A 57281-nucleotide genomic window follows, 5' to 3' on the forward strand; every position below is an offset into this window, starting at 1 on the left:
CCGGTCGCGCTGCTCCACTTCGACGCGCACCTCGACACCTGGGACACCTACTTCGGCGCCGAGTACACCCACGGCACCCCGTTCCGCCGGGCCGTCGAGGAAGGCATCCTCGACACCGAGGCGCTCTCGCACGTCGGTACCCGCGGCCCGCTGTACGGCAAGCAGGACCTGACCGACGACGAGAAGATGGGCTTCGGCATCGTCACCTCCGCCGACGTCTACCGGCGCGGCGCCGACGAGGTCGCCGACCAGCTCCGCCAGCGCATCGGCGACCGCCCGCTGTACATCTCCATCGACATCGACTGCCTCGACCCGGCCCACGCGCCCGGCACCGGCACCCCCGAGGCCGGCGGCATGACCTCGCGCGAGCTCCTGGAGATCCTGCGGGGCCTGTCCTCCTGCAACCTGGTCTCCGCCGACGTCGTCGAGGTCGCCCCGGCCTACGACCACGCCGAGATCACCAGCGTGGCCGCCTCGCACACCGCCTACGAGCTGACCACGATCATGTCCCGCCAGATCGCGGCGAGCCGCGCCTGAAGCGCGGAACGGACCGGGAACGATCAACAGCATCGGCCCGGCGGCCGGGGGACCGGCGCCGGGCCGAAGGCCGAGCTCCAAGGACTCCAAGGAGAGGACGCGATGACCCACGACCACGACCTCGTGCTGCGCCCCACGCCGCGCCAGGTGGAAGCCGCCCTCAACCCGCCCGCCGGGCGCAACGGCGGTGACCTGGTGGTCGAGACCCTCGCCGGGCTCGGCGCCACCACCGTGTTCGGACTGCCGGGCCAGCACGCGCTCGGCATGTTCGACGCGCTGCGCCGCTCGGACCTGCGGTACGTCGGCCTCCGGGTCGAGAACAACGCGGGCTTCGCCGCCGACGCGTACGGCCGGGTCACCGGCGAGGCGGCCCCGCTGCTCCTCTCGACCGGCCCCGGCGCGCTGACCTCGCTCGCCGCCCTCCAGGAGGCGGCGGCCGCCTCGTCACCGGTCCTCGCGATCTCAAGTCAGGTCCCTACGGCGGGACTTGGCGGCGGACGGCACGGCTATCTCCACGAACTGCGCGACCAGAAGGCCTCGTTCCGCGACGTGGTCAAGTCCGTCCACACCGTGCGCAGCCAGTCGCAGATCCCCTCCGCGATCGCGGCCGCCTGGGAGTCGGCGCTGACCGCGCCGCACGGCCCCGTGTGGGTGGAGATCCCGCAGGACGTGCTGCTCGCCGAGACGGCGCTGCCCGTCGTCACGCCCATGGACGCGTTCCCCGAGGACGTCGTCCCGCGCCCCGAACTGACCGCCATGGCAGCCGAGTTGCTGGCGAACGCGGCCCGCCCCGCCATCATCGCGGGCGGCGGTGTCGTACGCGCCGACGCCGCCGGCAAGCTCCTCGCGCTCGCCGAGAAGCTGGACGCGCCGGTCGTGACGACCTTCGGCGGCAAGGGCGCCTTCCCGTGGGAGCACCCGCTCTCGCTCCAGTCCTGGCTGGAGGACCGGCACACCACGGACTTCCTTGAGGACGCCGACGTCCTGCTCGTGATCGGCTCCGGACTCGGCGAGCTGTCGTCGAACTACCACACGTTCCAGCCGCGCGGCCGGATCGTCCAGATCGAGGCCGACCTCGGCAAGCTGGAGTCCAACCACCCGGCCCTCGGTATCCACGCGGACGCCCGCATCGCCCTCCAGGCCCTGCTCGAAACGGTCGCGGAACGTGACGACGACACGGCGGCCGAGCGGGTACGGACCGTGCTCGGGAAGGTCCGCGAGCGGATCGACGCGCAGGACGTGGGCGAGGAGCGGCGCATCCTGGCCGCCGTGCGCGAGGCACTGCCCGCCGGGTCGCCCAGCTTCTGGGACATGACGATCCTCGCCTACTGGGCCTGGTCGGCCTGGCCCGGCTCGATGCACTCGGCGCAGGGCGCCGGAGGCCTCGGCTACGGCTTCCCCGCGGCCCTCGGCGCGGCCGTCGCCGACCCCGGGCGCCCGGTCCTCGCGGTGTCCGGCGACGGCGGCGCGATGTACTCGATCGCGGAGCTCGCCACGGCCAGGCAGTACGACCTCCCGGTCACCTGGCTGATCGTCGACGACGGCGGCTACGGCATCCTGCGCGAGTACATGACGGACACGTTCGGCGAGGCCACCGCCACCGAGCTGGCCCGGCCGGACTTCGTGGCCCTCGCCGAGTCCTTCGGCGTCCCGGCCGTCCGCACCACCGCGGACACCCTGACCGCCGACCTGTCCAAGGCGCTGGCCGCCCCCGGGCCCTCGGTGGTAGTCCTCCCCGCCCTCCTGAAGATGTTCGCGCCGACGCACCTCTGAGACCCCGCCGAGGCCCGGCCCGCCCCCGCGGTGGGGCCGTCCCGCCGTCGGACGGGTCCTAGGACCTACGTCCCGTATGTGTTGCGGCGGGATGAAATCCGCAGGCCCCCGTGTTGGGGCTTGCGGCAGGACCAGGTACCGACGGGAGGAATCACGTGACGGAGGGTGCGCAACAGGGGTGGGCGCGCAGGCTGACCGGGTACGCCTGGCGCTACCGGCGCAATGTCGTGCTGGCGCTCGGCTCGTCGCTCGGCGGCATGGCCGTCATGGCGCTCGTACCGCTGATCACCAAGGTCGTCATCGACGACGTCATCGGCGACCACACCCGCTCCCTCGCCGTCTGGACCGGGCTCCTCATAGCCTGCGCCGTCGTGGTGTACGCCATGACGTACGTACGGCGGTACTACGGAGGGCGCCTCGCCCTCGACGTCCAGCACGACCTGCGCACCGAGATGTACCGCACGATCACCCGCCTCGACGGGCGGCGCCAGGACGAGCTGTCCACCGGACAGGTCGTCGGCCGCGCCACCAGCGACCTCCAGCTGATCCAGGGCCTGCTCTTCATGCTGCCGATGACCATCGGCAACGTCCTGCTCTTCGTGATCTCCATCGTGATCATGGCGTGGCTCTCGCCGCTCCTGACCCTCGTCGCCCTCGCCGTGGCGCCGGCCCTCTGGTTCATCGCCAGACGCAGCCGCGCCCGCCTGTTCCCCGCCACCTGGTACGCCCAGGGCCAGGCCGCCGCCGTCGCCGGGGTCGTCGACGGCGCCGTGTCCGGGGTCCGGGTCGTCAAGGGCTTCGGCCAGGAGGACCAGGAGACGGGCAAGCTCCGCGAGGTCGGCCGCAAGCTGTTCGCGGGCCGCCTGCGCACCATCAAGCTGAACTCCCGCTACACCCCGGCCCTCCAGGCCGTCCCGGCCCTCGGACAGGTCGCCATGCTGGCGCTCGGCGGCTGGCTCGCGACCCGTGGCCAGATCACGCTCGGCACGTTCGTCGCCTTCTCCACCTACCTGGCCCAGCTCGTCGGCCCCGTCCGCATGCTCGCCATGGTGCTCACCGTGGGCCAGCAGGCGCGGGCCGGCGTCGAGCGCGTCCTCGAGCTCATCGACACCGAGCCGTCGATGCAGGACGGCACCATGGAGCTGTCCCCGGACGCCCCCGCCACCGTCGAGTTCGACGACGTGCGCTTCGGCTACGACGACGGGCGGCCTGTCCTCGACGGTTTCTCCCTCTCCATCCGGCCCGGCGAGACCGTCGCCGTGGTCGGCTCGTCCGGCTCCGGCAAGTCCACCGTCTCGCTCCTGCTGCCGCGTTTCTACGACGTCGCGCACGGCGCCGTCCTCATCGGCGGCCACGACGTGCGCGAGCTCACGCTCTCCTCGCTGCGCGCCGCCATCGGCCTGGTCCCCGAGGACTCCTTCCTCTTCTCCGACACCGTCCGCGCCAACATCGCGTACGGAAAGCCGGACGCCACCCAGGAGGAGATCGACAGGGCGGCCCGTGCCGCCCAGGCGGACCGGTTCATCTCCGAGCTGCCCAAGGGGTACGACACCACCGTCGGCGAGCACGGCCTGACCCTCTCCGGCGGGCAGCGCCAGCGCATCGCGCTCGCCCGCGCCATCCTCACCGACCCCCGCCTGCTCGTCCTCGACGACGCGACCTCGGCCGTCGACGCCCGCGTCGAGCACGAGATCCACGAGGCCCTCAAGTCGGTCATGGCCGGCCGCACCACCCTGCTCATCGCACACCGCCGCTCCACCCTCGGCCTCGCCGACCGCATCGCCGTGCTCGACGGCGGACGGCTCGCCGCGATCGGCACCCACGACGAGCTCCAGCGCGACAGCGCCCTCTACCGCCGCCTGCTCACCGACCCCGACGAGCTCGGCGGGGTGTCGCCGGGCCACACCCCGCCCGCCCCGCACGCGGAGGACGAGGACCGCTCCGTACGGGAGGAGCTGGATGCCGAGTTCGACGCCGAGCGCGGCATCACCCCGCCGCTGTGGGTACGCGAGGACAAGGCGGAGTCCGCCGCCCCCGGCGGCATGCCTGCCACCCCCGAACTGCTCGCCCAGGTCGAGGCGTTGCCGCCCGCCACCGACGTCCCCGCGATAGACGAGGCGAAGGCCGTCCAGGCGGAGGACTCCTACGGCCTGCGCCGGCTGCTCCGCGGCTTCGGCCTTCCCCTCCTCGCCTCGCTCCTCCTCGTCGTGATCGACGCGGGAATGTCGCTGATCCTGCCGATCCTGATCCGGCACGGCATCGACCAAGGCGTCACCAAGCTCGCGCTCGGCGCCGTCTGGACGGCGGCCGGCCTGGCACTGCTCAGCGTCGCCGTGCAGTGGCTCGCCCAGACCCGCGAGACGCAGCTCACCGGCCGCACCGGCGAACGCATTCTCTACACCCTGCGCCTGAAGATCTTCGCCCAGCTCCAGCGGCTCGGACTCGACTACTACGAACGGGAGTTGACCGGACGCATCATGACCCGCATGACGACGGACGTGGACGCGCTGTCCACGTTCCTCCAGACGGGCCTGGTCACCGCGTTCGTCTCCGTCGTCACGTTCTTCGGCATCATGGTGGCGCTGCTCGTCATCGACATCCAGCTCGCCCTCGTCGTCTTCGCCACGCTCCCCCTGCTCGTCGTCGGCACCTACGTGTTCCGCAGGAAGAGCGTGAAGGCGTACGAACTCGCCCGTGAGCGCATCAGCGTCGTCAACGCCGACCTCCAGGAGTCGGTGTCGGGCCTGCGCATCGTGCAGGCGTTCCGGCGCGAGCACGACGGGGCCGAGCGGTTCGCCGAGCGCAGCGACCACTACCGCCAGGCGCGGGTGCGCGGCCAGTGGCTGATCTCGGTGTACTTCCCGTTCGTGCAGCTCCTGTCCTCGGTGGCGGCGGCCGCCGTCCTGATCGTCGGCGCACACCGCGTCGACGCCGGCACCCTCACCACGGGTGCGCTCGTCGCCTACCTCCTCTACATCGACCTGTTCTTCGCCCCGGTGCAGCAGCTCTCGCAGGTCTTCGACGGCTACCAGCAGGCGGCGGTGTCGCTCAAGCGCATCCAGGAACTGCTGCGCGAGAAGCCCTCCACCGCCGACGCCCGCGAGCCCCTCGACGTCCTGTCGCTGCGGGGCGAGATCGCCTTCGAGAACGTCGACTTCGCGTACGGGTCCGCCGACGACGCCGACGAGCCCGAGGAAGCGCTCAGCGGGGTCGACCTGCGCATACCGGCCGGGCAGACCGTCGCCTTCGTCGGCGAGACCGGCGCGGGCAAGTCCACCCTCGTCAAGCTGGTGGCGCGCTTCTACGATCCGACGGCCGGGCGGGTCACCGCCGACGGCACGGACCTGCGCGACCTGGACATCACCGCCTACCGGCACCGGCTCGGCGTGGTCCCGCAGGAGGCGTACCTCTTCGCCGGCACGGTCCGCGACGCCATCGCGTACGGGCGTCCCGAGGCGAGCGACGCCGAGGTGGAGGCGGCGGCGCGCGCGGTCGGCGCCCACGACATGATCGCCACGCTCGACGACGGCTACCTCCACGAGGTCGCCGAGCGCGGCCGCAACCTCTCCGCCGGGCAGCGCCAGCTCATCGCGCTGGCCCGCGCGGAACTGGTCGACCCCGACGTCCTGCTGCTCGACGAGGCGACGGCGGCGCTCGACCTCGCGACGGAGGCCCAGGTCAACCAGGCCACCGACCGCCTCACAGGCCGCCGCACCACCCTGGTCGTGGCCCACCGCCTGACCACGGCGGCGCGGGCGGACCGCGTGATCGTGATGGACGGGGGGCGGGTCGCGGAGGACGGCACCCACGACGAACTCCTCGCGGCGAACGGCACGTACGCCCGCCTGTGGCACACCTTCATCGGCCGACCCGAAACCGAACCCGCCCGCACCTGACCCCCCTGCCCGGCACCGCGTAGTCGAGGGGCGCGGGGAACTGCGCGAGAGGCGAGCACGGTCCGCAGCCGAAAGCGGGTTTCAGCCCGGACGGGGCTGAGGATGTCCGTGCCGGCCCGCACGGCGGAGTTGGGGGCGCGGGGAACTGCTCGGGTGCCGGGTGCGCGGCGAGACCCGAGAACCGTCGGACGACTTCTCGCGTCCCTCCCCACATACGCGCAAGTGGCGGAAAGGTGCAAGCGTGTTCGGTGCGATGTTCGGCGGTGTGCGGAAGAGGGGGCTCCTCGGCCCGGGGCTCGCGGTGCTCACGATGGCGGGTGGCCTCGTCGTGTTCGGCCCGGCCGGCGGCAGCGCCGACGCGGCCGCCGCCTGCGCGGGACGAGCCGTCAGGACGGTCGGGTTCAGCGCGGGCGAGCTGCGCCTGTACAAGGGCAACGGCTACGCCTGCGCGACGACCGTCGCCAGGAGCGCGGGCCCCCGGCGCCAGATGTCGGTCACCATCCAGGCCCGCGGCGGCGCGCCCGCCGGCGACTCGGGCGTCTACACCCAGCGCGCCGGTCCGGTCACGGTGTACTCGGGCAACCGCTGCGTCCGCGCCACGGGCGCGATATCGGGAAGCTCGGCCCAGACGGGCTGGGTCTGCTGCCCCCCCGCCCTCCCGCGGAATCCATGACTCCCCTGTGATCAACGGGGTCTGGCGGGCCCGGTGTTGCCCCGGCTAGGTTCGCGGGACCACGTTCCGAGCCCACAGGGGCCCCACAGGGGAGTGTGCATGCGCAAGGCGCTCAGATGGCTGCTGTCGCTCGTCGTGCTGATAGGCACGATGACCGCGACCGGAGCCACGGCAGGGGCGGCCACCGCCGCCGAGCCGGACATCAAGGACCGCATCCTGGCGATACCCGGGATGAGTCTCATTGAGGAGAAGCCGTACGCCGGCTACCGCTACTTCGTACTGAACTTCACGCAGCCGGTGGACCACCACAACCCGTACAGCCGGGCCACCTTCAAGCAGCGGATCACCGTGCTGCACAAGGACACCGACCGGCCGACGGTGATGTACACCAGCGGCTACGACGTCTCGACCACCCCCAGTCGCAGCGAGCCGACGCAGATCGTGGACGGCAACCAGGTCTCCGTCGAGTACCGCTTCTTCCCCCAGTCGCGTCCCACGCCCACCAACTGGGCCAAGGACGACATATGGCAGGCGGCCAGTGACCAGCACGCCATCTTCAAGGCCCTGAAGCCGCTCTACTCGAAGAACTGGCTGACCACCGGCGGTTCCAAGGGCGGCATGACGGCCACGTACTACAAGCGGTTCTACCCGCGCGACATGGACGGCGTCGTCGCGTACGTGGCGCCCAACGACGTGGTGAACACCGAGGATTCGGCGTACGACCGCTTCTTCACGTCGGTCGGCACCAAGGAGTGCCGCGACAAGCTGGAGGGCGTGCAGCGCGAGGCGCTGGTGCGGCGCGGGCCCCTGGAGAAGAAGTACCAGGAGTACGCGGCCGCGAACGGCTACACCTTCACGACGGTCGGCTCCCTCGACAAGGCGTACGAGGCGGTCGTGCTCGACTACGTGTGGGGCTTCTGGCAGTACAGCCTCCTCGCTGACTGCACCACGATCCCGGGCGACGCGGCGCACGCCACCGACCAGGCGATCTGGGACTCCGTCGACACGATCTCCGGCTTCTCCTTCTACACCGACCAGGGCCTGGCGCCGTACACGGCGTACTACTACCAGGCCGGTACGCAGCTGGGCTCGCCCACCATCAAGCAGCCCTGGCTCGGCAAGCTGAGCCGCTACGGCTACCAGCCGCCGCGCAACTTCGTGCCGCGCAGCATCCCGATGCGGTTCCAGCCGGGCGCGATGCGCGACGTCGACTCGTGGGTCAAGCACCACGCGGACCACATGCTGTACGTGTACGGGCAGAACGACCCGTGGGGCGCGGAGCGCTTCTCGCTCGGGGCGGGCGTGCGTGACTCCTACGTCTACACCGTGCCGGGTGGCAACCACGGCTCGAAGGTGTCCCTGCTTCCGGCCACGCAGAAGTCCAGCGCCACGGCTTCCATTCTCCGCTGGGCGGGCCTGGATCCGGCTCCGGCGAAGCCGCAGTCCCCGTACGACGCGAAGCTGGACGCGCCCCAGCTCACGCGGGAACCGTCCCTGCGCCCGTAACCCCGGCGGCTCCACCCCGGGCCCGTCCGGCCCGCACACCGCCCCGGGGTGGAGCCCCCGACCCCCAACCCCGCTTTCGGTTGCGGACCGTGCGTGGCTGGTCGCGCCGTTCCCCGCTCCCCTGACGGGGCTCGGTAGAGCTCCAGGGGGTGCGTCAGTACGACAGGCCGTGGCCGATCGGGTAGAGGTCCCGGGTCGGGTCGTCCGCGCGGGGTACCGCGACCGGGAGGCGGCCCCGGGGGCGGGTGCGACCGGCCAACACCCGTACCGCCGCGCGGAGTTCGACGTCCGTCCAGGAATACGTCGCGAGCGACGCCCCGTACCCGCTCAGGTACGCGACGTCGTACGGGTTGCGCAGCGCGAGGTGGACGACCGGCACACCCGTCGCGCCCAGGGCCGCCACCAGTCGGCTCTGCGCACCGCCCGCCCCGGCGTTGTACGTGCCCACGACCACCACGTCCCGCCCCGCGCACGCCGCGACCGCCGCAGCGATCTGCGCCGGAGTCGGAAGGGTTCCCGTCGGCAACGCCGTTGCCTGGAAGCCGAGTTCGGTCAGCGCGTCCGCCAGGACGGTCGTGGGCGGGCCCGTCGTGCCGGACGGCGAGTCCGGGTCGGCGCCCACGACCAGGACCCGGCGGTGACGCCGGCGCGACAGCGGCAGCAGCCCGCGCGGATCGGCGAGCAGCGTCGTGGTCCGCTCGGCGATCTCGTCGGCCGCCGCGCGGTGGGCCCGCGTACCCACGACCCGGTCGACGCCCCGGTCGCTGACGTACGGCCGGGCGAACAGGCCGCGCCGCTCCTTGAGCCGCAGAACGCGCAGCACGGACGCGTCGAGGCGGGCCTCGCTCAGCTCGCCGCTCGCCACCGCCGCCCGCACCCCGGCGAACGCCACGTCCAGCTTGGGCGGATCGAGCAGCTGGTCGACGCCCGCCTTCAGGGCCAGCACCGGCACCCGGTCGTCGCCGTACTTGTCGCGTACGCCCTTCATGCCGAGCGAGTCCGTGATGACGACCCCGTCGTAGCCGAGCTGTTCGCGCAGGATGCCGGTGAGAATGGGGCGGGACAGGGTCGCCGGGTCGTTGCTCGGGTCGAGCGCGGGGAACTGGATGTGCGCCGTCATGATCGCGTCGATCCCGGCCGCGATCGCGGCCTTGAACGGCGGCGCGTCAAGCCGCTCCCACTCCTCACGGCTGTGGGTGATGACCGGGATCCCGGTGTGGCTGTCGACGCTGGTGTCGCCGTGCCCGGGGAAGTGCTTGGCGGTCGCGGCGACCGACGCCTCCTGGTAGCCGCGCACCTCGGCCGCGACCATCCGGGCCACGGCGGCCGGGTCCGCCCCGAAGCTCCGTACGCCGATGACGGGGTTGGCGGGGTTGATGTTCACGTCGGCGTCGGGCGAGTAGTCCTGGCGGATGCCGATCGCGGCGAGCTCGGCGCCCGAGATCCGGCCGAGCGTGCGGGCGTCCGCCGTCGAGCCGCCCGCGCCCATCGCCATCGCGCCGGGGAAGAGCGTGGCCGGCGCGCCGACCCGGCACACGATCCCGTGTTCCTGGTCGGTGGCGATGAGCAGCGGCACCGGAACGCGCTGGGCGAGCCCGGCCGCCTGGATGCCGTTGGAAAGGGCGGCGATCTGGTGCGGGTCGCGGGTGTTGTGCGCCCAGGTGAAGTAGATGATGCCGCCGACGTGGTACCTGGCGATGAGCTCGGCCGCGTCGCGCACCCCGATCTCGCGGAGGTTGGCGTCGATGTCCGCCTGGTCGGGGGCGGTGGCCGAGTGCCCGTAGATCCGCATGACGAAGAGCTGGCCGATCTTCTCCTCGACCGACATGCGGGCGATGACCGCGCGCAGACGGCGGTCGGCGTCCCGGTCCCGCGCGGCATCAGTGGCGCTGACGCCGGACGAGCCGGACGCGCCGGACGCGGCGCTCGCGGCGGACGCGGGCAGCCGGGACCCGAGGGCGGTCGCGGCGGCCACGGCGGCGGTGGTGGTCAGGAGGCTGCGTCTTGAGGTGCGGTGCTGCACGTGCGGCTCCTTCCGGCGAAGCGGGGTTTGCCAGGGAGTGGAAGAAACTTCCACTCCCGAACCGTTATCCGGAAAGTTATTGTCAGTCAAGGCTCCGCGCGCGAACCCGCCCCGCGCGCCCCGGCCTGGATAACCGCCGCCCCGCTACTCCCGTCCCGCCGCCAGGTGGCCCCGGCGGCCCGCCACCTCGACGTCCGCCTCGTTCGCCGTCGCCCGTCCGCGCCATGGGGTGGGCGGATGCGGCATGACGTACGGCTGCCAGGTCCGGCCCCCGTCGTGCGTCACCCGCAACGCGAGCGCGGGCCCGGCTACCAGTTGCCCCCATGCCGGGCGGTCTTCTCCATCAGCCATGCGCACACCTCCTCTTCCTCCTGCGCGGAGGCGGTACGCAGATCACGTACGGCGATGGTGGCGACGAAGTACACGAACCGCACCCGCCGCCACTCTCCGTCCGCGCCGATCACCTTTCCGGGCCCGTACACGTCGGTACCGGTATGGGCGACGTACGCCCCGACGCCGTGCGCTGCCATGCGACTGCCTCTCACTGTGTGTGGTGTTCCGCTCACAGCGTGGGGTCACGTTCCGTACGCTGAACAGTGCACAGAGCGTGACAACGGCACCTGCACGCAGGGGAGTTGATGGTGTGGCGATCGAGGACAATCCCGTATCCCGTATTCGATACGGCGAGGAACTCAAGGCCAGGCGCGAGGCCGCCGGTCTCACTCAGGAGGAGCTCAGCCGACTTGCGATGATGTCGCGCACACATATCGCCCACATCGAGGCGGGGCGGCGCCGGCCGGACGTCGCCGATGCGCGGAGGCTTGACATGGTGCTGGACACCGGCGGGTTCTTCGAGCGGTTCCTGCCGACGCTGGACGGGCGCCAAGTGGCTGAGCACTTCGAAGAGGCGCTGGAGTTCGAGCAGCAGGCGACACTGATTCGTCAGTACGCGCCCAAGTTGGTGCCGGGATTCCTCCAGACGGAGGCGTACGCGCACGAGGTGCTCAGCTCGGGGCATCCGCCCAAGAGTGACCAGGAACGTGACCGGCTGCTTGGGGCGCGGCTGGCGCGAGCCGGAGTCCTTCATGACTTCGACAACCCCGTTGTGTGGACGATGCTCGACGAAGCTGTGCTGCGGCGGCCCATAGGCGGTCCGCTCGTGATGTGCGAACAGCTGCGTCACCTAGTGGCGTTGGGCGAGGGTCGTCGCATCCGCCTTCATGTACTCCCGTACGAGGCAGGCGCACACGCCTTGTTGGAGGGCCATGTCTCGTTGATGTGGTTCAGCGACCTCCCGCCCATCGCGTACGTGGAAGGCTTGAACAACGGCCGGGTATGGGAGCTTCCGTCCGTGGTGAGGCAGTGCCAGGAGGCCTACGACCACGCTCTCGGCGATGCGTTGTCGCACCAAAGCTCTCTGGCGCTGATCCGTTCTGTGGCGGAGGATTACGAGCATGATGCGCAGTGAGCAGATCATTCCCAACGCCTCCGTGTTGACCGGTTGGCGCAAGTCCAGCCATAGCGGCGGCGACAGCGGCCAGTGCCTCGAAGTGAACGACGCGTACGCCACTTGGCGGAAGTCCTCGTACAGCGGCGGCGAGAGCGGCGAATGCCTGGAGTTCAGCGACGCGTGCTCCGCGTGCGTGCCCGTGCGGGACAGCAAGAATCCGACCGGGCCGGCCGTCGTGTTCGGGACGGGCGCGTGGACCTCGTTCGTGGACGCGGTCAAGGGCGACGGCCTCAACGGCTGACGCCGCCGGCGTCGTCCTGCCACGCGTCCCGTACCGCCCGCACCGCCGCCTTGATCGCCGGGCGGCGGGCCGCGCCGGTGCGCCACAGGGCGTAGAGGCGGCGGGTCGGGACGGGGGTGAGGGGGAGGGCCACGACGGCCTCGGGGAGCGGGCCCCGGCCCAGACGCGGTACGAGCGCGATGCCCAAACCGACTGCGACCAGGGCGAGTTGGGTGTGGTACTCGGCCGCCTGGTGGCGCAGATCGGGCTCGTGGCCGTCGGCGCGCAGGGTGCGGACGAGCCAGTCGTGGCAGACCGAGCCGGGCGGCTGGCAGATCCAGGGTTCGTGGGCGAGGTCGGCGCGGTGGACTACGCGGCGGGACGCCAGTGGGTGGTCCGCCGGGACCAGGACGTCGCAGTGGTCGTCGCCGATGGGCGCGTGCTCGACGCCGTCGGGGGCGGGCAGTGGGGCGATGTCCCAGTCGTGGGCGACGGCCAGGTCGATGAGGCCCTTGGCGACGAGGTCGACGGAGAGGTGCGGATCGACTTCGGACAACCGCGTTTCCAGGGCGGGGTGTTCGCGGGCGAGCGTGGCGAGGGCGGCCGGGAGCAGGCCGCGTGCGGCCGTGGGGAACGCGCCCACGGTCAGCACCCCGGCGGGCCGTCCGCGCCGCTCTTCGAGCGTGGTCTCCGTACGCTCGACAATGGTCAGCAACTCCTGTGCCGCAGAGGCCAGTTGCAGTGCGTCCTCGGTGAGGGCGATGCCTCGGCCCCGGCGTTCGAGCAGGGTCGTACGGGTCTCGCGTTCCAGCTTCGTGATCTGCTGCGAGATGGCGGACGGGGTGTAGCCGAGCGCCGCGGCAGCGGCGGCGACCGAGCCGTGGACGTGGACCGCGTGCAGCGCGCGCAGCCTGGCCAGATCGAGCACGGGGCCTCCGTCGGGTGAGTCGGGCGGGCCGAGGTGGTGGTGAAGGAGCGGATTAAGCGTTGCTTCATTTCATCATCAAGGAATCCGCGCTGGTGCTGAAGGGTCGGCGGCGCTGATCCTCGACGCATGCGTCCCGTACACATCCTGCTCGCCGTTCTCGTCGCCGCCGTCTGGGGGGTGAACTTCGTCGTCATCGACGTAGGCCTCGGCCACTTCCCGCCGCTCCTGTTCTCCGCCCTGCGCTTCCTCGTCGCGGCGCTGCCCGCCGTGTTCTTCGTCGGCCGGCCCAAGGTCGCCCGGAAATGGATCGTGGCGGTGGGGCTCGTGCTCGGCGTGGCGAAGTTCGGGCTGCTGTTCATCGGAATGAGCCGGGGGATGCCGGCGGGGCTCTCCTCGCTCGTCCTTCAGGTGCAGGCGGTGTTCACGGCGGTCGTGGCGATGGCCGTCCTGGGTGAACGGCTGCGTGGTGTACGCCTGTTGGGGATGGGTGTGGCGCTGGCGGGGATCGTGGTGGCGGGGGTGGACGAGGGGACGAGCGGCCCGCTGCTCGGCTTCTCGCTGACCGTGGCCGCGGCGGCGTGCTGGGGCGTCGCGAACGTCCTCACCCGCAAGGCGGCCCCGCCCGACGCGCTCAACTTCATGGTGTGGGTGTCGGTCGTCCCCGTACTCCCGCTGCTCGCGCTGTCCCTCCTCTTCGAAGGCCCGCGACGGGACGCCGAGGCGCTCGCCGGGTTCGACTGGAGCGGGGCGGGGGCGCTGGTGTACGTGGCGTGGATCAGCACGGTGTTCGGGTTCGGGGCGTGGGGCATGCTGCTGCGCCGCTACCCGGCGTCGTCCGTGGCGCCGTTCAGCCTGCTCGTGCCGGTGTTCGGGATGACCTCGGCGGCACTGTTCCTCGGCGAGGCGGTGACGCCGCTGCGGTGGTGTGCGGGGGCGCTCCTGGTGGGCGGGGTGGCGCTCACGTCGCTGTCGCGGTCGGTGGGGGCGGCCACGCGCGAAACCCCGGGGGCGGGCGAGAGGGAGCGGGAGCGCGGAGGCCCGCTGCCCGCCCGGCTCGCCCGGTGAGACGAGCCCCGTCTCACCGGGCTGGGCGAGGGCGAGGCGGCGGTCCGGGTCGGCCGGCCCGACGACCCCGGTCGGCGCGGGTGGGCCGGACGGGGGACGGCGAATCCTTTCGGCAGGGCTCCCAGGGATGGCGCCACGGCTGTCCAGGTAGGAAGCGCGAGACCTACCCCTTCGCCTCGCTCCTCCCGAAAGGGTCTCCATGCGTCTTCGCCATGCTCTCGTCTCCTTCTGCGGTGCCCTGGCGCTGACCGCCACGCTGGGCGCGCCCGCCCACGCGGCGGTCGGCGACTTCACCTACACGTACGTCGGCCTGGACGGCAGGCCGCACGAAGGGGGCATGTCCAACCCGGAGGACATCGTCTGCATCACCATCCAGGAAGCGGCCGACCCGGATGTCTCCGAGCCGGCGTTCGCCCCCCACAACAGGACGAACATGTCCGCCATGGTGTTCACCGAGCCCGACTGCACCGGTGACTCCTGGACGCTGAAGCCCCACGGCAAGCCCGCCACCGACCGCCTGAAGCTGCGCTCGGTGGCCTTCTTCACCAAGTAGGGCCACGCCTCCTCGCGGGCGGCGGCGCGCTCAACTCGTCCGTCCGGTGCGGCGGGTCAGGTACTCCTGGCCCGCCTGGAGGAGGCCGGGGAGCGGGGCGGCCTCCGGGTACCAGCGCTGCTCGTACTCCCAGCACACCCAGCCGTCCTGCGGGAGCAGGCTCAGGCAGGCGGCGAGGGGGAGCACACCGGTGCCGAGGGGGAGCGGGGTGGTGTCCTCGGCCGATGCGATGTCCTTCACCTGCGTGTAGCCGAGGTGGGGGGAGAGGTGGGCGAAGGACTCCGCCGGGCTCTCGCCGCCGAGCCAGGTGTGCATGACGTCCCAGAGCGCGCCCACGCCGGTGTCGCCCACGCGGTCCAGGACGGCGGCGGCGGCTCTGCCCGTGCGGTGCGAGTCGTGGGTTTCCAGGAGGATGCGTACGTTGCTCTCGCGGGCCAACTCCGCCGCGTCGGCCAGCTGTTGTACGGCCCTTTCGGTGGCGGCGGGGGTGTTGTCGCCGCCGGGGAAGACACGGACGTAGGCGGCGCCCAGGTCGTGGGCCAGCCGTACGAGTTCGGGGAGCTCGTGGGGGGTCAGGGGCTGGGCGACTCTGGCGTATCCGGCCACGGCGAGGATCCGGATGCCGTGGTCCTTGAACTGCCGTGCCGTGGCTGCCCTTTCGTCGGCGCCGATGCCGGGGTGTACGGGTTCCTCGGGGTGGGCCCTGAGCTCGACCCCGTGGTATCCGGTGGTGGCGGCCAGCCGTGCCACGGTCGGCATGGGGATGCCGGGGAGGCCGAGGGTGGAGAGGGCGAGCTTCATGGGGTTCCTTTCGACGGGGGTTTCCTTCCCCACCCCGCCCCTTTCCGCTGCGACACCCTGCGGCTCCGCCGCGGTGGGCGCGACGCTCGGCTCCGGGTGCCCTACAGGGGCGCGGGGAACTGCGCGGACTGGGTGACGGGGACGGGGTGGTACGGCTACCGCAGCTCGCTGAAGCGATGGGCCGTTTCCGTGAGGAGGGCCGCCCCGTCCGTCGCCCACAACGCCTCGTTGAAGAGCTCGACCTCCACCGGCCCGCCGTACCCCACCGAGTCGAGCAGCGCACACCACCCCGCCAAGTCGACGCAGCCAGAGCCCAGTTGACCGCGCCCGAGCAGCACGCCCGCGGGAAGCGGCGTCACCCAGTCCGCCAGCTGGAACGCGTGGATCCGGCCGGAGGCGCCCGCGCGGGCCACCGCGGCCGGCGCCGCGTCGTCCCACCACACGTGGTACGTGTCGACCACCACCCCCACCTGCTCCGCAGGGAACCGCTCCGCGATCCCCAGCGCCTGGCCGAGCGTGGACACCACGCAGCGGTCCGATGCGAACATCGGATGCAGGGGCTCGATCGCGAGGCGCACCCCGCGCGAAGCGGCGTACGGCGCGAGCGACGCCAGCGCGTCGGCGACCCGCTCCCGCGCGCCGGCGAGGTCCTTGGAGCCGGGCGGAAGGCCGCCCGAGACGAGCACCAGCGTGTCCGTGCCCAGCGTCGCCGCCTCGTCGATGGCCGCACGGTTGTCCGCGAGCGCCGCCGCCCGTTCGGCGGGGTCGATCGCCGTGAGGAACCCGCCGCGGCACAGCGAGCTCACGTCAAGTCCCGCGCCGCGGACCAGCTTTGCCGACGCCTCCAGGCCGTACGCCGCCACCGGCTCGCGCCACAGCCCGACCCCGCGCACCCCGAGCCGTACGCACGCCTCCACCAGCTCCGGCAGGGCGAGCTGCTTCACCGTCATCTGGTTGATGCTGAAGCGGGAAGGAACGATCGCCGGACTGCTCACTGGGCTACTCCGTACACGGTCAGGAGGGATTTCATGCGGGACGCGGCCAGCGACGGGTCCGGGAACAGGCCCAGCCCGTCGGCCAGTTCGTAGGCCCGCGCGAAGTGCCGCAGCGAGCGCGCCGACTGGAGACCGCCGACCATCGTGAAGTGCGACTGGTGGCCCGCGAGCCACGCCAGGAACACCACGCCCGTCTTGTAGAAGCGGGTCGGGGGCTCGAAGAGGTGGCGGGAAAGGGGGACCGTCGGGTCGAGGGTGGCGTGGAAGGCTCCGGTGTCGCCCTTGTCGAGCAGGCGCACCGCCTGTGCGGCGAGGGGGCCCAGCGGGTCGAAGATCCCCAACAGGGCGTGGCTGAAGCCCTGTTCGTCGCCCGCGATGAGCTCGGGATAGTTGAAGTCGTCGCCGGTGTAGCACCGTACGCCGTCGGGGAGGCGGCGGCGCAGCTCCACCTCGCGGCGGGCGTCCAGGAGGGACACCTTGATGCCGTCGACCTTGTCGGGGTGGGCGGCGATGACATCGAGGAAGGTGTCCGTCGCCGCGTCCAGGTCGGCCGAGCCCCAGTAGCCGTCGAGCGCCGGATCGAACATCGGGCCGAGCCAGTGCAGGATGACCGGGCCGGACGCCTGGCGCAGCAGGTGCTCGTAGACCGAGAGGTAGTCCTCGGCGCTTCGGGCCGCCGCCGCGAGGGCGCGCGACGCCATCACAATGGGCTGCGCACCGGCCTCTTCGACCAGCGCGAGCTGTTCCTCGTACGCCGCCCGCACCTCGGCGAGCGCGCCGGATCCGAGCTGGTCCGTGCCGACACCGCAGGCGATCCGTCCGCCGACTGCCTTCGCCTCGGCGGCACTTCGGCGGATGAGTTCCGCCGCCACCGGCCAGTCGAGGCCCATGCCGCGCTGCGCCGTGTCCATCGCCTCCGCGACGCCGAGCCCGTGCGACCACAGGTGGCGGCGGAAGGCGAGCGTGGCGTCCCAGTCGACGGCGGCGGGCGCGTCGGGCGCGACGTCGGCGTACGGGTCCGCGACGACGTGCGCGGCGGAGAAGACCGAACGGGAGGCGGGCGGCGGGCCCGGCGGCAGCGCGAGCGGGGCCGCGCGGGGCTCGTAGCGGTTCGTCGTGCCGTCGGGGCCCGGCAGCAGGAGGCTCACAGCGCGATCTCCGGAACGTCGAGACGGCGGCCCTCGGCGCAGGAGCGCAGGCCCAGTTCGGCGAGCTGCACGCCGCGCGCACCCGCGAACAGATCCCAGTGGTAGGGCTCGTCCAGCGCCACGTGCCGCAGGAACAGCTCCCACTGCGCCTTGAACCCGTTGTCGAACGTGTCGTTGTCCGGGACCTCCTGCCACTGAGCGCGGAACGGCTCCGTGGCGGGAAGGTCGGGGTTCCACACCGGCTTCGGCGTCGAACCACGGTGCTGCACACGGCAGTTGCGCAGGCCCGCGACCGCCGAGCCCTCGGTTCCGTCCACCTGGAACTCGACGAGTTCGTCGCGGTTGACGCGCACCGCCCACGAGGAGTTGATCTGGGCGACCGCGCCGCCCTCCAGCCGGAAGATGCCGTACGCGGCGTCGTCGGCCGTCGCCGTGTACGGCTTGCCGTGCTCGTCCCAGCGCTGCGGGATGTGGGTGGCGGTCTGCGCGGTCACCGACGTGACCCGGCCGAACAGCTCGTGCAGGACGTACTCCCAGTGCGGGAACATGTCCACGACGATGCCGCCGCCGTCCTCGCGCCGGTAGTTCCAGGACGGGCGCTGCGCGCTCTGCCAGTCGCCCTCGAAGACCCAGTAACCGAACTCGCCGCGCACGGACAGGATCCGGCCGAAGAACCCGCCATCGATCAGACGCCTCAGCTTCAGCAGGCCCGGCAGGAACAGCTTGTCCTGGACGACGCCGTGCTTCACGCCGGCCGCGCGGGCGAGCCGGGCCAGGTCGAGCGCGCCGGCCAGTCCGGTCGCGGTCGGCTTCTCGGTGTAGACGTGCTTGCCCGCCGCTATGGCCTTGCCGAGCGCCTCCTCGCGGGCGGACGTCACCTGGGCGTCGAAATAGATGTCGACGCTCGGATCGGCGAGCACCGCGTCCAGATCGGTCGACCACTCGGTGAGGCCGTGCCGTTCGGCCATCGCCTTCAGCGCGTGGTCGCGCCGGCCGATCAGGACCGGCTCGGGCCACAGCGTGGTCCCGTCGCCCAGATCGAGGCCGCCCTGCTCGCGGAGGGCGAGGAGGGAGCGTACGAGGTGCTGGCGGTAACCCATGCGTCCGGTGACGCCGTTCATGGCGATCCGCACGGTCCTGCGTGACGACGCCGTCATGTGATCCCTCCGAAGCTGTGGGATGGGGGCTGTGAGGTGTGTGGGTGTGGGCGGTTCGGCGATAGTAAGCGCTTTCTACAGGGCAGGACGCTAGCCTGCGCACAGCGCCTCGGACAAGAGGCCGAAAGCTTGAACGGCCGGGCGGTGGTTCGACCATGGCCCGGACACGGTTCCGGGGCGCGGTGGCACGGTGCGACCTGGCCGGCCGCGGTTCGACCACGGCCCGATCGGTGCGGAGGCAGAGATGACAGCGACCCTGGCGGACGTGGCGGCTCGGGCCCAGGTGTCCCCGGCGACCGTGTCGCGCGTGCTCAACGGCAACTATCCGGTGGCCGCGGCCACGCGGGAGCGGGTGCTGCGCGCGGTCGACGACCTCGACTACGTCCTGAACGGGCCCGCGAGTTCGCTCGCCGCGGCCACGTCCGATCTGGTCGGCATCCTCGTCAACGACATCGCCGACCCGTTCTTCGGCATCATCGCCGGTGCGGCCCAGGCGGCCATCGGCGAGGAGCGCGGGGCGCGCGAGAAGCTCTCCGTCATCTGCAACACCGGGGGCTCGCCGGAACGCGAACTGACCTATCTGACGCTGCTCCAGCGCCAGCGCGCGGCCGCCGTCATCGTGACGGGCGGTGCCCTTGAGGACCCCGAGCACGCGGCGGCGGTCGCCGCGAAGCTGGCGCGGCTGGCCGACGCGGGGACCCGGATCGTGCTGTGCGGGCGGCCGCCGCTGCCCGGCGACAGCGTCACCGCGACGCTCGCGTTCGACAACCGGGGCGGCAGCAGGCGCCTGGCGGAACACCTCATCGGGCTCGGCCACCGCAGGATCGGTTACGTGGCCGGGCCCACCGAGCGCACGACGACCCGGCACCGCCTGGAGGGCCACCGGGCCGCCCTCGCGGAGGCCGGACTCCGTCTCGACCACCTGGTGGTGCACGGGTCCTACGACCGGCGTTCCGGGTACGATGCGACGCTCGAACTGCTGCGCAGGGATGGCGAGTTGACGGCTGTGGTGGCCGCGAACGACACGGTGGCGCTGGGGGCGTGCGCGGCGCTGCGGGACCGGGGGGTTTCCGTGCCGGGGGAGGTGTCGGTGGCGGGGTTCGGGGATCTGCCGTTCAGTGCGGATGCGGTGCCGGGGCTGACGACGGTGCGGTTGCCGTTGGCTGAGGCGGGGGCTCGGGCGGGCCGTCTTGCCCTTGCTCTCGATCCGGCTCCGCCGGGGGGGATCGCGACGGTGCAGGGTGAGCTGATGGTGCGCGCCTCGACGGCCGCGCCGCGCCGCCCGTAGCCCCTTTCGCGCAGTTCCCCGCGCCCCCAAAGCGGCGGTGATCTGCGGGCCGTGCTCGCTTCTCGCGCAGTTCCCCGCGCCCCCAAAGCGGCGGTGATCTGCGGGCCGTGCTCGCTTCTCGCGCAGTTCCTCGCGCCCCCGAAATGTCGGTGATCTGCGGGCCGTGCTCGCTTCTCGCGCAGTTCCTCGCGCCCCTGACCACTTGGTGCCGGCCGGCATGGGCATCCTCGGCCCCGTCATGGGTTGCGCGATACGGGGTCCGGGGCGGAGTCCCAGGGGGGGATGGGCGGGGCTAGTTCTGGGTGGGCATGGCGTGGGTGAGGGCGTTCAGGCTGATGGCGACGACCGCGCGGAGCTGCTTCTGGCTCGCGCTCGTCCGGCTCAGCACGGCCAGTGACTGGTTGACCGCCGCCAGGTGAACCGCGAAGTCGTCGGCATCGCCCTCGGCCAACCGTGCGGCGCTCAGGGCGGCTCGCAGCCGCGCACGCTGAAAGCCCAGCGCTTCCGTCGCGCGGGCGGCGATCGTGGGGCCGAGTACCGGTGCCGCCATCGCGGTCTGGGCGATCAGGCATCCATCGGGGACGTCGGGGTCTGCGATGCGTCGCAGGGTGACCTCGAAGAACGCCCGTACCGCCTGGAGGGGGTCCTCGGACGCACAGGAAAGCGCCAGGTCGTACCTGCCTCCGTACCGCGCGGCGTAGCGGTCCAGGCAGCGCAGGTACAGCGCGTCCTTGTCGCCGAACGAGGAGTAGATGGAACTGCGGTTCAAGCCGGTCGTCCTGGAGAGGTCGTCGAGGGACGTGTCGGCGTATCCGGCCCGCCAGAACTGGACCATCGCCGCGTCGAGCGCGATGTCCACGTCGAACTGCTTCTTCCCCGCCATCACGCACGCACCTCGCTCTTGGAGCAGCCGTTGTGGGCTTGCCCTGCCCACTCTATCTTGAACCGTTCAGTTCAAGATGGCGTAGGCTCACGACATGACCGACGACGCCATGGCCCCGACCCCGATCCCGACCCCGTCCCGCTCCTACGAGCAGAACCCGGTCCCCGGGTTGCCGCTGTACGACCTCGCGGGCTTCACCCACCGCTGGGTCGACGCGGAGGGAATCCGGATGCACGCCGTGGAGGGCGGCCGGCCGGCCGGTCCCACCGTCGTCCTGCTCGCCGGATTCCCGCAGACCTGGTGGGCCTGGCGCAAGGTGATGCCGGGCCTTGCCGAGCGATTCCGCGTGATCGCGATCGACCTGCCGGGGCAGGGCCACTCCGACCGCCCTCAAGGGGCCTACGACACGCACACCGTCGCTTCGCGTGTTCAGGCCGCGCTGACCGCGCTGGACGTGTCGAAGTACTGGCTCGTCGGCCACGACATCGGGGCCTGGGTCGCCTTCTCGCTGGCCCTGACGCACGAAGAGCGCCTGCACGGTGTGGCTCTGCTCGACGCCGGCATTCCCGGCATCACCCTCCCGGAGTCCATCCCGACGGATCCCGAACGGGCCTGGAAGACCTGGCACTTCGCCTTCCACCTGGTGCCCGAGCTGCCCGAGACTCTGCTCACCGGCCGCGAACGTGACTACGTCGGCTGGTTCTTGAAGGTCAAGGCTCTGTCCCCGAACGCCTTCGACGGTGCCGAGGTCGACCATTACGCCGCGGCGATCGCGGCCGAGGGAGGGCTTTCGGCGTCGCTCGCCTATTACCGCGACGCGGCGGAATCGGCGCGTAGGAATCACGACGCTCTCGAACGAGGGCGCTTGACCTTGCCGGTCCTGGGAATCTCCAGCTCCCATGGCTCGATTCCGGACATGGCTGCTTCCATCAGGGCGTGGGCAGAGAACGCGACCGGCGTTGTCGTCCCAGGGGCCGGGCACTTCATTCCTGACGAGCGGCCGGGTGTGGTGGTGGACGTGTTGACCGCGTTCATCGGTGGCGGGAGGGTCGACTAGGCGGTGCTTGGCTGGGCCCCTGAAACCCGCTTCCGTCTGCGGGCGAGTGGGGGGCCGCCCGCGCAGTTCCCCGCGCCCCTTACGGGGCTCGGTGGAGGCATGGCTAGCCCGTCCGGCGATCGAGGACGAGCGCCCTTGAGGCGCGAACGAGGTCTGGGGCGGAGGCCCAGGGGGTTAGGTGGGGGGTGGGGTCAGGGAGGTGCAGGGGCGGAGGGCGGTCAGGCGGGACGTCACCGACTTCGCCGCCGCCCCGGACTGCGGCATCGGAACACCCCGCCCGTCCACCACCGCCGGCGTGAACGCCTGCTTCACCACCCGGCCGTGCGCCACCGTCAACGTCGCGATCCCGCTGTCATCGGAGTGCGGGTACGGCGACGTCCCGTACCAAAGCAGGTTCCCCAGACCGTAGTTGACGTACGTCTTGCCCAGCATCCCCGACCCCAGCATCACGTGCGCGTGCGTGCCGACCACCGCCGTCGCCCCCGCCGCGGACAGCTTCGCCGCGATGGACTTCTGCTCGGGCCCCGGGCAGCTCTGCCCCTCCGTGCCCCAGTGCAGGTACACCACGACCACATCCGCCTGCGCCTTCGCCCGCTTCACCGCCGCGACGAGCTTCGCCGCGTCGAGCGCGGAGGCTATGCCGGGCTTCTTCGGGCCGGCCCGGAACTTGTCGTTGGTCAGGTCCATCACCTGGCTCGCCGCTACGACGGCCAGCTTCACCCCGCGGATGTTCTTCACGTACGGCTTGTACGCCTCCGCCTCGTTCGCGCCGATGCCCAGGACCGGTATCGGCGCGTGGTGCACGGCGTCCAGCGTGTCGGAGAGACCCGCGGGGCCGTAGTCGACGGCGTGGTTGTTGGCCATCGACACCGCGTCCACGCCCGACTTCTGGAGCACGTTCAGGGCGCTCGGCGGCGTACGGAAGTGGTACAGCTTCGGCTCCTCGGAGCCGCGCGTGGTGATCGCCGTCTCCAGGTTGACCATCGCGAAGTCGGCGCTCGCGACGGTCCGGGAGATGGGGCCGAGGGCCGGATCGGCCGGGGTCGCGTTCAGGCGGGACGCGGTCCGCTCGGTGAAGTGGACGTCACCGCCGAACGCGAGGGTGATCGTGCCCGGCGCCAGCGACGGCGTGGGCCCGGCCGTCACATCGGCCTGCGCCTCGGGGCTCGCGTCGGCGGACCGCGCGGCCCCGGACTGTACGGCGGCGGGCGCGGCCGACGGCGTGCCCGAGCACCCCGCGGACGCCAGCAGGGCGCCGACGGCCAGCACGGAGGCCTGGGCGGTGGCGGAGCGGCGACGGCGGGCGCGTGCGCGGGCGGGCGGGATCATGCGGGTCAGAGTATTCGCGCGGGCGTGCGAGACGGGGCGCGGGGTCCTCGCGTGCGCCCCGGGCTTCCTGGTCCATCTGTACGTATGCGTGAGCATGTGCGACCGGAAGGGGGGAAGTGATGCCGGGACGGGGCACGATCACGATCGGAGACGCAGACATGGCAGGTTTTCTCGACCGGGCCAAGGAGCAGGCGCAGAGCGCCATGCAACAGGGCAAGCAGAAGGTGGACGAGGTCCAGCAGCAGCGCGCGGGGAACGACCTTCTGAAGCGGCTGGGCGCGGCGTACTACGCCGAGCGGAACGGCGGCGGGCCCGCGGAGGCGACCCAGCAGGCGCTGACCGCCCTGGAGGTCCACATCGCGGCCCACGGCGACGCGTTCCTGCGCGGAGCCTGACCCGCCCGGAGCAGGGCTCGTGCCCGGCCGGGCAACCCGGCATACGGCGTGGTGCCGCATGCCGTGCCCGGCCGGGCACATTCGCTGGATCACGGCCGAGGGCCGGTCCTCAACGCGCGCTCCCTGAAGAGGAGTCGGCGCCGCGGAGGTGACGCTAGCGCTTCGTCCCGCCGCCCAGGATCTGGCCCAGGATGTCTCCGAGGCCGCCGGCGCCGCTGCCACCGCCGGCCCCGGGTGCCGCGCCCGATGTCCCGGACTTCGCGGCCGCCCGCTTGGTCAGTACCGCGAGCGCCACCGGCAGGAGGACCTCAAGGGCCTTCGTCACCGTCGCCGCGGGCAGCCCCGTCTTCTTGGCCACCGCGTTCGCGACGGGTCGGGCCACCTTCGCCAGCACCCCGGCCGCGAGGCCGCCGCTCAGCATCCCGCCCAGGCCGCCGCCGAGCGTGGCCACGCCCTGCAAGGGGGTGTCCTCGGGGGAGGGTGAGGGTGAGGGCGCGGCCTCGGCGGGATGCTGCGCGGCCGCCTCCGTCACCGCCTGGCGGACCTCGTCCCGGTCGTCCTGCGGCAGGTCGCCCGCCAGCGTGGACATCGTCGTGCCCACCATGTCCTGCGCGCCCGCCGCGTCCGTGCCGAGGAGTCCGGCGATCCGCTGGAGTCCGTCGTCGCCGAGCTCGTCCAGGACGTCTTGCTTCAAGGGCCGGTCGGAAGGAGCTGCGTCTTGGGTCATGGGTCGAACGCTACTTTTGCCCCGCTTCGTCGGCATGTCGAGGCCTCAAAAAAATTACTGCCCGCAATCGTGCAACCCTTTCGGAGTGACGGGAGTCTTTAGGTAGGTCAGCGCTTCAGGGGAGGGATCCGGGGGGATTTCGAGGAGCGTTGACGGGGAGGGAAATCAAGGGGCCCGGCCGACGGGCCGGGCCCCCTTGAATCCGTACCGCGTACTCCGGTATTCCCGTACTCCCTTGCTGCGCAGACGTGTTGTCCGCATTGTCGGTGCGGGGCGGTAGCGTCGGGGCATGTCCAGTCTCACGGGTGCGGCGGTGGTGGAAGGGGTCCTGGAGAGGATCACGTACGCCAATGAGGAGAGCGGATACACCGTCGCCCGGGTCGACACCGGCCGCGGCGGCAACGACCTCCTCACGGTGGTCGGCTCGCTGCTCGGCGCGCAGCCGGGGGAGTCGCTGCGCATGGAGGGCCGCTGGGGCTCCCATCCCCAGTACGGCAAGCAGTTCACCGTGGAGAACTACACGACGGTGCTGCCCGCCACCATCCAGGGCATCCGCCGCTACCTCGGCTCCGGCCTGATCAAGGGCATCGGCCCGGTCTTCGCCGACCGCATCACCCGCCACTTCGGCCCCGACACCCTCGACATCATCGAGCAGGAGCCGGGGCGACTGGTCGAGGTCCCGGGCCTCGGGCCCAAGCGGACCAAGAAGATCGCCGCCGCCTGGGAGGAGCAGAAGGCGATCAAAGAGGTGATGGTCTTCCTCCAGGGCGTCGGGGTCTCCACCTCCATCGCCGTGCGCATCTACAAGAAGTACGAGGACGCCTCGATCTCGGTCGTGAAGAACCAGCCCTACCGGCTGGCCGCCGACGTGTGGGGCATCGGATTCCTCACCGCCGACAAGATCGCCCAGGCCGTCGGCATCCCGCACGACAGCCCGGAGCGCGTGAAGGCGGGCCTGCAGTACGCGCTGTCGCAGTCCACCGACCAGGGGCACTGCTTCCTGCCCGAGGAGCGCCTGATCGCGGACGCGGTGAAGCTGCTCCAGGTCGACACCGGGCTCGTCATCGAGTGCCTCGCCGAGCTCGTCGCCGAGGAGGGGGCCGTGCGCGAGAAGGTGCCGGGGCCCGACGGGGGCGAGCCCGTCGCCGCCGTCTACCTCGTGCCGTTCCACCGCGCCGAGCTGTCGCTTGCCGCCCAGGTGGGCCGTCTGCTGCGGACGGGCGAGGACCGGATGCCGGGGTTCGCCGGGGTCGACTGGGACAAGGCGCTCGGCTGGCTGGCCGCCCGTACCGGCGCCGAGCTCGCGCCCGAGCAGCAGGAGGCCGTGAAGCTCGCCCTGACCAGCAAGGTCGCCGTGCTCACCGGCGGCCCCGGCTGCGGCAAGTCCTTCACGGTGCGCTCGGTGGTGGAGCTGGCCCGCGCCAAGAAGGCCAAGGTCGTGCTGGCCGCGCCGACCGGGCGGGCCGCCAAGCGCCTGGCCGAGCTGACCGGAGCCGAGGCCTCCACCGTGCACCGCCTGCTCGAACTGAAGCCGGGCGGCGACGCGGCGTACGACAAGGACCGCCCGCTGGACGCGGACCTGGTGGTCGTCGACGAGGCGTCCATGCTCGACCTGCTCCTCGCCAACAAGCTCGTCAAGGCGGTGGCGCCCGGCGCCCATCTGCTGATGGTGGGGGACGTCGACCAGCTGCCCTCCGTCGGCGCGGGCGAGGTGCTGCGCGATCTGCTCGCCGAGGGCGGGCCCGTGCCCAGCGTGCGGCTCACCCGGATCTTCCGGCAGGCTCAGCAGTCCGGCGTCGTCACCAACGCGCACCGCATCAACTCCGGCTCCCCGCCGCTCACTTCGGGCCTGGACGACTTCTTCCTGTTCGTCGAGGACGAGACGGAGGACGCGGGGCGGCTCACCGTCGACGTGGCGGCCCGCCGCATCCCGGCGAAGTTCGGGCTCGACCCGCGCCGCGACATCCAGGTGCTCGCGCCGATGCACCGCGGCCCGGCCGGCGCGGGAGCCCTCAACGGCCTTCTCCAGCAGGCGATCACACCCGCCCGGCCCGACCTGCCGGAGAAGAGGTTCGGCGGACGGGTCTTCCGCGTCGGCGACAAGGTCACCCAGGTGCGCAACAACTACGAGAAGGGCAGGAACGGCGTCTTCAACGGCACCGTCGGCGTGGTCACCGCGCTCAACCTCGACGACCAGTGCCTGACGGTCCTGACGGATGAGGACGAGGAGGTGCCGTACGACTTCGACGAGCTGGACGAGCTGGCCCACGCCTACGCCGTGACGATCCACCGCTCCCAGGGAAGCGAATATCCGGCGGTCGTCATCCCGGTCACCACGAGCGCGTGGATGATGCTCCAGCGCAATCTGCTCTACACGGCCGTGACCCGGGCCAAGAAGCTCGTCGTCCTGGTCGGGTCCCGCAAGGCGATCGGCCAGGCGGTGCGCACCGTTTCCGCAGGCAGACGCTTTACCGCACTGGCTCACCGGCTGTCAGGGGGCACTTTGGTGTGAAACCGCACCCCGGACTTTCCTAACCGGGGCGAAGGGGGCAGGATGAGCAGGTTGACGGCACTGAGTGCCGTGAATAAGCCCAATGGGCGACCCCGAGTGCACTCTGCTGAGCCAAATGGGGGATGGTAGAGACAGTCAGGGCACCTCGAAGAAGAGGCACTACGTCGGTGAGGGATGACGTGAGCGAGAACGCGAACAACGCTGTAGTACTGCGGTTCGGCGATGGCGAGTACACCTACCCGGTGATCGACAGCACCGTCGGCGACAAGGGCTTCGACATCGGGAAGCTCCGAGCCCAGACCGGACTGGTCACCCTCGACAGCGGATACGGCAACACCGCCGCCTATAAATCCGCCATTACCTACCTGGACGGTGAGCAGGGCATCCTGCGCTACCGCGGGTACCCGATCGAGCAGCTCGCGGAGCGCTCGTCCTTCGTCGAGGTCGCGTACCTGCTGATCAACGGCGAGCTTCCGACCGTCGACGAGCTCTCCAGCTTCAAGGACGAGATCACCGGGCACACGCTGCTCCACGAGGACGTGAAGCGGTTCTTCGACGGCTTCCCGCGTGACGCCCACCCGATGGCGATGCTGTCGTCCGTGGTCTCCGCGCTGTCCACGTTCTACCAGGACAGCCACAACCCGTTCGACGAGAAGCAGCGTCACCTGTCCACGATCCGGCTGCTCGCGAAGCTGCCGACGATCGCGGCGTACGCGTACAAGAAGTCGATCGGCCACCCCTTCGTCTACCCGCGCAACGACCTCGGCTACGTCGAGAACTTCCTGCGCATGACGTTCTCGGTGCCGGCCCAGGAGTACGAGCTGGACCCGGTCGTCGTCTCGGCGCTCGACAAGCTGCTCATCCTGCACGCGGACCACGAGCAGAACTGTTCGACCTCCACCGTGCGTCTGGTCGGCTCCTCGCAGGCCAACATGTTCGCGTCGATCTCCGCCGGCATCAGCGCCCTGTGGGGCCCTCTGCACGGTGGCGCCAACCAGTCGGTCCTGGAGATGCTCGAAGGCATCCAGGCCAACGGCGGCGACGTCGACTCCTTCATCCGCAAGGTGAAGAACAAGGAGGACGGCGTCCGCCTGATGGGCTTCGGCCACCGGGTGTACAAGTCCTTCGACCCGCGCGCCAAGATCATCAAGGCTGCCGCGCACGACGTCCTCTCGGCCCTCGGCAAGTCCGACGAGCTGCTCGACATCGCGCTGAAGCTGGAAGAGCACGCGCTGAGCGACGACTACTTCGTCTCGCGCAACCTCTACCCGAACGTGGACTTCTACACGGGCCTGATCTACCGCGCCATGGGCTTCCCGACCGAGATGTTCACGGTCCTGTTCGCCCTCGGCCGCCTGCCGGGCTGGATCGCCCAGTGGCACGAGATGATCAAGGAGCCCGGCTCCCGCATCGGCCGCCCGCGCCAGATCTACACGGGCGAGGTTCTTCGGGACTTCGTGCCGGTCGAGGGTCGCTGAGGCGCCCCGTAACCTTCTGGTCGAGGCTCGCTGAGCCCATCTGCTGGGGGTCCGGGGGTCGTCCCCCGGGCTGACGCAGCACGGGCGAGGTTCTTCGCGACTTCGTGCCGGTCGAGGGTCGCTGAGGCGCTCCAACCTGCCGGTCGAGGGTCGCTGAGGCGCCCCGGGCATACGGAAAGCGCCCCGCTGCCAATCCCCCCACGGGTTGGCAGTCGGGGCGCTTCCCTGTTTCCCGGTGCGGATTCCCCCCACGGGATCCGAGCCGGGGGTCTAGGCGGTCTGCCGGGGTACGTACCTGTCGGTGGGCCGCTCAAAGCTCCCGACGTACGTGCCCCGGCCTACGCGTTGCCTGGAACGTCCCCCAAGACATTCCATGGACGTCCCCCAAGACATCCGTGGCATCGCACACTTAGACTCCCGACCCCTCCCGATGGTTACCTCAAAACCTCTGTGATCTAGATCTCTTTGTGGAGGTCAGGTGAAGGAACGCAACCGTAGGGTGTTGGTTACCACGAACACGGACGGGAGCGCCATAGCCGCGCCCGCGATCGTCGGATTCAGCAGGCCGGCGACGGCCGACGGCACGCTTCGGAAAGCGGGTCGGGCCGCACGGTGCCGGCGTGGAGCCGGCCGGGTGCGGCCCGACGGGAAAGCGGAGAGGGCGCGGGCCGGTCAGGCGAGGCCGACCAGTTCGTAACCCGCCTCGTCGACGGCGGCGCGCACGGCCTCCTCGGCGAGCGGGGCCGCCGAGATCACGGTGACCTCGCCGGTCGCGGCGACGGCCTTCACCGAGCCGACGCCGTCGATCTCGGAGATCTCGGCGGACACCGCGCCCTCGCAGTGGCCGCAGCTCATGCCGGAGACCTTGTAGACGGTGGTGACGGCGCCCACCTGGACGTCGGCCGCCCCGCCACCGTGGCAGGCGCCGGCGGGCGAGCAGCAGGAACCGGTCGCGGCTACGGGGGTCTCGGTCTCGGCGGTCATGGCGTTCTCCTCTTCACGGGCGTACGGATCCATGGTGCATCAGGGGCCACGGGGAGACCGTGGACGCCCTCACCCGCATCACGTTATACCCCTAGGGGGTATTAAGCGAGCCGCTTCGTGCGGGGTGTCGCCCGGTATGGGTCGAGGGAGGCGGCCGGATCCGGGGCACCCGCGGCCCGCGGTGCGCGGCTCAGCCGTCACGGCGGCCACGGTTGCCGGGGCGCCGGGCGACCCAGGTGCGGATCGTGTCCGCGAACCAGTAGGGCTTGCCGTTCTCCACGAGATCCGGCGCCGGAAGGAGTCCGTGCTTGCGGTAGGAGCGCACGGTGTCCGGCTGCACCCGGATGTGTGCGGCGATCTCCTTGTAGGACCAGAGCCTTCGGTCGGTCATGCGGCACCTCCCTGCGTACGCCGCAGCGGCGGCCGGAAGGCCGTCGGGGGAGCTGCGACGCGAGCGCTTGGCGATCACTCAGCCTGTGCCCGTTGAACGACGGAGAGTGAGGCCGAGGGCGTGCCTGTCGACCGCCTGTGACGCAAGACCCGCGTAATCGAGACATGTGTGACGGGAAGGAGACCCTTGTGACGGATGCGACGAAGAGTGAAGAAGAGTGATGAAGAAGAGGGAAGAGGAGGGAAAGAGGGCGAAGGGGGGCGAAGAAGAGGGATGAACGGCGAGGGTGCTCTCGGAGTGAATGGGGGCGGCGGGAGCCCGGCCCGGCCCCGGCGCGTCACGCGTACAGGGCGGGGCGCTCGGCCCGCTGTACGCGGACCCGCTCGCCCGAGTGCTGTGCGCGTACCCCCGCCTCGCAGACCAGCGCCGCCGCGTAGCCGTCCCAGACGCTCGCCCCCTCGGCGCGGCCCCGCCGGGTCGCGTCCACCCACGCCTGCACCTCGCGGTCGTACGCGTCGGCGAAGCGGACCGTGAAGTCCTGCGGGATCGCGCGGGCCGCGCGCCCCTCGGCCCGCGTCAGGAGTCCGCCGGCCCCGTCTGCCCCGCCGCTTCCACCGATCGACGCGGTGCCCCGCTCGCAGACCGCCTCGCACCGCACCTCGTACCCGAAGCCGCAGTTGACGAAGATCTCGACGTCGACCACCGCGCCCCCGTCCGTCTCGAACAGGACCAGCTGGGGGTCGCCGAGCCCCTCGGGCGCGTACGAGGAGGGGCGCGGGCGCAGCACCTGGACGGCGGTGATCTCCTGGCCGAGCAGCCAGCGGGTGGCGTCCGCCTCGTGCACCACCGAGTCGCGGATCAGCATCTCGGTGGTGAAGAACGACGGTGACGCCACGTTGCGGTGGCGGCAGTGCAGCATCAGGGCGCGGCCCAACTCGCCCCGCTCCAGGACGCGTTGGAGGTTCTGGTACGCGCTGTCGTACCGGCGCATGAAGCCCACCGTGGCCAGCCGGCGCCCCAGGCGCCGTTCGGCCTCCATGACGCGCAGGGTTCCGGCGGGGTCGGGGGTGAGCGGCTTCTCGCACAGGACCGGCAGACCGCGCGCGAAGGCGTCGAGCAGGGCGGCCTCGTGGGCCGGGCCCGAGGAGGCGATGAGGACGGCGTCGACGCCGGGCGCGCTCATCGCCGCTGCCGGGTCGGTGTGGACGGAGCACCCCTCGATGCCCGCGGCCACGGCGCCCGCGCGCCGCGCGTCGAGATCGGCGACGGCCGCCACGCGGGCACCGCCGGTCACCGAGTCGATGCGGCGCACGTGGTCGGCGCCCATGCGCCCGGTGCCGATGACGGCGATGCCGAGGGTCATGTCAGGCCCCGCAGGAACGCAGGAAGGCGCGGGTGCGCTCGGCGATGGGGCGGGGCTTGTCCGGGGCGCACGGATACATGTCCTGCTCGACGATCGCGAAGAGGTCGACGTTCAGGTCCTGGGCCGCGGCCAGGACCGGTTCGAGCGCGGGCACGCCGTGCGGCGGCTCGCACATCACGCCTCGCGCGACGGCCGGCCCGAACGGGGTTCCCTCGGCGCGCACGTGGGCCAGTACCTCCGGGTCCACCTGCTTGAGGTGCAGGTAGCCGATCCGCTCCCCGTACGTCTCGATCAACTTGACGCTGTCGCCGCCGCAGTACGCGTAGTGCCCGGTGTCCAGGCAGAGCGAGACCAGGTCGGAGTCGGTGGCGTGCAGGAAGCGGGCCACGTTCTCCTCGCTGTCGATGTGGGTGTCGGCATGCGGGTGCACGACGACACGCAGGCCGTAGCGGTCCCGCACCTCGCGGGCCAGGCGCTCGGTCTGACCGGCGAGATCGCGCCACTGCGCGGCCGTCAGGGTGCTGTCCTCCAGGACCTCGCCGGTCTTGTCGTCGCGCCAGAAGGACGGGATGACGACGAGGTGGCGGGCTCCGGTGGCCTGGGCCAGGGCGGCCACGTCCGCGACGTGCGCCCAGGTCTTCTCCCACACCGCGGGGCCGTGGTGGAGGCCCGTGAAGACCGTCCCCGCCGAGACGCGCAGATCGCGGGCGCCGGTCTCCTCGGCGAGGCGCGCCGGATCCGTGGGGAGATAGCCGTACGGTCCGAGTTCGATCCACCGGTAACCGGCGCCCGCGACCTCGTCGAGGAAGCGCCGCCAGGGGACCTGGCGGGGGTCGTCGGGGAACCACACGCCCCAGGAGTCGGGGGCCGAACCGATCCGGATGCGGGTCTTCGCCGTCGTCATGGGGTCAGCCTTCCGGGGGCGCGGGAGGGGTGTCAAGGCCACGTCCTAATGTAAGGACAAACATTGACAGGGGTGGGGTGGGCGGCTAGACCTGGGGCATCGGCGACCGGGCGATCCGAGGGGTTGTGCATGGACGAGGCTGCGCAGGGCGCGGGGCGGACGGTGGCCGGATCCGAGCCGCCGTACGACGTGATCACCATGGGGCGGATCGGCGTCGACCTCTACCCGCTGCAGACCGGGGTGTCGCTCGCGGAGGTCAGCTCCTTCGGCAAGTTCCTCGGCGGCTCGCCCTCCAATGTGGCGGTCGGCGCGGCCCGGCTCGGGCGCCGCGCCGCCGTGATCACACGGACAGGGCGGGACCCCTTCGGTACGTATCTCCGCGCGGAGCTGGGGGAGTTGGGAGTGGACGCGCGCTGGGTCACGCCGGTGGACGGGCTGCCCACGCCGGTCACCTTCTGCGAGGTGTTTCCGCCGGACGACTTTCCGCTGTACTTCTACCGGCTGCCCAAGGCGCCCGATCTGGAGCTGCGGGAGAAGGAGCTGGATCTCGGGGCGATCCGGGCGGCGCGGATCTTCTGGGTCACGGGGACGGGGCTCTGCGCGGAGCCGAGTCGTGGGGCGACGGTCGCGGCGTTGCGGGTGCGGGGAGATTCTTCCCCCACCCCGCCCCTTCCCGAGATCCTCCGGGGGAGCTTGTCGGGCGCGGGCCGGATGCCGGGGGAGCCGCCCCCGGACCCCCGCCTGTCCGCCGACGGGGCTGGATCTCGGCGCTTCACCGTCTTCGATCTCGACTGGCGGCCCATGTTCTGGGAGGGCTCCGGTGGGGGTGGGGCCGGTGACGCCCGTGACGTCTACCGTGAGGCCCTCGGCCTCGCCACCGTCGCCGTCGGCAACCTCGACGAGTGTGAGGTCGCCACCGGTGAGCGGGAGCCGCGGGCCGCCGCCGAGGCGCTGCTCGCCGCCGGGGTCGAGCTGGCCGTCGTCAAGCAGGGGCCCAAGGGGGTGCTCGCCGTGCACCGGGACGGCACGGTCGCCGAGGTGGCGCCGGTGCCGGTCGAGGTGGTCAACGGGCTCGGCGCGGGCGACGCGTTCGGCGGGGCGCTCTGTCACGGGCTGCTCGCCGGATGGGAGCTGGAGCGGGTCATGCGGTACGCCAACGCCGCCGGCGCCATCGTCGCGTCCCGGCTCGCCTGTTCCGCCGCCATGCCCTTCCCCGCCGAGGTCGAACGCGTCCTGGAAGGCGGCCGGGCGTGAGCGCCGGCCTCGGGCCCGCCGGGCTCGCGCGCATCCGGGCCCGCCACCCCGAAGCCGTCGCCGAGGCCGCGGGCCGCCGGGTGCGCAGACCGCTCGTGCGCGGCGACGGCGGGCGGCTGATGGTGATCGCCGCCGACCATCCGGCCCGCGGCGCCCTCGGCGTCGGCGGTGACGCGCTCGCCATGGCGGACCGGGGCGACCTGCTCGACCGGCTGCGCCTCGCCCTGTCCCGGCCCGGCGTCGACGGAGTGCTCGCCGGCGCCGACGTCCTGGAGGACCTGCTGCTGCTCGGCGCCCTCGACGACAAGGTCGTCATCGGCTCCATGAACCGCGGCGGCCTCGCCGGGGCCGCCTTCGAGATGGACGACCGCTTCACCGGACACCGTGCCCAGGACCTCGCCCGGCTCGGCTTCGACGCGGGCAAACTGCTGCTCAGGATCGACTACCAGGACCCGGGCTCCCTCGACACGCTGCACGCGGCCGCGCGTGCCGTGGATGAGATGGCCGAGCGCCGACTCCCCGTGTTCGTCGAGCCGTTCATCTGTCGTCGCAGCCACGGCACGGTCCGCAGCGATCTCTCCGCCGACGCCGTGACCCGCTCCATCGCCATCGCCTCCGGCCTGGCCGGCACCTCCGCGTACACCTGGCTGAAGGTGCCCGTCACCGAGAACCCCGACGACATGGCCCGGGTCATGGCCACCAGTACCCTGCCCGCGGTGCTCCTCGGCGGCGACATGGGGGACGACCAGGACGTCGCCTTCGAGAAGTGGCGCGGCGCGCTGCGGCTGCCCACCGTGCAGGGGCTCGTCGCGGGGCGCTCGCTGCTCTATCCCGCCGACGGCGATGTCGCGGCGGCCGTCGACACCGCCGTCGGACTGCTGTAGCCGGATTGCGGTGGCCGGACCGCCGTGGCCGGACGTCCGCTGGAGGGTAGGGATCGGGCATGGACCACGACATGGATCACGACACGCGCCCGTCGGGGCTGCTCGTGCGGGCCGGGGAGGCGGCCCGCGCCCCGTACGCCCTCGACATCGACCCGGCGCGGGCCGGCTGGGGATACTCCTCGCTGCGCGTGCTCGACCTGCCGCCCGGCGGCTCGCACCTCCTCGACAGCGGGGACAGCGAGTGGCTCGTGGTGCCGCTCGGCGGTCGCTGCACGGTGCGCGTCGACGGGCTCGACCTCGAACTGGACGGGCGCGAGGGCGTGTTCGAGGGCCCCACCGATTTCGCCTACGTGCCGCGTGACGCGCACGCCCGGATCTCCTCCGGTGCGGGAGGCCGGTTCGCGCTGACAGGAGCGCGGTGCGAGCGACGACTCCCCGCTCGCCGCGCCCCCGCGCCGGAGGTGCCCGTCGAAGCCCGCGGGTCGGGGAACACCGCCCGTACCGTGCGCAACTTCGCCGCCGCCGACGCCTTCGCGTGCGACCGCCTGATCGCCGTCGAGGTGATCACGCCGGGCGGCAACTGGTCCTCGTACCCGCCGCACAAGCACGACGAGCACCGGCCGGGCCGTGAGAGCGAGCTGGAGGAGATCTACTACTTCGCCTTCGAGCGGCCGGAGGGCTACGGCTACCAGCGGATCTCGCCGTCCCGCCCCGGCGGCGCCGACCTCCTGGCCGAGGTGCGCTCCGGAGACGCGGTGCTCGTGCCGGACGGCTGGCACGGGCCGTCGATCGCGCAGCCCGGCAACGCCATGTACTACCTGAACGTCATGGCGGGCCCGGGGCAGGAACGGGAATGGAAGATCTCCTTCCATCCCGATCACGTGGAGGGATACCAGTGACCGGTACGACGCGCCGCCTCACCACCGCGCAGGCGCTGATCGCCTTCCTGGCCCGCCAGTACACCGCGTGCGACGGCGTCAACCACCGTTTGATCGCTGCTACGTGGGGGATCTTCGGGCACGGCAACGTCGCCGGGGTCGGACAGGCGCTGCTCGAATCGGGGCGGGACGTCATGCCCTTCCACCAGGGCCGCAACGAGCAGGCCATGGTGCACGCGGCCGTCGGCTACGCCCGCCAGTCGGGCCGGCTCTCCGCCCACGCCGTGACCACCTCCATCGGCCCCGGCGCCACCAACCTGGTCACGGGCGCGGCGCTGGCCACCGTCAACCACCTGCCGGTGCTGCTGCTGCCCGGCGACACCTTCGCCACCCGCCCCGCCGACCCGGTGCTGCAACAGCTCGAAGTCCCGTACTCGGGCGACGTGTCCGTCAACGACTGTCTGCGCCCGGTCTCGCGCTACTTCGACCGCGTCGCCCGCCCCGAGGCGCTGATCCCGGCCGCCCTCAACGCGATGAGCGTCCTGGCCGACCCCGCGAACACCGGCGCGGTCACGCTCGCGCTGCCCCAGGACGTACAGGCCGAGGCGTACGACTGGCCCGAGGAGTTCTTCCGCGAGCGGGTGTGGCCGGTGCGGGCCCCGGTGCCCGACGCATCCGGACTCCGGTCTGCGGCAGAGGAGTTGAGGCAGGCGCGGCGGCCGCTGATCGTCGTGGGCGGCGGGGTGCGCCACGCCCGCGCGCAGGGCGAGCTCGACGCCCTCGCCCGGGACACCGGCATCCCGGTCGCGAGCACGCAGGCCGGCAAGGGCGCCCTCGTCCACGACCATCCGCAGGACGTCGGGGGCATCGGCCACACCGGTACGGCCGCCGCCGACGAGCTGGCCCGCACCGCCGACGTGGTGCTCGGCGTCGGCACCCGCTGGACCGACTTCACCACCGCTTCCTCGACCCTGTTCGGCGACCCGGACGTCCGGTTCGTCAACCTCAACATCCGGCCCGCCGACGCGCACAAGATGGGCGGCCGGCACCTCGTCGGCGACGCCCGCGCGGGGCTCGCCGCGCTGTACGAGGCACTGCGGGGGCATCGCGTGCCGCGGGAGTACGACGCCGAGTGCGCGCGCCTGAAGGGGGAGTGGGAGCGCCGGGTGAGCGCCGCGTACACCCCCGCGTCGGAGGCCGCGCGCCCCACCCAGGCCCAAGTCCTCGGCGTACTCGACACCTTGGTCACCGGGGACGACATCCTGATCAACGCGGCCGGCTCGCTCCCCGGCGACCTCCACCAGCTGTGGCGCACCCGCTCGCGCGACCAGTACCACGTCGAATACGGCTACTCCTGCATGGGTTACGAGATCCCCGCGGCCGTCGGCGTCGCCCTCGCGGCGCCCGGCCGGCCCGTCTGGGCGCTCGTCGGCGACGGTACGTATCTGATGAACCCCACCGAAATCGTCACCGCGGTGCAGGAGAACCTCCCCATCAAGGTGGTGATCCTCAACAACCATGGGTACGCCTCGATCGGCGGGCTCTCGCAGGCGGTGGGGGGTGAGCGGTTCGGCACGGCCTACCGGTTCAGGACACCGGAGGGGGCGTACGAGGGCGCGGCGCTGCCCGTCGACCTCGCGGCCAACGCGGCCTCGCTCGGGATGCGGGTACGGCGCGCCGACACCGTGCGTGACCTGCGGGAAGCTCTCGCGTGGGCCCGCTCGGCGGACGTGCCCGCATGTGTCTACGTGGAGACCGAAACGCCCGACACAGTGTCGGGCCCGCCCCCGTCCCAGGCGTGGTGGGATGTGCCCGTGGCCGAGACCGCGACCCGTCGGTCGGCGGTCACGGCCCGCGAGGAGTACGAACGGCACGTCACCGCCCGACGCCGCCATCTGTGAAGGAGCACTTGGACATGACGAAGACCGTCCACCACTGGATCGGTGGCAAGACCGTCGAAGGCACGTCGGGCAACTTCGGCCCGGTGACCGACCCGGCGACCGGCGCGGTCACCACGCAGGTCGCCTTCGCCTCGGCCGAGGAGGTGGACCGGGCCGTCGCCATCGCCAAGGCGGCGTACGCGACCTGGGGCACGTCCTCGCTGGCCCAGCGCACCACGGTGCTCTTCGCGTTCCGGGCGCTGCTCGACGCGAACCGCGACGCCATCGCCGAGCTGATCACCGCCGAGCACGGCAAGGTGCACTCGGACGCGCTCGGCGAGGTCGCGCGCGGTCTGGAGATCGTGGACCTGGCGTGCGGCATCACCACCCAGCTCAAGGGCGAGCTGTCCACGCAGGTCTCCAGCCGGGTGGACGTGGCCTCCATCCGCCAGCCGCTGGGCGTCGTCGCGGGCATCACCCCGTTCAACTTCCCGGCGATGGTGCCGATGTGGATGTTCCCGCTCGCCATCGCGTGCGGCAACACCTTCATCCTGAAGCCGTCCGAGAAGGACCCGTCGGCGTCGATGAAGATCGCGGAGCTGCTCGCGGAGGCGGGGCTTCCCGCGGGCGTCTTCACCGTCCTGCACGGTGACAAGGTCGCCGTCGACGGGCTGCTCGCCCACCCGGACGTGGCCGCGGTCTCCTTCGTCGGCTCGACCCCCATCGCCCGGCACATCCACACCACGGCCTCCGCCAACGGCAAGCGGGTGCAGGCGCTCGGCGGCGCCAAGAACCACATGCTGGTGCTTCCGGACGCCGATCTCGACGCGGCCGCCGACGCCGCCGTCTCGGCCGCGTACGGCTCGGCGGGCGAGCGCTGCATGGCGATCTCCGCGGTCGTCGCGGTGGGGGCGATCGGCGACGAGCTGGTGGAGAAGATCCGCGAGCGCGCCGAGAAGATCAAGATCGGCCCCGGCAACGACCCGTCCTCCGAGATGGGCCCGCTGATCACCGCGGCCCACCGCGACAAGGTGGCGTCGTACGTGAAGGGCGCGGCGGCCCAGGGCTCCACGGTCGTCCTCGACGGGTCCGACTACACGGTCGACGGCTTCGAGGACGGCCACTGGATCGGCCTGTCCCTCCTGGACCACGTGCCGACCACGGCCGACGCCTACCGCGACGAGATCTTCGGCCCGGTCCTGTGCGTGCTGCGCGCCGAGACGTACGAGGAGGGCCTCGCCCTCATCAACGCCTCCCCCTTCGGCAACGGCACCGCGATCTTCACCCGCGACGGCGGTGCGGCCCGCCGCTTCCAGCTGGAGGTCGAGGCCGGCATGGTCGGCGTCAACGTGCCGATCCCGGTGCCGGTGGGCTACCACTCCTTCGGCGGCTGGAAGGACTCGCTCTTCGGCGACCACCACATCTACGGCAACGACGGCACGCACTTCTACACCCGCGGCAAGGTCGTCACCACCCGCTGGCCCGACCCGGCGGACGGCCCCTCCGGCGTCGACCTGGGCTTCCCCCGCAACCACTGACCCCCGCCCCCGCCCTTGCCCCCCCTTGACCCCCGTCGGCCCGTGCCGGCGGGGGTTTCGGCTACCCGCTCCGACCCCACCGGGGCCCTGCCCGACGGATTGTGCCGGACAGGCCCCGGCCGTCGGGGGAAGGCTCAGCGCTTGAGCGTGAAGGTGAAGTCGCCCGAGAGCTTGCCGCTCAGCCGGACCGCCGAAACAAGGCTCCCTTCGGTGATCAGTCGCTCGACCTCGGCCCGCGCAAGGCCGCACCCTTCGGCGATCAGTCGCACGGGCCGGACAGGGATCCGCGCCGCGAAGCGGACCGAGACGTCGATCGCCTCGCGGCCCAGGTGATCCGATCCGCCGGTGTCGAGACGCCAGGCGCCGTCCCAGTCGAGGGCGATGCGATTACGGCGCTGTACGGCCGGGGCCTGGAGCAACTCGGCCGTCAGGCCGAGGTCGTTGGCGTGCAGGCGGTCCAGCAGCTCGGGCCGTACCGAGCGCACGTGCGCCCGCTCAAGGACCGTGAGCTTCGCCGTCGCCCCACACGAGGAGCAGAGCACGAGGAGCCAGACGTCGAGGAGCTTGTGGTTCGCGTTGACGCGTATCTTGCCGTTCGCCCGGAAGCGATCGGACGCGCACGTGTGGCAACGGCGGACGACGAGGGGCAGGCGGGTGGGCATGACAACCCAATGATCGAGCACAGAAGTACACCGGTTTCAGTGAGAGGACCGCAGCAGAAAGGAGCACGGCGCACAGGTGCGCCGCGCGACGAATCAGCACTCGGGGGGTCTCACACGGTGTACAACGGGACGTCCTTGCCTGGGCGACTCCGGTCGGCAGCACGGTAAGGGCGCACGGCGACGCTGATCCACCGGTTTTCCGAGCACCTCACCGCCGGGCCCGGCGGGAAGGAGCGGGCTCGCCGCGCTCGCACCCGGGGCGGCCCGAGGGCTGGCCGGGGGCCGAAGCGTCCGCACTGCGGAAAGTTGTCGACGAACTTCGATGCGGAAGCTACGGTTCCCGTACCGGCCGATCCTCGTGCCTTGACGCGTCCTTAACGCCGAAAACCGGCGCCGACGGCTGGCCGATCTTCGGATTCCGCAGGTAACCCGCTATTGACCTGCGGTTCTGCGAAGGATTGCATAACGGCACCCCGGGAGCCCCGATCCACTTCACCACCCGCCTCTGGAGGCGATACCGCTCCCGCGGACCGGACACCGCACCAGTCGATCGGAACCGCACGATGACGGAAACGCTCAGCGCCCCCCAGGCGCTCGCCCCCGCGACCGGACCCACCCCGCAAAAGCTCAAGCGGTCCATCGGCGTCGTGGGCGGCACCCTGCTCACGCTGTCCTGCGTGACCCCCGCCTCCACGCTGTTCGTCGTCGTGCCCGACCTCTTCGCCACCCTCGGCACCTACACCGCCCTCACCATCGCGATCGGCTCGCTGCTCTGTATCGCCGTCGCGTTCTGCTACTCGGAGCTGGGCACCCTCATCCCCAGCGCGGGCGGCGAGTACGCCATGGTGTCGACGATGGCGGGACGGCTCGCGGGCTGGCTGGTCTTCGTACTCTCGCTGCTCGTCGTGATGATCGTGCCGCCCGTCATCGCGATGGGCACCGCCGACTACCTCGCGCCGATCGTGCACATCCCGGCGCCGGTCGCCGGCGGCGCGGTCATGCTGCTCGCCACCCTCGCCGGCCTGCTCGACCTGCGCGCCAACGCCTGGATCACCGGCATCTTCCTGGTGCTCGAAGTCATCGCGGCCGGCGTCGTCGCCGTGCTCGGCTTCGCCCACAGCCAGCGAGGGGCCTCCGCCCTGGTGCACGGCACCGTCGCCGGTGACGGCCACACCACCTCCACGGTCACCGCGATGATGGTGGTCTCGGGACTCGCCATCGCCCTGTTCATCACCCAGGGCTTCTCGACCGCCGTCTACCTCTCCGAGGAACTGGAGCACCCGCGGCGCAACGTCGCCCGCACGGTGCTCGCCACCCTCGCCATCTCGACCGCCGTGATCCTGGTGCCCGTCATCGCCATCACGCTCGGCGCCCCCGACCTCACGGCCCTCACCAGCGGCAACCTGAGCGACATGGTCAACGCCTGGTCGAACTCCGCGGTCGGCACCTTCGTCAGCCTCTGCGTCGCCCTCGCCATCATCAACGCGGGCATCGTCATGGTCATCCAGAACTCCCGCGTCCTGTTCGCCTCCGCCCGCGACAAGGCGTGGCCCGAGCCCGTCAACCGGGGCCTGTCCCGGCTCGGCCGGTTCGGCTCCCCGTGGGTGGCCACGCTCCTCGTCGGCGTCCCCGGCGCGGCCCTGTGCTTCGTCAACCTCGACACCCTGTACGGCGTCACCGGCGTCTCCGTCACCGCCATGTACCTCCTGGTCGCCGTCGCCGCCCTGCTGTGCCGGCGCGGTGCGCACCAGCACGTCGCGGCCTGGCGGATGCCGCTGTGGCCCGCGGTGCCGGTGCTCCTCATCGCCGTACTCGCCTACATCCTCACCCAGCAGGAGACCCAGTACCTGGTGTGGACCGGCGGCGTCATGGCGGTCGCCACGCTGTACTGGGCGCTGTACCTGCGGCCGCGCCGCGACACGCGCTGGCTGGTCAGCATCCCCGAGGACGATCAGGCCTGAGGCGATGCCTAGGGTGTCGGGCATGACACTCGAACACGCGACGTACTGCGACCAAATCCTCCGTCAGAGCGCCGAGTTGAGGTCCCACCTGGCCGGCGCCGACCTGACGGCGACCGTGCCGACCTGTCCCGAGTGGACCCTGCGCGACCTCGCCGTGCACGTGGGCGGAACCCACCGCTGGTCCACCGAGATCGTCCGCACCGAGGCCACCGCCCCGTTCCCGCCGGACAAGGTGCCCGGCGCGGGCGGCCCCGACGGCGACGACCCGGCCGCCCTCGACGCCTGGCTCGCCGAGGGCGCCGAGAACTGCGCCGCCGTGCTGCGCGCGGCCGGGCCCGACCTGCCGGTGTGGTCCTGGGCGGGCCCGGCGACCAGCGTGTTCTGGGCGCGCCGGATGACCCACGAGACCCTCGTGCACCGCGCGGACGCGGCCGGCGCGGTGGGCGCCGCCTACACCGTGCCCGCCGCGGTGGGCGCCGACGCCCTCGACGAATGGTTCGACGTCCTCACCTTCGCCCGCGCGTTCCGCGCCAGTGAGGCCAAGCTCGGTGAGCCCGGCCAGTCCCTGCACCTGCACGCGAAGGACGCGGGCGTCGAATGGTTCATCGCGCTCGACGACAAGGCGTTCACCTGGCACCGGGCCGACGCGAAGGCCCATGAGAAGGCGACGGTCGCGGTGCACGGCCCCCTCGCCGACGTGCTGCGCGTCGTCTTCCGCAGGCTGCCCGCCACCACCCCGGCCGTAGAGATCCTCGGCGAGGCGGCCGTCCTCGACACCTGGCTCGCCGCGACCTCCTTCTGAACCACCGCGGTGCGGTACGCCCGCCCCTACTCCCGGTGCGGTACGCGGGCGGGCGGACGTACTCCCCGGGTACAGCAGACACCTCCACCCAGCGGCAGCTCCCGTTGTCCTCGCGGGCGCATACGGTTGGGGGATGGAGATCAGCATGCGCAGACGCCGGTGGCGGGTGGCCGCGGGGGCGGCCGCCCTCGCCGCGCTGGCCGGCGCCGGCGTCTGGAGCGCCGCCGACGCATCGGGCGCCCCCGCCGTGCACCGTGAGGACCGGGTGCTCGACATGCCCGGAGCGAAGATCGACACCTCGTTCTTCACCACGGGCAGCCCCTCGGACAAGCGGCCCGCCGTGCTGATCGGGCACGGCTTCGGGGGCAGCAAGAACGAGGTGAGGGGCCAGGCCGAACAGCTCGCGCGGGACGGCTACGCCGTCATGACGTGGTCCGCCCGCGGCTTCGGCACGTCGACCGGGCAGATCGGGCTCAACGACCCCCAGTTCGAGGTCAAGGACGTCTCGCGGCTCATCGACTGGCTCGCCAAGAGGCCCGAAGTCCGGCTCGACAAGGCGGGCGACCCGCGCGTCGGCGTGACCGGCGTGTCCTACGGCGGAGCGATCTCGCTGCTGGCCGCCGGATACGACCAGCGGGTCGACGCGATCGCCCCGGAGATGACGTACTGGAACCTGTCGGACGTCTTCTTCCCCGACGGCGTCTACAAGAAGCTGTGGGCCGGGATCTTCGTCTCGACGGCGGGCGGCTGCCAGAAGTTCGAGCCGCGGATCTGCGCCATGTACAACCGGGTCGCGACCGCCGGGCAGCCGGACACCGAGGCCGAGAAGCTCCTGGAGTCCAAGAGCCCCTCCGCCGTCGCCGACCGGATCAAGGTGCCCGCCCTGATCATGCAGGGCCAGACCGACTCGCTGTTCCCGCTCGGCCAGGCCGACGCCATGGAGAAGGCGATCGCCGCCAACGGCGCCCCGGTCTCCGTCGACTGGATCGCGGGCGGCCACGACGGCGGTGACAGCGAGAACGGCCGCACCCGGGCCCGCGTCACCCAGTGGTTCGACCGGTACTTGAAGGACGACAAGGGCGCCTCGACCGGCCCCGCCTTCCGTGTCACCCGCACCGGAGGCGTCAACACCACTGATGGATCGGCCCAGTTGCGGGGCGCCTCCGCCGGCAGCTACCCGGGCCTGGGGAGCGGACGGCGGGCGATCGCGCTCACCGGCCGCGCGCAGAGCTTCGACAACCCGCCCGGCGGCGCGCCGCCCGCGATCTCGGCGGTGCCGGGCCTCGGCTCGGGCCTGGCGGGCCTGTCCTCGCTCGGCGCCGGCCTCTCCCTCGACTTCCCCGGCCAGTACGCCGCGTTCGACTCGGCGCCCCTGGCCACCGGCGTCCACGTCACCGGCTCGCCGACCGTCAAGCTGACCGTCAAGTCCAGCGCCGACCAGGCCGTGCTCTTCGGGAAGGTGTACGACGTCGGCCCCGACGGCAAGCAGAAGGTGCTGCCCTCCCAGCTCGTCGCGCCCGTCCGCGTCGACGGAGCGAAGGACGGCAAGAGCGTCGAGCTCACCCTGCCCGCCGTCGACCACAACGTCGAGGCCGGCCACCGGCTCCGCCTGGTCGTCGCCGCCACCGACCTCGGCTTCGCCTCCCCGGCCGCGCCCGCCACGTACACCGTCTCCCTGGACGGCGGCTCCCTGAGCGTGCCCACCGTGCCCGCCCTGCGGACCGCGTCGGCGGGCCTTGCCTGGTGGGTGTGGGGGCTGCCGCTCGCCGGCGCGCTCATCGGCGCGGCGCTCCTCGTCACCCGGCGCACCCACACCCCGCCCGCCGATCCCGAACTGGCCGAAGTGCCGCTCCAGATCACCGACTTGACGAAGAAGTACGCCAAGTCCAGCGACCGGTACGCCGTACGGGACCTCTCCTTCCGCGTCGAGAAGGGCCAGGTCCTCGGCCTGCTCGGGCCCAACGGCGCCGGCAAGACCACCACCCTGCGCATGCTCATGGGGCTCATCCGGCCCGACGGCGGCGAGATCCGCGTGTTCGGCCACGCCATCCGGCCCGGCTCGCCCGTCCTGTCCCGGGTCGGCGCGTTCGTCGAGGGCGCGGGCTTCCTGCCGCACCTGTCGGGGCGCGAGAACCTGGAGCTGTACTGGGCGGCGACCGGCCGACCCGCCGGGGACTCCCGCATCGAGGAGGCCCTGGAGATCGCGGGCCTGGGCGACGCCCTCCAGCGCGCGGTCCGCACCTACTCGCAGGGCATGCGCCAGCGCCTCGCCATCGCCCAGGCCATGCTCGGCATGCCGGACCTGCTGATCCTGGACGAGCCCACCAACGGCCTCGACCCGCCGCAGATCCGTGAGATGCGCGACGTGATGATCCGGTACGCCCAGGGAGGCCGCACCGTGATCGTCTCCAGCCACCTGCTGTCCGAGGTCGAGCAGTCCTGCACGCATCTGGTGGTCATGGACCGCGGCCGTCTCGTCCAGGCCGGCCCGGTCGCCGAGATCACCGGCGGGAGCGACACGCTGCTCGTCACGACCGCCGGGCCGGTGCCCGCGGCCGTCGTCGACAAGGTGGCCGCGCTGCCCGGCATCGGCTCGGCGCTGCACACCGACGAGGGCCTCCTGGTCCGCCTCGATGGAGCCACCACCACCGAGCTCATCGCCGAACTCCTGCGCCTGGACGTCCAGTTGACGGGTGTCGGCCCGCACCGTCGTCTTGAGGACGCCTTCCTCACCCTGATCGGAGGGTCCGCGTGAGCACCCTGATGGAGTCCCCGACGGGCGGGTCCCCGGCGGCCGAGACCGCGCCCGGATACCGTCCGGGGCGCACCCTGCCGCTGCGCGTCGAGGCCGCACGGCAGCTCAAGCGCCGGCGCACCCTCGTGATGGCGGCGGTGCTCGGCGCGCTGCCCTTCGTGCTGATCGTGGCGTTCGCCATCGGCGGCACCCCGAGCAGCCGCACCGGCCGGATCACCCTGATGGACACGGCGACCGCGTCCGGCGCCAACTTCGCCGCGACCTGCCTGTTCGTCTCCGCGGGCTTCCTGCTCGTGGTCCCGGTCGCGCTGTTCTGCGGCGACACGGTGGCCTCCGAGGCGAGCTGGTCCTCGCTGCGCTATCTGCTCGCGGCGCCGGTGCCACGAGCCAGGCTGCTGTGGTCGAAGCTGGCGGTCGCGCTCGGGTTCAGCGCGGCGGCGATCGTGCTGCTGCCCCTGGTGGCGCTCGCCGCGGGGACCGCGTTCTACGGCTGGGGTCCGCTGGAGATCCCGACCGGCGGCGCACTCGGCGCGGGCCAGGCGCTGCCCCGCCTCGCGGCGGCGGTCGCCTTCGTCTTCGTGTCCCAGCTGGTCACCGCCGCGCTCGCGTTCTGGCTCTCCACGCGCACGGACGCGCCGCTCGGCGCCGTCGGCGGGGCGGTCGGCCTGACCATCGTCGGCAACGTCCTGGACGCGGTGACGGCGCTCGGCGACTGGCGCGACTTCCTGCCGGCGCACTGGCAGTTCGCCTGGGCCGACGCGCTCCAGCCGCACCTGGAGTGGGGCGGCATGCTGAGGGGCTCGGCGGTGTCCGTCGCGTACGCGCTCGTCCTGTTCGCGCTGGCGTTCCGCGGGTTCGCCCGCAAGGACATCGTGTCGTAGGGGCGGTACGGGTGCCGGTGCCCGCCGGCCCCGGATGCGCGACGGCCGCCTTCGCACCCCCCGGAGTACGGGGGCGCGAAGGCGGCCGCGGCTTCGAGCGGGGCCGGATCAGGCCGCGAGGAGCTTCTCGTACCCGACGAGCCGCACACACGCGGTGAGCCCGAGGATCGCCTGCTCCAGCTCCGCGAGGCCCGGGTAGCTGGGCGCGATGCGGATGGTGGCGTCCTTCGGGTCGTCGCCGTACGGGTGCGTCGCGCCGGCCGGGGTCAGCACGACGCCGGCCGCGCCGGCCCGCGCCACGACCTCCTTCGCGCAGCCTTCGGGCACTTCGAGGGTGACGAAGTAGCCGCCCTTGGGAAGCGTCCAGCGCGCGAGGCCGGTGCCGCCGAGCTCGCTCTCCAGGATCCGCTGGACGGTCTCGAACTTGGGCTGGAGCAGCGCGCGCTGGCGCTCCATGTGGGCCCGGACACCGTCCGCGTCGCGCAGGAACAGCACGTGCCGCAGCTGGTTGACCTTGTCGGGGCCGATCGAGCGCTTGGAGTTGTTGGCGAGCAGCCACTGCACGTTGGCGGGCGAGGAGCCGAAGAAGGCGACGCCCGCGCCCGCGGCGGTGATCTTCGAGGTGGAGCCGAAGACGAACGCGCGGTCGGCGTGACCGGCCCCGGCGCAGGCGCCGAGCAGGTCGGCGATCTCGGCGGGCTCGTCGGTGAGGTGGTGGGCGGCGTAGGCGTTGTCCCAGAAGATGCGGAAGTCGGGGGCCGCGGTCTCCATGCGGGCCAGGCGCGCCACCGTCTCGTCGCTGTAGCTGACGCCGCTCGGGTTGCTGTACTTCGGCACGCACCAGATGCCCTTGATGCCCGCGTCCTCGGCGACCAGACGCTCCACGACGTCCATGTCCGGGCCCGCGTCGGTCATCGGCACCGGGATCATCTCGATGCCGAACCGCTCGCACAGCGAGAAGTGCCGGTCGTAGCCGGGCACCGGGCACAGGAACGCCAGCCGCTCCTGGTCGACCCAGTGCGACTCGGCGCCGGGGAGGCGGCTGAGCATCGCGTGCACCAGGCAGTCGTGCATCAGCTCAAGGCTGGAGTTGCCCGCGGCGAGCAGCTGCCCGGCCGGCACCTGGAGCACCTCGGCGAAGATCTCGCGGAGCTCGGTGAGGCCCTGGAGGCCGCCGTAGTTGCGTACGTCGGTGCCGTCGGCGGAGGTCCAGCGGCCGCCGGGCAGGCTGAGCAGGTCCTCGGAGAGGTCGAGCTGCTCGGGCGCGGGCTTGCCCCGGGTGAGGTCGAGCTTGAGGCCGCGGGCGGCAAGGGCCTCGTAGTCCTTGCGGGCCTGGTCGAGCAGCCCGGCCAGGGCGTCGGAGCTCAGCTCGGTGGTCATGGTGTTTCCTCTCGCGGGGCCGCGCGCGCGTGGAACGGCTGGGGGTGGGTGCGCCGTGTCGAGCTTACAAAGCCGCCCCCGGGCGCCGGGCGGCCGGGACCTCGGACCTCGTCCTGGCGGGCCCGGACGGACGGACCCCCTTTAACTGGGGAACGATCCCCAGTTATGGTGAGGGGGACGGCGGTGGAGGAGGTCCTCCCCGTCCGTCCGGCGTGCGCGCCTTCCGCAAAGGCGCACTGGGGCAAGGGAGTTCGCGGTGGCAGGGCGTGGGGAGCGGATCGCCGACTGGGCGGACGGGCGGGTGGGGCTGCACCGGCTCGCCAGGAGCAGCATGCGCAAGATCTTTCCGGACCACTGGTCGTTCATGCTCGGCGAGATCTGCCTGTACAGCTTCGTCGTCATCATCCTGACCGGCGTCTGGCTGACGCTGTTCTTCAAGCCGAGCATGGCCGAGGTCGTCTACGACGGCCCGTACGTCCCGCTCCATGGGCAGCGCGTCTCCGAGGCGTTCGACTCCACGATGCACATCAGCTTCGAGGTGCGCGGTGGGCTGCTGATCCGGCAGATCCACCACTGGGCCGCGCTGGTCTTCATCGCGGCGATGTTCGTGCACATGATGCGGGTGTTCTTCACCGGCGCGTTCCGCAAGCCCCGCGAGGTCAACTGGCTCTTCGGGTTCGGCCTGCTGTTCCTCGGCATGCTGGACGGCTTCTTCGGCTACTCGCTCCCCGACGACCTGCTCTCCGGCACCGGGATCCGCTTCATCGAGGGCGTCGTCCTGTCGGTGCCGGTGGTCGGCACCTACCTCCAGATGTTCCTGTTCGGCGGCGAGTTCCCGGGGACGGACATCATCCCGCGCTTCTACAGCCTGCACGTGCTGCTCGTCCCGGGCGTCATGCTGGGGCTGCTCGTGGCCCACCTCGTCCTGGTCTTCTTCCACAAGCACACCCAGTTCGCGGGTCCCGGCCGTACGAACGACAACGTCGTCGGCATGCCGCTGCTCCCGGTCTACCTGGCGAAGGCCGGCGGCTTCTTCTTCCTCGTGTCCGGCGTGATCGCGGCCGTCGCGGCGATCGCCTCGATCAACCCGATCTGGGCGTTCGGACCGTACCGCCCCGACCAGGTCTCCACCGGCGCCCAGCCGGACTGGTACATGGGCTTCGCGGAGGGGCTGATCCGGGTGATGCCGGGCTGGGAGATCGACGTGTGGGGCCACACCCTGGTCCTCGGCGTGCTCATCCCCTTCCTGCTCTTCCCGGCCGTGCTCGGCCTGATCGCGGCGTATCCCTTCGTGGAGGCGTGGATCACCAGGGACGGGCGCGAGCACCACCTCCTGGACCGGCCGCGCAACGCCCCCGTGCGCACCGCGCTCGGTGCGGCCTGGATCAGCCTCTATCTGGTGACTCTGGTCGGCGGCGGCAACGACCTGTTCGCCACGCACCTCCACCTCTCGCTCAACGCGATGACCTGGGCGGTCCGGATCGGTTTCTTCGTGGTGCCGGTGATCGTCTTCGAGGTCGCGCGCCGCTGGTGCCTCGGGTTGCAGCGGCGCGACCGCGACCTGGTGCTGCACGGCAGGGAGACCGGCATCGTCACGAAGCTGCCGCACGGGGAGTACGCCGAGCTCCACGCGCCCCTGTCGGCGGCGCGGCTGCACACCCTCACCGCCCACGAGCAGCCCCGGCCGGCCGCCGAAGGGGGCTCGCTGCGGGCCCGGCTCTCCCGCGCCTGCTTCGGCGAGGGCGGACAGGTCGCGAAGGCGACACCGCAGGAGCGCGCGAGGCTCGCCGAGGCGCACGCGGGTCGTGCCGGGATTTCGGGTCACGCCGGGGGTGATGGGCATGCCGGGCACGCGGGCGGCGCCGCCGGTCAGTGAACTCGCTTGCTCCAAGCGCCTGTCGGTGACGACGTACGCCCGCAACGGTGTCGCGGCGACCGACGCGGTGTGGGTGATCCGGGACGGCCGGGGCCTCGGCGTCCTCCTGCCGTCCGCGTCACCCCTGGCGGACCGGCTGCGCGCGGGGTCGCGGGTCCTGGTCGCGGCCCGAGCGGGGGCGCTGCGGGTGCGGCCCGCGTTCCTGGACGCCGAGGGGAGCGCCCGCTACCGGGTCGCACTCATCGACAAGTACGGCCTGGCCGCCGTGGTCGGCCTGGCCCGCAGCCGGCTGCGCCACGGACTGGCCGGCACGGTGGGCGTACGTCTGGTGATCGGCGCGGACGAGCGCCGCCTGATCGGGCCCGACTGGCAGCCGAGCTGGACGTACAGCGCGAACTGACCCCGGGGCGGACCACCGCCCCGGCAGCACGGGGGACTGCCGGGGCGGATCGGGGCGCGGGCCGGGGCCGGGGCCCTGGCCTGCTGGGATAGGGTCGGGGGCCATGGCAGCGCAGGAGAGCAGGAAGAAGTCCCCGCCCCTGCGGCGCGACGCCCGGCGCAACCGGGACCTCCTGGTCGCTGCGGCCCAGGAACTCTTCGCCGAGCGGGGGATCAACGTCCCGCTCGACGAGATCGCCAAGCGCGCGGGCGTGGGCAACGCGACCCTGTACCGCCGCTTCCCCACCCGCGGCGACCTGGTGGAGGCCGTCTTCCACGGGGACCTCACCGCCGTGATGGCCGCCGGTGAACGGGCCCGCGCCGCCGACGACGCGTGGGGGGCGCTGACCGCGTACCTGGAAGGCGTCTGTGCGCTGATCGCCCGCGACCGGGGCGTCAGCGACCTGATGACCACCGGGATCGAGGGCGCACCGACCCTGGACGCGATCCATGTCCACAACCACGCGACCCTGAGCACGTTGATGCGCCGGGCCGTGGCCGACGGAGAACTGCGCACGGACGTCGCGCCCGAGGACCTCCTCTTCGCGCTCAGCGCCCTCGGCGGCTCGCTCCCCGCGGTCGAGAGGGTCCGCCCCGGCTCGTGGCGCCGCCCCCTGGCGCTGCTCCTGGACGGCTTCCGGGCCACGGCCCAACGCCCCCTGCCCGAACCGGCCCTGAGCGCCGAGGAAACCCGGCACGTCCACCGCGAACTGGGCGGCGAACCTCCCACGCCATGACATGGGCCGGGGGCCGTCGTCAGATCAGCGGGGGCCGGCCCAGGCGCGTCATCCGCCACACGGTGCGCCACCTCATCGCTGTGCGGGGCCCGCACGGCGTGCGCAGCCCTTCGAGGAACCCGCCGAGCCACGCCCCCAGCGCGCCGACGGAGCGCACCCGCGCCGTGGTGAGCAGGACCCACACCCCCAGATAGACCGGGATCAGCGGAATCGGAAGCCGGCGCCGCGCGAGCCAGACCCGGTTGCGGGCGGTGTGGCGATAGTGGCCGGCATGGCGGGCGGGGGAGGTCCTCGGGTGCTGGAGGACGAGCTCGGGTTCGTACAGGATCCGCCAGCCGTCGTCCAGGGCCCGCCACGCCAGGTCCGTCTCCTCGTGCCCGAAGAAGAACTCCGCCGGCCACAGGCCGATGCGCCGGAGCATCGGAACGGAAAGCGCGTGGCCCCCGCCGAGGAAGGCGGTGACCGGGCCGCGGCGCATCGGGTCGCCCGCCCGCAGCCGGGGGACCCAGCGCCGCTCGGTCCGGCCGTGCTCGTCCGCGACCCGGAACCCGACGATCCCCAACTCCGTTTCGTCAGCGAACAGTTGACGAACCCTGCGGAACACGTCGTCGGCGACGAGCAGGCCGTCGTCGTCCAGTTCGACGACGACGTCGACCTCACCCGATGCGCACAGGATCTCCAGCCCGGCATTGCGCCCGCCGGGACACCCCAGGTTCTCCTCCAGCGGCACCTTGGTCACGTCACGCCCGACGTCCGTGAGCGGCGTCGCGTTGCCGACCAGCACGACCCGCGCCGCCGGCACGTCCTGCTTCTCCACGGAGGCGAGCAGGGCCTCCAGCTCACGCGGGCGGTTGCCCATCGTCACGATGACAACGCCCAGACGCGGCAACGACATGGTGGAAGGCTCCCCGTGCTCGGTGAAGTGCGGCTTCTCGCACCTGCTTCATCCTCACCCACGCGGAGTCGCGCCCGGGACGCGGATGGTCGGGGCCGGACGGGGCAGGGGGCAGGTATGGACGAGGATGTGAGGGTGGGGCAGCCGCGCGGGGACGGGTACCGGTGTGCGTTCGTCCTCGGCGGCGGAGGGGCGCTCGGGGCCTACGAGGTGGGGATGCTCAGGGCGCTCGTCGAGGCAGGCGTCCGGCCGGATCTCGTAGTGGGGACGTCGGTGGGGGCGATCAACGGCGCGGCGTTCGCGGCCGAGCCGAGTGCCGAGTCCGTCGAGCGGCTGGGTGAGCTGTGGGGGAGCCTCGGGCGCTCGGGGGTGTTCTCCGGGTCGGTGCTGCGGCGGCTGCGGCTCGCGGCGCGCAACCGGACGCACGTCTACTCGTCCGAGCCGCTGAGCGAACTTCTGGAGAGCCGGCTGCCGGCCAAGCGCATCGAGGACCTCGCGGTGCCCTTCCAGTGCGTCGCGGCGGGCATCGAGAGCGCCGCCGAGCACTGGTTCACGCAGGGGCCGCTGGTCCCGGCGGTGATGGCCTCCTGCGCGGTCCCGGGGCTGCTGCCGCCCGTCGAGGTCGACGGGGAGCACTTCCTGGACGGCGGCCTGATCAACAGCATTCCCGTGGGCCGTGCCGTCGCCGCCGGGGCCCGCACGGTGTACGTCCTGCAAGTCGGGCGCGTGGAGCGGCCGTTGACGGTTCCCCGGGCGCCGTGGGAGGTCGCCACCGTGGCGTTCGAGATCGCCCGGCGGCATCGCTTCACCCGCGACATGGCCGACCTGCCCTCGGGCGTCGAGGTGCACGTGCTGCCCACGGGCGCCTCGTCCGGCAAGGGTGAGGACATCGCGGGCCGCACGTTCCGCCACCGCGACTTCGGGCGCTCCCGGCAGCGCATGGAGTGCGCGTACGAGGCGTCGGCCGCCTATCTGGAGGCGGCGGGCAAGCCGGCGGCCCCCGCGGACCACGGCGCTCCGTGAGCCGCACGGCCGGCGCGCGTGACGCGGCCAGACGCTGCGTCACCGTGCCCGCGCTCCTCGCCCTGATCCCCCTCGCCCTCGCGCTGCTGCTCGTCACGTTGCTGCTCGCCCCGCTCTCGCCGCTCGCCGGGCGCCACGGCCGGGCCTGGCAGCCGCAACGGCTGGCGCTCTACGCCTTCGTGTACCTCGTCGCCGACCTCGCCGGGGTGTGCGCGGCGCTCGTCGTCCGGCTGCGCTGTCTGGGCGGCGGCCCGGCCCGGCGGGAGCGTCTGGTGGCGCTCAACTACCGGCTGCTCGCGCGGCTGCTCGGCTTCCTGGTCGGCTGCTCCCAACGGATCTTCGCGCTGCGCCTCGACGTCGATCCGGCGATCCCGCCGCCCGGCGCCCGGCCGCCGCACGGCATGGTCGTCTTCGCCCGCCACGCCGGCCCCGGCGACTCGATCCTGCTGGTCCACGGCCTCCTGTGCGGTGCCGGCCTGCGCCCCCAGGTCGTCCTCAAGGAGTTCCTGCGGTGGGACCCGTGCATGGACATGGTGCTGAGCTGCCTGCCGCACTGCTTCGTCCCGCGCCGGCCCGACGGTCGTACCTCCGACGAGATCGGCGCCCTGGCGGCCGGGCTCCGGCCGGGGGAGGCGCTGGTGGTGTTTCCCGAGGGCGGCAACTTCACCGAGCGGCGCAGGCGGCGGTCGATCGGCTGGCTCGTGCGCACCGGCCAGCTGCGCAGGGCCGCCCGCGCGCGGCGCCAGCACCACGTCCTGCCACCGCGGATGGCGGGCCCGCTCGCCGCGCTGACCGGGGCGCGGGACGCCGGAGCGGCCGTCGTCTTCGTCGCGCACACCGGCCTCGACCGCATCGACTCGGCCTCCCGCCTGTTGCGGTCGATCCCCCTGCGGGACCCGGTGCGCGCCACCTGGTGGAGCGTGCCCCGCGCGGCGATACCGCCCGAGCGCCAGGCCCGCGAGACATGGCTGACCGACCAGTGGTCGCGCGTGGATGCCTGGATCGCCGCGGAGTGGCGCAGGGGCGCATAGGCCCGTTCCGCCTCGCCCGGAGGAGCCGTACGGCCTCGCCCCGGAGGAGCCACCGCCCCGTCCCGAGGAGTCCGCGCGGACCCGGCCGGGCCCGCCGCGGCGCCGGGCGCACCGGCCCTCGGGGAGCACCGTCCTCCGAATGGTCCGGAGAGCGGAAGTGAGAGTGGTCTGGAGCGCGACCCGACCCGTTCGCAGACTGTGGGGCACAGCCGTTCGGAGTCCGCGCGCAGTCGTGCGCGGACCCAGCGAAAGCCGAGACGGGGGACACTGTGGCGGCGTTGCCCACCACCATGCCCGGCGGACCAGAACGTCCGCCTTCCGTGATCGTGGGCTACGGTCACGCGGGCAGAGATCTGCACCATGCGGCGCTGCGCACCCTGCACGGCGCGGACACCACGGTCTTCGTGGTCGATCCCGCTCTGCGCGAGGCGCCCCCGGGAGTGCGGCTGCTTCCCTCGCTGCGGGCCGCGGCCGACTGCGGTCCGATGGCGGACACGGTCTTTCACGTCACCACCCCGCCGGGCGCCCATGTCGACTGTGCCGAGCGTCTTGTGGGGCTCGGGGCGCGGCGCATCATCCTGGAGAAGCCGATCGCCCCCACCTCCGCGCAGAGCGGGCGGCTGTGCGAGCTGGCCGAGGACGCGACGATCCTGCCGGTCAGCGTCTGGCCGAACAGCCGCGTGACCGGAGAGGTGGAGAGCGTCATCGCCTCGGGCGAGATCGGCGAGCCCGTGGCCCTGTTCATGGAGCAGAGCAAGCCCCGGTTCGGCCGCACCTCCTCGTCCGACGCGCACCGCACCGCCTTCGAGGTGGAGCTGCCCCACCAGGTGCTGCTGGCGCTGCACCTGGCCGGGGCGCGGGCGACGATGCTGTCCTCGGCGTCCTGGGCAATGCCACTGCCGGACCGCGTGATTCCCGCGATGGGCGGCGCCGTGCTGCGGCTGGAACACGAGAACGGCACCGTCAGCACCCTGCTCAGCGATCTCACCTCCCCGGCCCGGCGCCGGCATCTGCGCGTGACCGGCACCAAGGGGGAGGTCCTTGCCGACTTCCCGGTCGGCGCCGACGACCCCTTCGGGCAGATACGGATCTCCGGGAGACCCGGCCGCACCGTGGTCGAGGACGCGCCGCTCACCCGGTTCGTCGAGGCCGCCTACGCCTGCTTCTCGGGCACCGGACCGCCGCCCCCGGCCGGTCTGGCCCTGCACCACCGGAGCATCGGCCTCCTGGAGCAGGCCCGCGACCGGGCCGTCCCCGCGGCCTTGGAGGAGGTGCGGGCAGGATGAGGATCGCGATCGTCGAACCGCGCTCGGCGGGCTGCCAACTGATCGACAGATCCGCCGAGTTGGGCCACGAAGCCATCGTCCTGACCGCCGGGCACGGGGACCGCCGGGTGCCGGACGCGCACCTGGCCCGCGCCGGCCAGGTGGAATCCGTCGACACCAACGACGACGCGGCGACGCTCGCGCGGCTGCGCAAGCTGCACGAGCAGCGGCCGCTCGACGCGGTCGTGCCGGGTTTCGAGCACTACGTTCCCTCGTCCGCCGCCGCGGCCGCCGGCCTCGGGCTGCGGGGCCTCTCCGCCGCCACCGCCCTGGCGCTGCGGCACAAACACGTGATGCGCGACGTCCTGCGGGCCCACGGGACCGACCAGCCGGGCCACGTCCTGGTGACCGACGAAGCGGCGCTGGCCGCGGCCACCGAGGCCGTGGGCTTCCCGTGCGTGATCAAACCGGTCGACCAGTCCGGCAGCCTCAACGTCCGCAAGGTCACGGGCCCGGCCGAGGCGCGCGAGGCGTTCCGCCGGATCCACGCGTACGGCGTCGGCTATCTCGACCGGGCGGGCCTGCCGCTGGTGCTCGTCGAGGAGTACGTGTCCGGGCCCGAGTTCAGCGTGGAGGGGTACGTCGAGGACGGCGCCGTGGTGGTGCTCGGCATCACCGAGAAACAGCTCGGCCCCGAGCCCTGGTTCGTCGAGGTCGGCCACGTCGTCCCGGCCCGGCTCGACCACGGCACCGCCCGCGTCGTCGAGCGGTACACCACCGACGTGGTCCGGGCGCTCGGCCTGGAACTCGGCCCCTTCCACGCCGAACTCCGGCTCTCCGCCCGGGGCCCGCTGCTGATGGAGGTCGGCGCCCGACTGCCCGGCGACCGCATCCCCGACCTGCTCAGGCTGGCCACCGGGGCGGACCTCTACGAGATCACCCTCAGGTCGTACCTGGGCCTGCCGTGCCGGCCCGGGGCGCCCGCGCCCGGCACGGGCCACGCCGGCATCCGCTTCTTCCTGCGGCCCGGACTCGGCAGCTACCGGCGGATGGAGGTCGCGCCGGAGCTCCGCTCCGACGCCCGCGTGCGGGAGATCGGCGCGCTCGTCGCGCCCGGCCGGCCGGTACCTCCGCAGGGCAGCTCGGCCAGCCGCCTCGGCTACGCCCTCGCTGCCGCGCCGAGTTACCGGGCCACCGCCGAAGCGCTCGACGCGGCGGAGCTCGGAACGCGTTTCGCGTAGTCGCATCCCCTTGTCCCCCACGAAAACGGAGCATGAAATGGGACGCCACGTCCTGATCCTGAACCGCTGGAACAACCGATTCGCCGAATATCACCGCTACCTCGACCACCGGGTGGACCGGGTGAGCTACGTGACCACGGCCGCCGGAGCCGGCCCCCTGGACGCGGAGCTCGCCGAGGAGATCACGGTGGTGGCGGATCTCGCCGACCGGGCCGCGGTCCACGCGGCCGCCGCCGAACTCGCCGCCGCACACGGCCGGTTCACCCACGTCCTGGCCCTCTCGGAGTTCGACCTGGAACTCGGGGCGGAGCTGCGCGAGCGCCTCGACGTGCCGGGCAAGCGCCCGGCGGAGGTGCGGCTGGTGCGGGACAAGGTGGTGATGAAGGCCGCGGTGGCCGCCGCGGGCCTGCGGGTGCCGGCCAACCGCGCGGTCGAGGACGCCGACGACGTACGGGCGTTCGCGGCCGGGGCCGGATTCCCGTTCGTCCTGAAGCCGCGCGGCGGGGCCGACAGCCAGGGGGTGCACGTGCTCCAGAACGCCGAAGCGATGGAACGCGCCCTGGCGCAGGAGGAGTTGGCCGGCTTCCAGTGCGAGGAGTTCATCGACGGGACCCTCTATCAGGTGGACGGCGTGGTCCGCGGCGGCGTCCTGGAGACCCTCCGCAGCTGGCGCTGCCTCGGCTCCTGCCTGGACTTCGCCGAGGGGTCGCCCTTCGGCTCGGTCGCCAACGACGAGGCCGCGTTCGAGGCGCGGGTGGCCGAGTTCACCAAGGGCGTGCTCGCCGCCCTCGACCTGACCGACGAGGTCTTCCACCTGGAGGTCTTCCGGAGCGGCGGCACGGACGAACTGGTCTTCCTGGAGATCGGCGCGCGGGCCGGCGGCGGCCAGGTGCGGTTCGTCTGGGAGGAGGTGTACGGGCTCGACCTGATCGAGGCGTCCGTCCACGTCCAGCTGGGCATCGAGCGGGAGTACCCGAGGGCGGAGATCGGCGGCGAGGTCGCCGGATACCTGATGATGCCCGAACCTCCGCTGCGCCCCGCCGTGGTGCACCGGGTGGCGTCGCTCACCGACGCGATCCCCGAGCTCTACGCCGAGACGCTGCCCCCGGCCGGGACCGTACTGGACGGCAACGGCGGGGCCGTGCACACCGCGGGGACCTTCCGGTTCCGGGCCGCGACGGCCGAGCGGGTGCGGGTGGCCATCGAGACCGCGGTGAAGCTGTACGAGATCGACTGGTCGGCGGCGGAGGACACCGATGTCACAGCCTGACCGGGCCGCCCGGACCCTGTGGGGGCACGCCGACTTCCTGCGCCTGTGGGGCGGCCAGACCGTCGCCCTGTTCGGAACGCAGATCACCCTGCTGTCCCTCCCGCTGACCGCGATGCAGCTGCTCGACGCCTCCGCCGGCCAGCTCGGTCTGCTGAACGCGCTGGAATACCTGCCGGTCGCCTGCGTCACCCTCCTCGCGGGCGTGCTCGCGGACCGGGTGCGCCGCCGCCCGCTGCTGATCGCGGCCAACCTGGGGCGGGCCCTGGTGCTGGCCCTGATCCCCGTGTTCGCCTGGGCCGGCCATCTGTCGATGGTCCTGCTCTACGTGGTCGCCTTCACCACGGGCCTCTTCACCGCCCAGTTCGACGTGGCGTACCAGGCGTTCCTGCCCACGCTGATCGAGAAGCGGCTGCTGGTCGAGGGCAACAGCAAGCTCCAGTCGAGCCAGTCCATCGCGCAGACCGCCGGGCAGGGGGCGAGCGGCGTTCTGATCCAACTGCTCACCGCTCCCGTGGCGGTGGTGGTCAACTCGGT

49 protein-coding genes and 1 pseudogene (2 of these 50 cut by a window edge) are annotated in these 57281 nt (G+C 72.1%); 32 read left to right on the forward strand and 18 right to left on the reverse strand.

From position 1 onward, the window contains the following. The 5 genes from speB to OG432_RS22230 form a co-directional block, all read left to right on the forward strand. Positions 1–537 carry the 3' portion of an agmatinase gene (gene speB / locus OG432_RS22210; RefSeq protein WP_328312706.1) on the forward strand. It extends 429 nt beyond the left edge of the window, so the window shows 537 of its 966 coding nt (coding positions 430–966); its start codon lies off the left edge, out of view; its stop codon occupies positions 535–537. Between the two features lie 102 nt (positions 538–639). Next, positions 640–2310, forward strand: coding sequence for a thiamine pyrophosphate-binding protein (locus OG432_RS22215; RefSeq protein ID WP_328312707.1), 1671 nt, complete (start codon positions 640–642; stop codon positions 2308–2310). Positions 2311–2465: 155 nt separating this feature from the next. Then, entirely contained in the window at positions 2466–6206 is a 3741-nt protein-coding gene (locus OG432_RS22220; protein WP_328312708.1) for an ABC transporter ATP-binding protein, read from the forward strand. 241 nt (positions 6207–6447) lie between these two features. Then, entirely contained in the window at positions 6448–6879 is a 432-nt protein-coding gene (locus OG432_RS22225) for a hypothetical protein (protein ID WP_328312709.1), read from the forward strand. A 99-nt stretch (positions 6880–6978) separates the two neighbouring features. Continuing rightward, the gene (locus tag OG432_RS22230) at positions 6979–8385 is read left to right on the forward strand and encodes a S28 family serine protease (RefSeq protein ID WP_328312710.1); all 1407 of its coding nucleotides are present in this window, start codon (positions 6979–6981) and stop codon (positions 8383–8385) included. A 154-nt stretch (positions 8386–8539) separates the two neighbouring features. On the opposite strand, the gene OG432_RS22235 is transcribed toward OG432_RS22230, so the two are convergent. The 3 genes from OG432_RS22235 to OG432_RS22245 all read right to left on the reverse strand — a co-directional run bounded on the left by OG432_RS22235 (position 8540) and on the right by OG432_RS22245 (position 10938). After that, entirely contained in the window at positions 8540–10408 is a 1869-nt protein-coding gene (locus OG432_RS22235) for a glycoside hydrolase family 3 protein (RefSeq protein ID WP_328312711.1), read from the reverse strand. A 144-nt stretch (positions 10409–10552) separates the two neighbouring features. Beyond that, on the reverse strand, positions 10553–10759 hold the full coding sequence (locus OG432_RS22240) for a hypothetical protein (protein WP_328315377.1): 207 nt from the start codon (positions 10757–10759) through the stop codon (positions 10553–10555). Further along, entirely contained in the window at positions 10717–10938 is a 222-nt protein-coding gene (locus OG432_RS22245; protein ID WP_328312712.1) for a hypothetical protein, read from the reverse strand. The genes OG432_RS22240 and OG432_RS22245 overlap by 43 nt, the downstream gene beginning before the upstream one ends. A gap of 113 nt (positions 10939–11051) precedes the next feature. Between OG432_RS22245 and OG432_RS22250 the strand changes: the two genes are divergently transcribed. Together OG432_RS22250 and OG432_RS22255 are read left to right on the forward strand one after the other, a co-directional pair. Next, positions 11052–11876: a helix-turn-helix domain-containing protein gene (locus OG432_RS22250; RefSeq protein WP_328312713.1), complete on the forward strand. Its 825-nt coding sequence runs from the start codon at positions 11052–11054 to the stop codon at positions 11874–11876. Next, positions 11863–12159, forward strand: coding sequence for a DUF397 domain-containing protein (locus OG432_RS22255; protein WP_443058433.1), 297 nt, complete (start codon positions 11863–11865; stop codon positions 12157–12159). The genes OG432_RS22250 and OG432_RS22255 overlap by 14 nt, the downstream gene beginning before the upstream one ends. On the opposite strand, the gene OG432_RS22260 is transcribed toward OG432_RS22255, so the two are convergent. Next, positions 12149–13066 carry a LysR family transcriptional regulator gene (locus tag OG432_RS22260; protein ID WP_328312714.1) on the reverse strand — a complete coding sequence of 306 codons (918 nt, stop codon included), beginning with the start codon at positions 13064–13066 and terminating at the stop codon, positions 12149–12151. The two genes, OG432_RS22255 and OG432_RS22260, sit on opposite strands and share 11 nt — an antisense overlap. Before the next feature lie 126 nt (positions 13067–13192). Here OG432_RS22260 and OG432_RS22265 point away from each other — a divergent pair, with 126 nt between their 5' ends. Together OG432_RS22265 and OG432_RS22270 are read left to right on the forward strand one after the other, a co-directional pair. Beyond that, the gene (locus OG432_RS22265) at positions 13193–14131 is read left to right on the forward strand and encodes an EamA family transporter (RefSeq protein WP_328312715.1); all 939 of its coding nucleotides are present in this window, start codon (positions 13193–13195) and stop codon (positions 14129–14131) included. A gap of 199 nt (positions 14132–14330) precedes the next feature. Beyond that, on the forward strand, positions 14331–14684 hold the full coding sequence (locus OG432_RS22270) for a hypothetical protein (protein WP_328312716.1): 354 nt from the start codon (positions 14331–14333) through the stop codon (positions 14682–14684). A gap of 30 nt (positions 14685–14714) precedes the next feature. Here the strand turns inward: OG432_RS22270 and OG432_RS22275 are convergent, their stop codons facing one another. The 4 genes from OG432_RS22275 to OG432_RS22290 form a co-directional block, all read right to left on the reverse strand. Beyond that, on the reverse strand, positions 14715–15485 hold the full coding sequence (locus OG432_RS22275) for a sugar phosphate isomerase/epimerase family protein (RefSeq protein ID WP_328312717.1): 771 nt from the start codon (positions 15483–15485) through the stop codon (positions 14715–14717). Between the two features lie 155 nt (positions 15486–15640). Next, a complete protein-coding gene (locus tag OG432_RS22280; protein ID WP_328315196.1) occupies positions 15641–16435 on the reverse strand; it encodes a sugar phosphate isomerase/epimerase family protein in 795 nt (264 codons plus the stop codon). Positions 16436–16476: 41 nt separating this feature from the next. After that, on the reverse strand, positions 16477–17628 hold the full coding sequence (locus OG432_RS22285) for a dihydrodipicolinate synthase family protein (RefSeq protein WP_328312718.1): 1152 nt from the start codon (positions 17626–17628) through the stop codon (positions 16477–16479). Then, positions 17625–18785, reverse strand: coding sequence for a Gfo/Idh/MocA family protein (locus tag OG432_RS22290; protein ID WP_328312719.1), 1161 nt, complete (start codon positions 18783–18785; stop codon positions 17625–17627). Before OG432_RS22290 ends, OG432_RS22285 begins: the two co-directional genes overlap by 4 nt. A gap of 244 nt (positions 18786–19029) precedes the next feature. Here OG432_RS22290 and OG432_RS22295 point away from each other — a divergent pair, with 244 nt between their 5' ends. Further along, positions 19030–20073, forward strand: a complete 1044-nt coding sequence (locus OG432_RS22295) for a LacI family DNA-binding transcriptional regulator (protein WP_328312720.1) — start codon at positions 19030–19032, stop codon at positions 20071–20073. Between the two features lie 292 nt (positions 20074–20365). On the opposite strand, the gene OG432_RS22300 is transcribed toward OG432_RS22295, so the two are convergent. Then, positions 20366–20956 (reverse strand): TetR/AcrR family transcriptional regulator, encoded by a 591-nt coding sequence (locus tag OG432_RS22300; protein ID WP_328312721.1) that lies wholly within the window; start codon positions 20954–20956, stop codon positions 20366–20368. 94 nt (positions 20957–21050) lie between these two features. Between OG432_RS22300 and OG432_RS22305 the strand changes: the two genes are divergently transcribed. Continuing rightward, the gene (locus OG432_RS22305; RefSeq protein WP_328312722.1) at positions 21051–22013 is read left to right on the forward strand and encodes an alpha/beta fold hydrolase; all 963 of its coding nucleotides are present in this window, start codon (positions 21051–21053) and stop codon (positions 22011–22013) included. A gap of 174 nt (positions 22014–22187) precedes the next feature. Here the strand turns inward: OG432_RS22305 and OG432_RS22310 are convergent, their stop codons facing one another. Beyond that, positions 22188–23342, reverse strand: a complete 1155-nt coding sequence (locus OG432_RS22310; RefSeq protein ID WP_328312723.1) for a CapA family protein — start codon at positions 23340–23342, stop codon at positions 22188–22190. Between the two features lie 158 nt (positions 23343–23500). Here OG432_RS22310 and OG432_RS22315 point away from each other — a divergent pair, with 158 nt between their 5' ends. Beyond that, the gene (locus OG432_RS22315; protein ID WP_328312724.1) at positions 23501–23737 is read left to right on the forward strand and encodes a hypothetical protein; all 237 of its coding nucleotides are present in this window, start codon (positions 23501–23503) and stop codon (positions 23735–23737) included. A gap of 154 nt (positions 23738–23891) precedes the next feature. Here OG432_RS22315 and OG432_RS22320 read toward each other — a convergent pair whose 3' ends face one another. After that, complete coding sequence (locus tag OG432_RS22320; protein WP_328312725.1) at positions 23892–24464, reverse strand: DUF937 domain-containing protein; 573 nt, start codon at positions 24462–24464, stop codon at positions 23892–23894. Between the two features lie 289 nt (positions 24465–24753). Here OG432_RS22320 and recD2 point away from each other — a divergent pair, with 289 nt between their 5' ends. Further along, positions 24754–26976: an SF1B family DNA helicase RecD2 gene (gene recD2 / locus OG432_RS22325; RefSeq protein WP_328312726.1), complete on the forward strand. Its 2223-nt coding sequence runs from the start codon at positions 24754–24756 to the stop codon at positions 26974–26976. Positions 26977–27155: 179 nt separating this feature from the next. Continuing rightward, positions 27156–28454 carry a citrate synthase gene (locus tag OG432_RS22330; RefSeq protein WP_328312727.1) on the forward strand — a complete coding sequence of 433 codons (1299 nt, stop codon included), beginning with the start codon at positions 27156–27158 and terminating at the stop codon, positions 28452–28454. A gap of 672 nt (positions 28455–29126) precedes the next feature. On the opposite strand, the gene OG432_RS22335 is transcribed toward OG432_RS22330, so the two are convergent. The 4 genes from OG432_RS22335 to OG432_RS22350 all read right to left on the reverse strand — a co-directional run bounded on the left by OG432_RS22335 (position 29127) and on the right by OG432_RS22350 (position 32096). Next, positions 29127–29438, reverse strand: a complete 312-nt coding sequence (locus OG432_RS22335) for a heavy-metal-associated domain-containing protein (protein ID WP_328312728.1) — start codon at positions 29436–29438, stop codon at positions 29127–29129. A gap of 190 nt (positions 29439–29628) precedes the next feature. Further along, positions 29629–29829 (reverse strand): helix-turn-helix transcriptional regulator, encoded by a 201-nt coding sequence (locus OG432_RS22340; protein WP_267053117.1) that lies wholly within the window; start codon positions 29827–29829, stop codon positions 29629–29631. Between the two features lie 337 nt (positions 29830–30166). Beyond that, positions 30167–31192, reverse strand: a complete 1026-nt coding sequence (locus OG432_RS22345) for a Gfo/Idh/MocA family protein (protein WP_328312729.1) — start codon at positions 31190–31192, stop codon at positions 30167–30169. A gap of 1 nt (position 31193) precedes the next feature. Beyond that, positions 31194–32096 carry a sugar phosphate isomerase/epimerase family protein gene (locus OG432_RS22350; protein ID WP_328312730.1) on the reverse strand — a complete coding sequence of 301 codons (903 nt, stop codon included), beginning with the start codon at positions 32094–32096 and terminating at the stop codon, positions 31194–31196. A gap of 129 nt (positions 32097–32225) precedes the next feature. Between OG432_RS22350 and OG432_RS22355 the strand changes: the two genes are divergently transcribed. The 5 genes from OG432_RS22355 (at position 32226) to OG432_RS22375 (ending at position 38530) form a co-directional block, all read left to right on the forward strand. Further along, positions 32226–33350 carry a 5-dehydro-2-deoxygluconokinase gene (locus OG432_RS22355; RefSeq protein ID WP_328312731.1) on the forward strand — a complete coding sequence of 375 codons (1125 nt, stop codon included), beginning with the start codon at positions 32226–32228 and terminating at the stop codon, positions 33348–33350. Then, positions 33347–34234 (forward strand): Cgl0159 family (beta/alpha)8-fold protein, encoded by an 888-nt coding sequence (locus OG432_RS22360; RefSeq protein ID WP_328312732.1) that lies wholly within the window; start codon positions 33347–33349, stop codon positions 34232–34234. Before OG432_RS22355 ends, OG432_RS22360 begins: the two co-directional genes overlap by 4 nt. A gap of 71 nt (positions 34235–34305) precedes the next feature. Beyond that, complete coding sequence (iolB, locus tag OG432_RS22365; RefSeq protein ID WP_328312733.1) at positions 34306–35133, forward strand: 5-deoxy-glucuronate isomerase; 828 nt, start codon at positions 34306–34308, stop codon at positions 35131–35133. After that, positions 35088–37013, forward strand: a complete 1926-nt coding sequence (gene iolD, locus OG432_RS22370) for a 3D-(3,5/4)-trihydroxycyclohexane-1,2-dione acylhydrolase (decyclizing) (protein WP_328312734.1) — start codon at positions 35088–35090, stop codon at positions 37011–37013. Before iolB ends, iolD begins: the two co-directional genes overlap by 46 nt. Positions 37014–37027: 14 nt before the next feature. Next, positions 37028–38530: a CoA-acylating methylmalonate-semialdehyde dehydrogenase gene (locus OG432_RS22375; protein ID WP_328312735.1), complete on the forward strand. Its 1503-nt coding sequence runs from the start codon at positions 37028–37030 to the stop codon at positions 38528–38530. A gap of 134 nt (positions 38531–38664) precedes the next feature. Here OG432_RS22375 and OG432_RS22380 read toward each other — a convergent pair whose 3' ends face one another. Next, a complete protein-coding gene (locus tag OG432_RS22380) occupies positions 38665–39213 on the reverse strand; it encodes a DUF1062 domain-containing protein (RefSeq protein WP_328312736.1) in 549 nt (182 codons plus the stop codon). Positions 39214–39755: 542 nt separating this feature from the next. Between OG432_RS22380 and OG432_RS22385 the strand changes: the two genes are divergently transcribed. From OG432_RS22385 to OG432_RS22400, 4 genes are all read left to right on the forward strand, one after another. Continuing rightward, complete coding sequence (locus OG432_RS22385) at positions 39756–41153, forward strand: APC family permease (protein ID WP_328312737.1); 1398 nt, start codon at positions 39756–39758, stop codon at positions 41151–41153. 22 nt (positions 41154–41175) lie between these two features. Beyond that, positions 41176–41955, forward strand: coding sequence for a maleylpyruvate isomerase family mycothiol-dependent enzyme (locus OG432_RS22390; RefSeq protein WP_328312738.1), 780 nt, complete (start codon positions 41176–41178; stop codon positions 41953–41955). Between the two features lie 145 nt (positions 41956–42100). After that, on the forward strand, positions 42101–44710 hold the full coding sequence (locus OG432_RS22395) for an alpha/beta fold hydrolase (RefSeq protein ID WP_328315197.1): 2610 nt from the start codon (positions 42101–42103) through the stop codon (positions 44708–44710). An 8-nt stretch (positions 44711–44718) separates the two neighbouring features. After that, positions 44719–45591 carry an ABC transporter permease gene (locus OG432_RS22400; RefSeq protein WP_328315198.1) on the forward strand — a complete coding sequence of 291 codons (873 nt, stop codon included), beginning with the start codon at positions 44719–44721 and terminating at the stop codon, positions 45589–45591. Between the two features lie 108 nt (positions 45592–45699). Here OG432_RS22400 and OG432_RS22405 read toward each other — a convergent pair whose 3' ends face one another. Next, positions 45700–46971, reverse strand: coding sequence for an aminotransferase class I/II-fold pyridoxal phosphate-dependent enzyme (locus OG432_RS22405; protein ID WP_328312739.1), 1272 nt, complete (start codon positions 46969–46971; stop codon positions 45700–45702). A gap of 256 nt (positions 46972–47227) precedes the next feature. On the opposite strand from OG432_RS22405, the pseudogene qcrB reads away from it, so the two are divergent. The 3 genes and pseudogenes from qcrB to OG432_RS22420 form a co-directional block, all read left to right on the forward strand. Continuing rightward, positions 47228–48769, forward strand: a pseudogene (gene qcrB, locus OG432_RS22410) (cytochrome bc1 complex cytochrome b subunit); the annotation flags it as partial. A 43-nt stretch (positions 48770–48812) separates the two neighbouring features. Next, entirely contained in the window at positions 48813–49247 is a 435-nt protein-coding gene (locus tag OG432_RS22415; protein ID WP_328312741.1) for a PPOX class F420-dependent oxidoreductase, read from the forward strand. Between the two features lie 103 nt (positions 49248–49350). Next, positions 49351–50022 (forward strand): TetR/AcrR family transcriptional regulator, encoded by a 672-nt coding sequence (locus tag OG432_RS22420; protein WP_328312742.1) that lies wholly within the window; start codon positions 49351–49353, stop codon positions 50020–50022. 19 nt (positions 50023–50041) lie between these two features. On the opposite strand, the gene OG432_RS22425 is transcribed toward OG432_RS22420, so the two are convergent. Then, positions 50042–50917 (reverse strand): glycosyltransferase family 2 protein, encoded by an 876-nt coding sequence (locus tag OG432_RS22425; protein WP_328312743.1) that lies wholly within the window; start codon positions 50915–50917, stop codon positions 50042–50044. Positions 50918–51034: 117 nt separating this feature from the next. Here OG432_RS22425 and OG432_RS22430 point away from each other — a divergent pair, with 117 nt between their 5' ends. The 6 genes from OG432_RS22430 to OG432_RS22455 all read left to right on the forward strand — a co-directional run. Next, entirely contained in the window at positions 51035–51940 is a 906-nt protein-coding gene (locus OG432_RS22430) for a patatin-like phospholipase family protein (protein ID WP_328312744.1), read from the forward strand. After that, on the forward strand, positions 51937–52971 hold the full coding sequence (locus tag OG432_RS22435) for a 1-acyl-sn-glycerol-3-phosphate acyltransferase (RefSeq protein ID WP_328312745.1): 1035 nt from the start codon (positions 51937–51939) through the stop codon (positions 52969–52971). The genes OG432_RS22430 and OG432_RS22435 overlap by 4 nt, the downstream gene beginning before the upstream one ends. A gap of 278 nt (positions 52972–53249) precedes the next feature. Then, entirely contained in the window at positions 53250–54257 is a 1008-nt protein-coding gene (locus tag OG432_RS22440) for a Gfo/Idh/MocA family protein (RefSeq protein WP_328312746.1), read from the forward strand. Continuing rightward, a complete protein-coding gene (locus OG432_RS22445; protein ID WP_328312747.1) occupies positions 54254–55477 on the forward strand; it encodes an ATP-grasp domain-containing protein in 1224 nt (407 codons plus the stop codon). Before OG432_RS22440 ends, OG432_RS22445 begins: the two co-directional genes overlap by 4 nt. Before the next feature lie 37 nt (positions 55478–55514). Next, positions 55515–56747 carry an ATP-grasp domain-containing protein gene (locus OG432_RS22450; protein WP_328312748.1) on the forward strand — a complete coding sequence of 411 codons (1233 nt, stop codon included), beginning with the start codon at positions 55515–55517 and terminating at the stop codon, positions 56745–56747. Beyond that, a protein-coding gene (locus OG432_RS22455; RefSeq protein ID WP_328312749.1) for an MFS transporter crosses the window boundary here: on the forward strand, positions 56734–57281 show its start. The gene runs 754 nt beyond the window's last position; only the first 548 of its 1302 coding nucleotides appear in the window; its start codon is at positions 56734–56736; the stop codon falls past the right edge of the window. The genes OG432_RS22450 and OG432_RS22455 overlap by 14 nt, the downstream gene beginning before the upstream one ends.

Source organism: Streptomyces sp. NBC_00442, assembly GCF_036014195.1.
Taxonomy (GTDB): Bacteria; Actinomycetota; Actinomycetes; order Streptomycetales; family Streptomycetaceae; genus Streptomyces.

Bases quoted from the DNA above. Each gene is read 5' to 3' on its own strand.
- OG432_RS22215 (WP_328312707.1), top strand. From the start codon at position 640: ATGACCCACGACCACGACCTCGTGCTGCGCCCCACGCCGCGCCAGGTG.
- OG432_RS22230 (WP_328312710.1), top strand. From the start codon at position 6,979: ATGCGCAAGGCGCTCAGATGGCTGCTGTCGCTCGTCGTGCTGATAGGC.
- OG432_RS22240 (WP_328315377.1), bottom strand. From the start codon at position 10,759: ATGGCTGATGGAGAAGACCGCCCGGCATGGGGGCAACTGGTAGCCGGG.
- OG432_RS22245 (WP_328312712.1), bottom strand. From the start codon at position 10,938: ATGGCAGCGCACGGCGTCGGGGCGTACGTCGCCCATACCGGTACCGAC.
- OG432_RS22255 (WP_443058433.1), top strand. From the start codon at position 11,863: ATGATGCGCAGTGAGCAGATCATTCCCAACGCCTCCGTGTTGACCGGT.
- OG432_RS22265 (WP_328312715.1), top strand. From the start codon at position 13,193: ATGCGTCCCGTACACATCCTGCTCGCCGTTCTCGTCGCCGCCGTCTGG.
- OG432_RS22270 (WP_328312716.1), top strand. From the start codon at position 14,331: ATGCGTCTTCGCCATGCTCTCGTCTCCTTCTGCGGTGCCCTGGCGCTG.
- OG432_RS22275 (WP_328312717.1), bottom strand. From the start codon at position 15,485: ATGAAGCTCGCCCTCTCCACCCTCGGCCTCCCCGGCATCCCCATGCCG.
- OG432_RS22280 (WP_328315196.1), bottom strand. From the start codon at position 16,435: ATGACGGTGAAGCAGCTCGCCCTGCCGGAGCTGGTGGAGGCGTGCGTA.
- OG432_RS22290 (WP_328312719.1), bottom strand. From the start codon at position 18,785: ATGACGGCGTCGTCACGCAGGACCGTGCGGATCGCCATGAACGGCGTC.
- OG432_RS22295 (WP_328312720.1), top strand. From the start codon at position 19,030: ATGACAGCGACCCTGGCGGACGTGGCGGCTCGGGCCCAGGTGTCCCCG.
- OG432_RS22300 (WP_328312721.1), bottom strand. From the start codon at position 20,956: ATGGCGGGGAAGAAGCAGTTCGACGTGGACATCGCGCTCGACGCGGCG.
- OG432_RS22305 (WP_328312722.1), top strand. From the start codon at position 21,051: ATGACCGACGACGCCATGGCCCCGACCCCGATCCCGACCCCGTCCCGC.
- OG432_RS22310 (WP_328312723.1), bottom strand. From the start codon at position 23,342: ATGATCCCGCCCGCCCGCGCACGCGCCCGCCGTCGCCGCTCCGCCACC.
- OG432_RS22315 (WP_328312724.1), top strand. From the start codon at position 23,501: ATGGCAGGTTTTCTCGACCGGGCCAAGGAGCAGGCGCAGAGCGCCATG.
- OG432_RS22320 (WP_328312725.1), bottom strand. From the start codon at position 24,464: ATGACCCAAGACGCAGCTCCTTCCGACCGGCCCTTGAAGCAAGACGTC.
- recD2 (WP_328312726.1), top strand. From the start codon at position 24,754: ATGTCCAGTCTCACGGGTGCGGCGGTGGTGGAAGGGGTCCTGGAGAGG.
- OG432_RS22335 (WP_328312728.1), bottom strand. From the start codon at position 29,438: ATGACCGCCGAGACCGAGACCCCCGTAGCCGCGACCGGTTCCTGCTGC.
- OG432_RS22340 (WP_267053117.1), bottom strand. From the start codon at position 29,829: ATGACCGACCGAAGGCTCTGGTCCTACAAGGAGATCGCCGCACACATC.
- OG432_RS22345 (WP_328312729.1), bottom strand. From the start codon at position 31,192: ATGACCCTCGGCATCGCCGTCATCGGCACCGGGCGCATGGGCGCCGAC.
- OG432_RS22350 (WP_328312730.1), bottom strand. From the start codon at position 32,096: ATGACGACGGCGAAGACCCGCATCCGGATCGGTTCGGCCCCCGACTCC.
- OG432_RS22355 (WP_328312731.1), top strand. From the start codon at position 32,226: ATGGACGAGGCTGCGCAGGGCGCGGGGCGGACGGTGGCCGGATCCGAG.
- iolB (WP_328312733.1), top strand. From the start codon at position 34,306: ATGGATCACGACACGCGCCCGTCGGGGCTGCTCGTGCGGGCCGGGGAG.
- iolD (WP_328312734.1), top strand. From the start codon at position 35,088: ATGGAAGATCTCCTTCCATCCCGATCACGTGGAGGGATACCAGTGACC.
- OG432_RS22375 (WP_328312735.1), top strand. From the start codon at position 37,028: ATGACGAAGACCGTCCACCACTGGATCGGTGGCAAGACCGTCGAAGGC.
- OG432_RS22385 (WP_328312737.1), top strand. From the start codon at position 39,756: ATGACGGAAACGCTCAGCGCCCCCCAGGCGCTCGCCCCCGCGACCGGA.
- OG432_RS22390 (WP_328312738.1), top strand. From the start codon at position 41,176: ATGACACTCGAACACGCGACGTACTGCGACCAAATCCTCCGTCAGAGC.
- OG432_RS22395 (WP_328315197.1), top strand. From the start codon at position 42,101: ATGCGCAGACGCCGGTGGCGGGTGGCCGCGGGGGCGGCCGCCCTCGCC.
- OG432_RS22400 (WP_328315198.1), top strand. From the start codon at position 44,719: ATGGAGTCCCCGACGGGCGGGTCCCCGGCGGCCGAGACCGCGCCCGGA.
- OG432_RS22405 (WP_328312739.1), bottom strand. From the start codon at position 46,971: ATGACCACCGAGCTGAGCTCCGACGCCCTGGCCGGGCTGCTCGACCAG.
- OG432_RS22415 (WP_328312741.1), top strand. From the start codon at position 48,813: ATGCCGGGCACGCGGGCGGCGCCGCCGGTCAGTGAACTCGCTTGCTCC.
- OG432_RS22420 (WP_328312742.1), top strand. From the start codon at position 49,351: ATGGCAGCGCAGGAGAGCAGGAAGAAGTCCCCGCCCCTGCGGCGCGAC.
- OG432_RS22425 (WP_328312743.1), bottom strand. From the start codon at position 50,917: ATGTCGTTGCCGCGTCTGGGCGTTGTCATCGTGACGATGGGCAACCGC.
- OG432_RS22430 (WP_328312744.1), top strand. From the start codon at position 51,035: ATGGACGAGGATGTGAGGGTGGGGCAGCCGCGCGGGGACGGGTACCGG.
- OG432_RS22445 (WP_328312747.1), top strand. From the start codon at position 54,254: ATGAGGATCGCGATCGTCGAACCGCGCTCGGCGGGCTGCCAACTGATC.
- OG432_RS22450 (WP_328312748.1), top strand. From the start codon at position 55,515: ATGGGACGCCACGTCCTGATCCTGAACCGCTGGAACAACCGATTCGCC.